The 57,671-nt window shown below is 73.4% G+C and carries 24 protein-coding genes (2 of these 24 only partly in view); 8 read left to right on the top strand and 16 right to left on the bottom strand.

Annotation, left to right across the window (positions count from 1 at the left end; genetic code table 11):
• The 4 genes from IM767_RS17525 to IM767_RS17510 form a co-directional block, all read right to left on the bottom strand.
• On the bottom strand, positions 1-344 hold the start of the coding sequence (locus tag IM767_RS17525) for a hypothetical protein (protein WP_109212293.1). It extends 397 nt beyond the left edge of the window; the window shows 344 of its 741 coding nt (coding positions 1-344); the start codon lies at positions 342-344; the stop codon falls past the left edge of the window.
• A gap of 73 nt (positions 345-417) precedes the next feature.
• Positions 418-1,110, bottom strand: a complete 693-nt coding sequence (locus IM767_RS17520) for an FHA domain-containing protein (RefSeq protein WP_194398922.1) — start codon at positions 1,108-1,110, stop codon at positions 418-420.
• A gap of 112 nt (positions 1,111-1,222) precedes the next feature.
• Positions 1,223-5,554 carry an FtsK/SpoIIIE domain-containing protein gene (locus IM767_RS17515; RefSeq protein ID WP_109210976.1) on the bottom strand — a complete coding sequence of 1,444 codons (4,332 nt, stop codon included), beginning with the start codon at positions 5,552-5,554 and terminating at the stop codon, positions 1,223-1,225.
• The gene (locus IM767_RS17510; RefSeq protein ID WP_162564312.1) at positions 5,551-6,615 is read right to left on the bottom strand and encodes a hypothetical protein; all 1,065 of its coding nucleotides are present in this window, start codon (positions 6,613-6,615) and stop codon (positions 5,551-5,553) included. The genes IM767_RS17515 and IM767_RS17510 overlap by 4 nt, the downstream gene beginning before the upstream one ends.
• A gap of 85 nt (positions 6,616-6,700) precedes the next feature.
• On the opposite strand from IM767_RS17510, the gene IM767_RS17505 reads away from it, so the two are divergent.
• Both IM767_RS17505 and IM767_RS17500 read left to right on the top strand, forming a co-directional pair.
• Positions 6,701-7,450, top strand: coding sequence for a hypothetical protein (locus IM767_RS17505; RefSeq protein ID WP_109210978.1), 750 nt, complete (start codon positions 6,701-6,703; stop codon positions 7,448-7,450).
• On the top strand, positions 7,443-8,135 hold the full coding sequence (locus IM767_RS17500) for a hypothetical protein (protein WP_162564313.1): 693 nt from the start codon (positions 7,443-7,445) through the stop codon (positions 8,133-8,135). Before IM767_RS17505 ends, IM767_RS17500 begins: the two co-directional genes overlap by 8 nt.
• Here IM767_RS17500 and IM767_RS17495 read toward each other — a convergent pair whose 3' ends face one another.
• The 4 genes from IM767_RS17495 to IM767_RS17480 all read right to left on the bottom strand — a co-directional run bounded on the left by IM767_RS17495 (position 8,136) and on the right by IM767_RS17480 (position 12,468).
• Positions 8,136-8,468, bottom strand: a complete 333-nt coding sequence (locus tag IM767_RS17495; RefSeq protein ID WP_109210980.1) for a hypothetical protein — start codon at positions 8,466-8,468, stop codon at positions 8,136-8,138.
• A gap of 16 nt (positions 8,469-8,484) precedes the next feature.
• Positions 8,485-10,089: a bifunctional phosphoribosylaminoimidazolecarboxamide formyltransferase/IMP cyclohydrolase gene (gene purH, locus IM767_RS17490; protein ID WP_109210981.1), complete on the bottom strand. Its 1,605-nt coding sequence runs from the start codon at positions 10,087-10,089 to the stop codon at positions 8,485-8,487.
• 26 nt (positions 10,090-10,115) lie between these two features.
• Positions 10,116-10,718, bottom strand: coding sequence for a phosphoribosylglycinamide formyltransferase (purN, locus tag IM767_RS17485; protein ID WP_109210982.1), 603 nt, complete (start codon positions 10,716-10,718; stop codon positions 10,116-10,118).
• A gap of 61 nt (positions 10,719-10,779) precedes the next feature.
• A complete protein-coding gene (locus IM767_RS17480) occupies positions 10,780-12,468 on the bottom strand; it encodes a cell division protein PerM (RefSeq protein ID WP_239453375.1) in 1,689 nt (562 codons plus the stop codon).
• Positions 12,469-12,595: 127 nt separating this feature from the next.
• Here IM767_RS17480 and IM767_RS17475 point away from each other — a divergent pair, with 127 nt between their 5' ends.
• Positions 12,596-14,080, top strand: a complete 1,485-nt coding sequence (locus IM767_RS17475) for an NCS2 family permease (protein ID WP_109210983.1) — start codon at positions 12,596-12,598, stop codon at positions 14,078-14,080.
• Positions 14,081-14,220: 140 nt separating this feature from the next.
• On the opposite strand, the gene IM767_RS17470 is transcribed toward IM767_RS17475, so the two are convergent.
• From IM767_RS17470 to IM767_RS17450, 5 genes are all read right to left on the bottom strand, one after another.
• Positions 14,221-14,964, bottom strand: coding sequence for a formylglycine-generating enzyme family protein (locus IM767_RS17470; protein ID WP_109210984.1), 744 nt, complete (start codon positions 14,962-14,964; stop codon positions 14,221-14,223).
• A 37-nt stretch (positions 14,965-15,001) separates the two neighbouring features.
• Positions 15,002-16,570 (bottom strand): polysaccharide deacetylase family protein, encoded by a 1,569-nt coding sequence (locus tag IM767_RS21190; RefSeq protein ID WP_109210985.1) that lies wholly within the window; start codon positions 16,568-16,570, stop codon positions 15,002-15,004.
• Positions 16,567-17,097, bottom strand: a complete 531-nt coding sequence (locus IM767_RS17460; RefSeq protein WP_109210986.1) for a hypothetical protein — start codon at positions 17,095-17,097, stop codon at positions 16,567-16,569. The genes IM767_RS21190 and IM767_RS17460 overlap by 4 nt, the downstream gene beginning before the upstream one ends.
• Positions 17,098-17,171: 74 nt before the next feature.
• The gene (locus IM767_RS17455) at positions 17,172-17,612 is read right to left on the bottom strand and encodes a nitroreductase family deazaflavin-dependent oxidoreductase (RefSeq protein WP_109210987.1); all 441 of its coding nucleotides are present in this window, start codon (positions 17,610-17,612) and stop codon (positions 17,172-17,174) included.
• Between the two features lie 241 nt (positions 17,613-17,853).
• Complete coding sequence (locus tag IM767_RS17450) at positions 17,854-48,261, bottom strand: beta strand repeat-containing protein (protein WP_162564314.1); 30,408 nt, start codon at positions 48,259-48,261, stop codon at positions 17,854-17,856.
• A 222-nt stretch (positions 48,262-48,483) separates the two neighbouring features.
• On the opposite strand from IM767_RS17450, the gene IM767_RS17445 reads away from it, so the two are divergent.
• Positions 48,484-48,717: a tautomerase family protein gene (locus IM767_RS17445; protein ID WP_109210989.1), complete on the top strand. Its 234-nt coding sequence runs from the start codon at positions 48,484-48,486 to the stop codon at positions 48,715-48,717.
• A 77-nt stretch (positions 48,718-48,794) separates the two neighbouring features.
• On the opposite strand, the gene sucD is transcribed toward IM767_RS17445, so the two are convergent.
• The 3 genes from sucD to IM767_RS17430 all read right to left on the bottom strand — a co-directional run bounded on the left by sucD (position 48,795) and on the right by IM767_RS17430 (position 52,661).
• Positions 48,795-49,697: a succinate--CoA ligase subunit alpha gene (sucD, locus tag IM767_RS17440; protein ID WP_109210990.1), complete on the bottom strand. Its 903-nt coding sequence runs from the start codon at positions 49,695-49,697 to the stop codon at positions 48,795-48,797.
• A 34-nt stretch (positions 49,698-49,731) separates the two neighbouring features.
• Positions 49,732-50,895, bottom strand: a complete 1,164-nt coding sequence (gene sucC, locus IM767_RS17435) for an ADP-forming succinate--CoA ligase subunit beta (RefSeq protein WP_109210991.1) — start codon at positions 50,893-50,895, stop codon at positions 49,732-49,734.
• A gap of 185 nt (positions 50,896-51,080) precedes the next feature.
• Entirely contained in the window at positions 51,081-52,661 is a 1,581-nt protein-coding gene (locus IM767_RS17430; RefSeq protein ID WP_109210992.1) for an FAD-dependent oxidoreductase, read from the bottom strand.
• Positions 52,662-52,789: 128 nt separating this feature from the next.
• Between IM767_RS17430 and IM767_RS17425 the strand changes: the two genes are divergently transcribed.
• The 4 genes from IM767_RS17425 to IM767_RS17410 all read left to right on the top strand — a co-directional run.
• Entirely contained in the window at positions 52,790-53,488 is a 699-nt protein-coding gene (locus IM767_RS17425; protein ID WP_109210993.1) for a TetR family transcriptional regulator, read from the top strand.
• 62 nt (positions 53,489-53,550) lie between these two features.
• The gene (locus IM767_RS17420; protein ID WP_109210994.1) at positions 53,551-56,271 is read left to right on the top strand and encodes a cation-translocating P-type ATPase; all 2,721 of its coding nucleotides are present in this window, start codon (positions 53,551-53,553) and stop codon (positions 56,269-56,271) included.
• 185 nt (positions 56,272-56,456) lie between these two features.
• On the top strand, positions 56,457-57,587 hold the full coding sequence (locus tag IM767_RS17415; protein ID WP_109210995.1) for an alcohol dehydrogenase catalytic domain-containing protein: 1,131 nt from the start codon (positions 56,457-56,459) through the stop codon (positions 57,585-57,587).
• A gap of 29 nt (positions 57,588-57,616) precedes the next feature.
• Positions 57,617-57,671, top strand: partial view of an SDR family oxidoreductase gene (locus IM767_RS17410; protein WP_109210996.1) — the beginning only. Its footprint extends 695 nt past the window's final position; 55 of the gene's 750 nt are visible here — the first part of the coding sequence; the start codon lies at positions 57,617-57,619; its stop codon lies off the right edge, out of view.

The raw sequence follows: 57,671 nt of genomic DNA, 5'->3' as shown, positions 1-57,671 counted from the left end.
GGCACGCCGGCGAGGCGGATGCCGGCCGCGTCGACCTCGATGAACACGTCCTGCACCGACAGGGCCTTCAGCACGCGACGGCGGGAGATGAGGCCGAGCCCGACGTTGCCCAGCATGATGACGAGCAGGATCCCGAGGAGGACGTACGTGACGGCGCGGCCGATTCCCGACGCGAGCAGAGCGACGATGATCAGGAGCACCAGCACGCAGATGCCGCCCATCACCAGCAGGTAGCGGGTGTTCCGCTTCAGCGTCGCGGACAGCTGCGGGCGGTCGACCTCGAGCCGCAGGGCGCGCCCTGACTGGATGAACTGACGCCACGGATCGGCAGAGATGTCGGTCACGGTGTCTCCTTGTTGCGGAATGGGGGCAGGGTGCGGCGGACCGGTCAGGCCAACGGGGCTGACGTCGTCGCCGTCACGCGACGTCGACGATCACGTCGCCGAGGGCGAGTCGGTCGCCCGGCGCCAGGGGGAACGGCACGTCGGGGACGAGCGGATGCCGCGTCCCGGCGCGGACGACGACGGTGCCGTTGCCCGACCCGGGGTCGGTCGCGGTAGCCCGGCCGTCGGGGTCCGCCTCGATTACGAGGTGCACGCGCGACATCGAGCGGGACGGGTCGATGACTTCGACGGGGACTCCGCCGCGCTGTGCCGCGCCGGCCGCGGGCTGCCGCCCGAGGACGAGCCTCCGGTCGACGGGGATCCGCGCACCGCCGGGCAGCAGGAGAGCCAGCGGCGACGGGGCAGCCGGCTGGGGGGTCCGCAGCGGACCGGGCACCGGTGAGGCGGCGGGCGCCGGGGCGGCGGGCGGCGCAGCGGGGGGCGCCGGAACCGCGGCCGCAGGCGGCGGGGCGATCGGCTCGGCGGCTCCGCCGGGTGCCGGCGGCACCGGGCGCGCCCACGCCGGCACGTCCGGCAGCGGGACGGGCGGCAGCTCAGCGGGCGTCTGCGCCGGGGTCGGGGCATCCTGCCGGCGTCCGCCCGTCGTGGGGAACGGGGGCGCACCCTGCGGACGGGGCGCGTCGGCGACGATGATCTGCCCGCAGGCGGGGCAGAACATCGTGTTCGGCCGGACGGCCTCGCCGCAGAAGCGGCAGTGAGTGGTCATGGACGAGATCCTCGAGATCGCGAAGGGGGCGGCCGGGCCGCGTCAGACGCGGCGGGCCAGGTTCCACAGTAATCGGTTCGCCTGGGCGCCGGTCCGCGGCATCCCCACCCGGTCAGACGCGCAGGTCCGGCACCTGCACCGCGCGGTACTCGCCGCCCAGGAACAGCACGCCGCTGCCGGGGCCGCCGCGGCCGACGAGGTGACGCGGCAGCTGCGCACCGAACACCTGCGTGCCGATGATGGACGTCGGCGGCGAGAGCACGAGGCCCGCACGACCGCGCTTGGCATCCGAGACCGGGCCCGACACCGCGCTGCCGGCGGCGTCCGCGCCGACCGAGACCACGAATCGAAGTCGCGCGCGTGCCGCGACGAACGCCCGCTCCAGCGCGGAGTCGCGGATCGACTCCGCGTCGTCGATGACGACGGTGAGCACTTCGTCGCCGGCGAGCGCCGCCTCGATCTGCGCGGCGTCGGACGCCGTGGAGAGCACGGGCGAGCCGTGGGATGCCGCGACTTCTGCGAGCACCGAACCGCCGGCCGCGACGACGACCATGCGCTGGCCGGCCCAGGCGAGCTGGTGAGCCACGAGCGCGAGGGCGTCGGTCTTGCCGCTGCGGCGATCGCCGACGACCACGAACCCTCCGGTGCCGGGCCAGTCGAGCGTGAACCGCGAGAGCGTGTCGCCGCCGACGCCGACGATGGGCGACTCGGGCATATCTGGCGCGGCGACCGGGAGCGCGTAGGCCCGCGAGAGGCCGATGTGCGACGGAAGCGGGTCGACCCGCAGTGGCACCGGCAGCTCGGCGAGCTGCGGGAAGCGGGCGAAGTGCGCGGCGACGTGCTCGACGGTTCCGCGCAGACCGCCGTTCTGCGCCTCGCCGCTGGTCTCGGCCGACAGCACCGCGATCTGTCCCTCAGCGCCGGTGGGCCCGAACAGCACGCGGCCGGGCGGCATCTCGGGTGCGACGTCGCGCACCATGATGCCTGCCGAGCGGTAGTCGTTGACGTCGCGCATCGGCAGCGCGTACTGCGTGTCGACGAAGCTCGCGATCTTGTCGGACGGCACGCTGCGATCGGCGGTGATGACGACGCGGATGCCGACCGCGGGGCCCTCGCGCAGGAGGCGCATGACCTGGTCGCGCACGGCGAGCATCTCGTCGGGGGTCATCGACGCCGCCAGCCGCTCCCAGCCGTCGATCACGACGACGGCGTAGGCCAGCGCGTCGCGCGGCGGTGCCTGACGGCGCTGCTCGGCGATGCTGCCGACCGCGGCCTGCGCGAGCACGCTCTGCCGGCGCGAGAGCTCGCCGCCGAGGCGGCCGAGCAGGCGCGGCAGGCGCTCGGCGTCCTGCGGGGTGACGACGGCGCCCGTGTGCGGGTCGCCCGCCAGCGGCAGCAGCGCGCCGTTGCCGTAGTCGACCACGTACAGGTGCAGGTCGGCCGGGGTGAAGCGCAGGATCGCCTGCGACACGATCGTGCGCAGGGCAGTGGTGCGCCCCGACCTGCTGCCGCCGAAGAACAGCAGGTGCGAGTCGTCGTGCACGCTCCACAGCAGCGGCTCCTGGCGCTGCTGCGCGGGCACGTCGGCGAGGCCGAGCACGACGGCCCCCTCGGGCGCGGCGTTCTCGTCGAAGCGGTCGAGCGGCAGCACCTCGGGCAGCGGCATCAGCCATGGCGACGGGCTCTTGGGGATGCCGAGGATCGATGCGGCCTGGGTGGCCAGCTGCACGAGCGCGCGCAGATCGGTGTCGTCCTGGTCGGGGCGGTGCACGCTGGCCTCGGCCGTCGCGGGGAACCTCGGCGGCAGCCCGAGCGTCTGCCAGCCGACTTTGGCCACGGGCGGCAGCACGCGCGCCGACCGCTGGTGGCCGACGCGGAGCGCGGCGACGCGCGCGGTCTGGAAGGCGACCGGCGAGGCGTCCAGCCCGGCGCGGACGTACCCGCGACCGGGCGAGCCGGCGGGGATGAGCGCGGCGTCGGGCGTGCCGATGACATCCGCCGAGTCGCCGCGGTCGGTGACGCGCAGCGCCACGCGCAGGTTGATGTTCGACTGCATCTCGGGCGTGATGACGCCGGACGGCCGCTGCGTCGCGAGCACGAGGTTGACGCCGAGCGAGCGGCCGACGCGCGCGATGCGCACGAGCCCCGTGATGAAGTCGGGCAGTTCCGTCTTCAGCTCCGCGAACTCGTCCACGACGATCATCAGGCGCGCGAGACCGAGGCGGGCCGCGGCATCCGGATCCTTCTCCCACGCGGCGTCGACGTCCTTCGCGCCGATGTCGTCGCGCAGCACGCGCTCGCGCCGCTTGAGCTCGGCGTCGAGCGACGCCAGCGCGCGCTCGGTCTCGCGGGCGTCGAGGTTCGTCACCATGCCCACCGTGTGCGGCAGGCGGGCGCAGTCGGCGAACGCCGAGCCGCCCTTGTAGTCGATCAGGACGAAGTTGAGCGCGTCCGGGCGGTTGGCGAGGGCGAGCGAGACCACGAGGGTCTGCAGGAACTCGGACTTGCCCGACCCGGTCGTGCCCGCGACGAGCGCGTGCGGTCCGTCGGCGGCGATGTCGATCGCGAACTCGCCCTCGGTGCCGGCGCCGATGACGACGTACGACTGTCGCGGCACCAGCTGCCACTGCTCGGCGATGGGCCGGGCGTCGTCGAGGTCGGTCCCCATGAGCTCGGTGAAGCGGACGCTCGAGGGCAGCGTCGCGTCGTCGCCCACGCCCCGCACGTGCTCGATCGGGCAGAGCGCGCGAGCCACGTCCTCGGCGTACGCGGTGGTCACCTGGTCGAGCAGCACCGGCGCGAAGTACTCCTGCGCCGTCTCCACGCGGCCGAGCAGCGCATCGGTCCCGTCGACGGTGATGACGGATGCCGCCTCCTCGGGCAGGCGCGTGCGGTCCGAGTCGAGCGCGATGACGTGGATGCCGTACTGCGCGCCCTTCTCGAGGATCGTCACCATGCCCGGGAGCATGCGGTACCGGCGCGCGCCGTCGACCACGACGATCAGCTGAGCGTCGGAGCGGCGGTCGCCGCCCGTGCGCATCCGCGCCTCGAGCAGGTTGCCCGCCTCGCGCAGCCGCTCCCGCCGGGTGAGGTCGGTGTTGCCGATGAGGGCGACCGGGCCGACCCCGGGCTGCGCGTGCGGCAGCCACTGGGTCCACGCCCAGTCCGCATCCTGTTCGCGGTCGCACAGCACCATGAGGTGCAGGTCGCGCGGCGAGCGGAGGGTCGCGAGGCCCGTCACGATGGCACGCGCGACGCCGCCGGCGACGTCCGACGGGCCGGAGATCGCGAGCGGGCCCGCCGACAGGTCGACCGACACCGGCGAGGGAGAGGTCCCCACACGCCGTTCGGCGGTGCGCTCCTTCTGCGGACCGCCCTCGAAGCGGACGTCCAGGGGCACGTCGGCCACGCCGACGCGCACGCGCAGGGAGTCCTCGTCGCTGCGCCGGCGCTCCCACAGGCGCGCGAGCGGACGCGTGGCGATGTCGCGGATGAGCACGGGGTCGAGGGCGCGATACCAGGCGTCGAGCCGCTGCGACCGCACGAGCTCGGCGATGCGCGTGCGCGCCGACTCGATCTCGGCGACCCACTCGCCCTCCGTGCGCTCGCCCTTGCGCTTGGCGAGCCGCTTGTTGGCGATGAACGAGCCGACGACCATCACCGGCGAGGCCGCCGCCATGATCAGCATGATCGGGCGCTGGAAGACGATCGCGAGGGTCACGCCCAGGACGATGGGGACGATCGCCGACAGCCAGGGCAGCGGCGAAGCATCCGTCTCGGCGGGCTTGTCGCCCGGGAGCTGCACGACCGGCGTGGCCGACGGCGTGCGGATGCGTGACGGCCGGTTGAACGCGCGCGCGCCCAGCTCGTCGACGGTGATGTCGGCGTCGGGAGCGGGCGCCATGCCGATGCGCACCACGCTGCTGCCGAGCTGGACGAGATCGGCGGGCACGATGCGAACCGCGCCGGTCGCCGGCTGACCGTTGATCAGCACGGGCGCGGCCGGGTCGCCGGGCTCGAGGATCGCCGACACCGGCTCGAAGGCGCCGTCGGCTGCGTAGCCGCCGGTGGGGGTGATCGTCACGTGGCGCGGTGCGAGGTGCGGATCGGCGACCACGACGTCGCCGCCGCTCTCGCGGCCCACCGACACCGGCTGGCCCGGCTGCAGCGGCACCGACTCGCCCGCGAACGCACCGGCCACGAACTCCAGTCGCAGGCGGCCCGGCGAGATCACCTGGGGCGCCGGGGCGGGCACGATCTGCCCGCTGCGCAGTCCGGAGCCGGCGAGGGTCTCGGCGATGTCGGTCGAGGGCGCGAGGACGCCGGGATCGAGGCGGAGGGATTCCGCCAGCTCCGACACCGTCGTCGCCTCGTCGACCTTCACCACCCACGACTCGGCGGACGAGGGTGCGTGCCGATCGGCGATCGTCAGGCGCAGCGTCATGACGCGGGGACCTCCTCGAGGATGCGGGTCAGTCGGGTGAGCACGGCAGCGCCCGTGTCGGCGTCGTCCGCCGGCGGCGCGGGGACGGTGATGCCCAGAGCGCCGCGAGCGGACCAGTCGACGGGTGCCGGACGGACGGATGCCTCGCCCCCCGGCTGGTCCGCGAACGTCACGCTGCCGAGCGCCTGGAAGCCCTGGGCGTCCACGACGCGGAAGACGAGCTGATCGCCCGGTCGCGGGTCGGCGGCGAAAGACACCGAGCCGTCCGGGGCGCAGGCGACCCCGTCGACGGGGGCAAGGCACGAGAAGGACAGGTCGTCGCCCCACGCCAGGTCGGACAGCTCCAGCGTGCGGGCGGGCGCCGACAGGACGTGGAGGGCGCGGGCCGCGGCATCCGTCCCCGCCGCCGTGCTGACCGTCGTCACGATCACCTCGGCCGTGGTGGTCTGCCCGGCGTCGTCCTCCACGGCCACGACCACCGTGACATCGCCCGGGGTGTCGGATCGCACCGCGAGGTGGGCTCCGCTGACGCCGGCGTGCGCCGAGGCCGGCGTCGCCGACTCGACGCTGACTGCCGCGGCGTCGACCGTGCACAGCGTGCAGGTGATCCCGAGGAGCGACAGCGGCACGAGCGCCTGGCCTCCCGCGGCGAACGGGGCGTCCACGCGTGGTGAGCCGATCTCGGGGGCGGGCGGCGGCGCGAGCGCGACGCGGTAGTGGACGACGGTGCGCGCCTCTCCCGTGACGAGGGTGACGGGCAGGACCCGCTCGCCCCACTCGGGGTCGTACGCGTCCACGGTCAGGACGAGTGCCGACGGCTCGCACGAGACGCCCAGGCCCTCGACCGGCGCCAGAACGGCGCAGTCGACGGTCGTCCCCTCGGCGACGCGAAGCTCGCCGGGCTCGCCGAACGGGATCTCGATCAGGGCGGTGTTGGCGGCTTGGTCCCCGCCGTCGTCCTGGCCGTCCTCGGCGACCGACGCTGCGGCGCCTGCCGGCAGCGACAGGAGCAGGGCCGCCACGACCGCCGCGCCGATCACCGGCGTGGGTCTGCGGGACATGGGACTCCTGGGGCCGGGGGCGCGGACGACACTATGATAATCGGGTGCCCGGACCGGAATCGGGCCCCGATCCCGCCGGAATCATATGACCTCCACTCCCCCGACGCGCCGCCTCCACCGCCAGGCTGCGCCGGGCGACGCGCAGGTGCGGACGGATGCGTCCCCCGAGCAGCCCGAGACCGACGCGATTCCGCTCGCCACCATGTCGCGCCCGCCCCGGCGCACCCCGGCGATCGTCACGGCCGCGCCGATGTTCGCGCCGGCGCCGGTGGAGACGCCGCCCGCCGGCTACACCCCGGTGCGCGTGGGGTGGGAGGCCGGCCGTGGCAGTCTGGCGAGCACGCCCGGCCCCATCCGGCCGCTCGAGACCTCAGCCGACGTCCTGCCCGAGCTCACCGAGAGCGTGGAGAAGCCGCGACCGCTGTGGCGGCATCCGGCGTCCCTCGTGTCGATCGCGACGACCCTGCTCGCACTCATCGCGCTCGCCGTCTTCCTCGTGATCGGCATGCTCAATCCCGGCGCGGCAGCCACCGGCCTCGGCCTCTCGGTCAGCGCCGACAACGTGCGCGCGACGTGGTCGGGCCCCGACGTGCCGTATCAGCTCCTCGTCGTGGGCGGGCCCGGCGGCGACACCGTGGACGTGTCGCAGCTCGTCACGGGTGAAGAGGCCTGGATCCCCCTCTCCGCGGGCCTCATCGACGAGCGGTCGTGCGTCGTGGTGCGCCCGGCCACAGCCTCCGACCAGCCGGTCGCGCTCGACGCCGAGGCGCTCTCCGCCCAGGGAGCGGCCTCGGCCTGCGTCGCCGACGCGCAGGCGGCTTCCGCCGATGACTGAGCCCCGACGGACCGTCGGTGCGGTGGGGCTGGGCATGCTGCTCCTCTTGACCGGCTGCGCCGCACCACCGGCGCCGCCGGTCCCCACGCCGACCTGGGTCGACCTGTCGTCGTACGATCCCGCACGGGACGGCAACGGCGTGGCGCTGCTGCAGCCGTCAGAGGCCCGTGCGCAGATCCTGTCGGACATGGCCGGCTCCGCCACGGTCATGACTGTCGCGTTCCGTGACGCCGCCGGGCGCACGCTCGACGTCGCGTACTCCGGCGCCCCCGGGAGCTTCAGCGCCGACGTGACCGTCGACGGTCAGACCACCTCGATCGTCGTCGACGGCGACACCGCCGCCGTGACCCCCGCCGCCGCCGTCGCCGTGCCGGTGGGGCTCGAGCCGGGCGCCGTCGCGTGCGTGACAGCGAGCGACGACCTCGTCACGCGCTGGCACCCCCTGCTGGACCCGGCTGCGCTGGTGGCGGATGCGAGCGCCGACGCGTCGGGCATCGGCGCGCCCGCGGAGGGCGCGATCGAGCTCCTGTTGGGCGACGAGGGCACCGCCGGCATCCTGCGCGTCAGCACGACGGGTCGCGCCCTCCCCTCCGAGCTGCTGCGCACCGACGAGACAGGGAGCCTGGACGCCCGGTTCACCGACTGGGGAGAAGCGGCGCCGGGGCCGATGCCGGCCGGCTGCTGATCACCAGCGGGGCTGCCCCGAGCATGCCGTGCCGAGACGGTGCAGTCCGGCCTGCGGATCCGCGAAGGCCGCCCACACCGCGCGGCTGTCCCGGCGCTCGGCGGCCTCCGCCATCTCGGTCAGAAGGCGAGGCGCTTCAGCGGACCAGGCGAGGTAGTCGGCCTGGTCGATGCCCACGGTGCCGCGCTCGGCCACCCGCCGCACCTCGCCGGCGAGGTCGGCCACGCGGGCGAACGCGTCGGCGCCGCCCGCCTGGCATTCGATCGCGGCGGCCATCAAATCCACGACCGGCTGCGCGAGCGTCGCGCAGCGGTCGGCCAGTGCGTCCGTCATCGTCGTCCTCCGCGGCTCAGTGAAAGAAGTGGCGCTCGTTGGTGAAGAACATCGTGACGTTCGCGGCCTGGGCCGCGGCGATCACCTCGTCGTCGCGCACCGAGCCGCCCGGCTGGATGATCGCCGAGATGCCCGCGTCGAGCAGGATCTGCGGGCCGTCGGCGAACGGGAAGAACGCGTCGGATGCCGCGACCGAGCCCGCGGCCCGGTCGCCGGCGCGCTCGACGGCGAGCCGGCAGGAGTCCACGCGGTTGACCTGGCCCATGCCGATGCCGACCGTCGCGGAGTTCTTCGCCAGCACGATGGCGTTCGACTTGACGGCGCGGCACGCCTTCCAGGCGAAGATGAGGTTGGTCATGTCCTCGTCGGCCGGGCGCTCGCCCGAGACGAGCTGCCAGTCCTTGGCGACGGAGTCGATGTCGTCGGGGAAGCGGTCGGCGTCCTGCAGCAGCAGGCCGCCCGACACGAGGCGCACATCCATGCGCTCCTGCTGCCAGTCGGCGGGCAGCTGCAGCAGGCGCAGGTTCTTCTTCGCCTTGAAGACCTCGAGGGCCTCGGGCTCGAACGAGGGCGCGACGATGACCTCGGTGAAGATGTCCTTGAGGTTCTCGGCCATCTTGAGGGTGACCGTGCCGTTCGCGGCGATCACGCCGCCGTAGGCCGAGACCGGGTCGCACTCGTGGGCGCGCAGGTGCGCGCTGGCGATCGGGTCGAGGGCGTTGGGGGCCGTCACCGCGATGCCGCACGGGTTCGCGTGCTTGATGATCGCGACCGCGGGCTTGACCATGTCGAACGCGGCACGCAGGGCCGCGTCGGCGTCGACGTAGTTGTTGTACGACATCTCCTTGCCCTGCAGCTGCGTCGCCTGGGCGATGCCGTGGCCGCCGTTGCGGGTGTAGATGGCGGCGCGCTGGTGCGAGTTCTCGCCGTAGCGGAGCGTCGCGAGGCGCTCCGCCTTGATCGTCAGGTGCGCGGGCAGGTCCTCCTCGAGGAGCGTCCCCTCCGAGAACCAGGTCGCGACGGCGCGGTCGTACTCGGCCGTGTGCGCGAAGGCCCGGGCGGCGAGCTCACGTCGCTGCACGAGAGTGGTCCCGCCGGCTCGAACGGCGTCGATGACCGCGGGGTACGACGAGGGCGAGACCACGATCGCGACGTTCGCGTAGTTCTTCGCGGACGCGCGGACCATGGCGGGACCGCCGATGTCGATCTGCTCGACGACGTCGTCGCCCTCGGCGCCCGAGCGCACGGTCTCGACGAACGGGTAGAGGTTCACCACCACCAGCTCGAACGGGGCGATGTCGAGCTCCGACAGCTGGCGCTCGTGGTCCTCGAGCCGGAGGTCGGCGAGAAGGCCCGCGTGCACGCCCGGGTGCAGCGTCTTCACGCGGCCGTCGAGCGACTCGGGGAACCCGGTGACGCTCGACACGTCGGTGACCTCGTGGCCCGCCTCGCGCAGGAGCGTGGCCGAGCCGCCCGTCGACACGATCTCGACGCCCGCCGCGACGAGCGCCTCGCCCAGCGCGAGCAGATCGGTCTTGTCGCTCACCGACACGAGAGCCCGGCGGATGGGGACGACGTCGCGGGGGCGGTAGAGGGCGGGGTCGTGGCTCGGTCCGGCCATGGCGGGTCTCCTCGGTGGGATAGGGGTCAGTGCGCCGCGTTCGCGGATGCCGCGGCGAGGTCGAGCTCGCCGGTCGCGACGCGGCGGACCACGTCGATCAGCAGGCGGCGTTCGACGGGCTTGATGCGCTCGTGCAGGGCGTGCTCGTCATCACCGGGGAGCACGGGCACGCGCTCCTGGGCGACGATCGGCCCCGAGTCGACCCCGTTGTCGACGACGATGACGCTGGCCCCGGTCTGCGCGACGCCGGCGGCGAGCGCGTCGCGCACGCCGTGCGCGCCGGGGAACTCAGGCAGATACGCCGGATGGGTGTTGACGATCCGCGGCGACCATGCGTCGACGAGGTCGCGGGGCAGCAGCCGCATGAGCCCGCTCAGCACGACGAGGTCGGGGCGCCAGACCTCGAGCTGCGCGCCGAGCTCGGCGCCCCACTCCTCGCGCGTGCCGAACTGCGCGAAGGGGACCATGAACGTGGGGATGCCGTACTCCTCGGCGTGCGCGAACCCGTCGGCCTCGCGATCGGCGCCGACGACGACGATGCGGGCGGGGAAATCGGGATCGGCCGCCGCGTCGAGCAGGGCGCGCAGGTTCGACCCTGCGCCCGAGATGAGGACGGCGACCGAGAGCACCCGCTCAGTCTAGCCGGGGCGCACCGGTGGCTCCGGCCGCTCGCCCGCGGCGGCCAGCGCCTCAGCGCTCCGGGTGACCGGGCAGGTCGATCGGCTCGGTGCGCGTCTCATCCGACGCGCCAGGCGCACCGGATGACCGGCCGGCCGGGACGCCGCCTGTCACGCTGCCGCCCTCGTCCTGGGCGCGCAGCCGCGCGAGCCATTCGGGAACCGGGCCATCAGCGTCCTCGTGGGCGGCGGCAGGCTCCACCACGGCGGCCTCGGCCGCTCCGGCTGCTCCGGCCGCGCCCGCCGCTCCGGCCGCTCCCGACTCGGACCCCGCGATCGGCTCCCCACCGATGCCCTCACCGAGAGCGTCGCGCCCGACGCGGTCGGCGCGCACTCCCGACACGCGTCGGGAGGACCGCGGCGAGAGGAGCAGGATGCCGGCGCCCAGCATCGCCTCGAGTCCCACCGCCAGAGCGACCGGGCCGGGCTCCGGTCCGAACTCCGCGAGCCGGCCTGGTCCGAGCGACCCGGATGCGGCCCACGCGAGCAGCGCAGCCGCCGCGCCGGCGACGAGAGCGATGGCCGCGGTCGTGACCAGGCGCGCCCCGATCGGGTCCTCGGCCTCCTCGGTGTCCGCCGTCTGCGGCTCCGGGCGCGCGGGTTCGTCGGCCGTGCCCGACAGCAGTCCGCTGAGAGCCGCGGTCTTCGACGCGTCGAACCGCGACGAGGCTGACGCGGTCGCGGCCGCGGGCTGCGGCATCCGTCGCGATGAATCGCCCACGTGCAGTAGACGCGAGCGCACGATCCACCCCGCCAGCGCGCCGAGCGCGACCGGCAGCAGAGCGAGCAGGAGCAGCCACGTGGTCGTGGAGTCGGGCACCGCGCCGAGCGCCGGAAGGCCCGGCACGACGCCCACCTGGGTGCCGGCGGGCGACACCGACGTGTCGGCGCCGACGGCGAACCCGGGGCCGGCGACGAAGCTCAGGCCCCACACCGCGAGCGTCGGCACGTACGCGAGCTGCGCGAGCGTCAGGACGGTCGCACCGAGCGCATCGACGTCGCCCGCCTGGAACAGCGCCACGATCTGCCCGGCCCTCGCGAACAGCGCGACCGCCGCGACCGCGGCGCCGATTCCCACCAGGCCCACCACGACGACCGCCGCGCCGCGGGCGACGAGCGCGGGCACCTCGCCCCACTGGTGGGGCAAGGCTTCGATGCGGTCGCGCAGCCGTGCGATCGCTCCGGCTCCCGCCTCCGACCACTCCGTCACGACGGCGGCGACGACGGCCGGCACGGCGAACACGAGCGTGGGCACGAGGATGGCCTGCCACAGCTCCGCGCGCGCCACCTCGTTGGCGCCCGTCAGCGCCGCGCCGGTGGCCAGCACCGCGAACACCGCGGTCGAGGTGACGACACCGGTGAGCCAGGCATCGGCGTGCGAGGCGCGGGCGCCCGAGCGGGCGGCGAAGATCGCGGTGAAGGCTGCAAATGCCAGCGGCGCGAGGGAGAGGACGAAGGATGCCGCGTCCGCGTCGATGCCGGTCGTCGCGAGGTACTCGGGCGGCAGCGTGATGTGCAGCGGCACGAGGTTTCCGAGCTGCCACACCGAGACGCCGGCCGGCCACAGGACCCCCCAGTCGGCGCCGCCGCCGAAGCCGAAGACCCACAGCAGGGTGAGCGGGGCGAGGGTCGCCGCAAGGCCGACTGCCACCGCGATGGCGGCGTCGACGGTGGCGAGGAGGGCGACGATGAGGCGATGCATGCGCCATCGACCCTACTTCGCGGTGCCGGGGTGCTTCGGGCGGCCGCGCGCGGGGGCGCGGCATCCGTTCAGCGAATCCCCAGGTTCGCCCGCGAAGGACTAACGTTTTCCCTTGGAGGTCCCCCACATGAGCACAGCCGAGTCCACGGCGCCCAACGCCCCCGAAGCCCCCGAGAACCCCGAGCCGCGAGAGCCGAAGAACGGCTTCGACAGGTTCTTCGAGATCACCCGCCGAGGTTCCACGATCGGCACCGAGGTCCGCGGCGGTGTCGTGACCTTCGTGACGATGGCCTACATCGTCATCCTGAACCCGATCATCCTGTCCAGCGGAACGGATGTCGCAGGCGACACCCTCGGGTTCACCCAGGTCGCCGCGACCACCGCCCTCACCGCCGGCGTGATGACGGTGCTGTTCGGTCTGGTGACGCGCCTGCCCTTCGCGTTCGCCGCCGGCCTCGGCATCAACTCGTTCCTGGCCGTCTCGGTCGTCGGCCAGGTGACGTGGCCCGAGGCGATGGGCCTCGTCGTCATCAACGGTCTGATCATCGTGCTGCTGGCGGCCACGGGCCTGCGCCGCATGATCTTCGACGCCGTGCCGATCCAGCTGAAGCTGGCGATCACGGTCGGCATCGGGCTCTTCATCGCCTTCATCGGCTTCGTCGACGCCGGCTTCGTCACCGCGACAGGCGCCTCCTCTCCCCCGGTCGGCCTCGGTGTCAACGGCTCGGTCGCGACCGTTCCGACGCTCATCTTCGTCTTCACGCTGCTGCTCACCGGCGTCCTGGTGGCCCGCAAGGTCAAGGGCGGCATCCTGATCGGCCTCGTCACCGGCACCGTGGTCGCCGTCGTCGTCGAGGCGATCTGGAACATCGGCCCGAAGTTCGAGGGCGATGAGGTCAACCCCGGCGGCTGGGGCCTGTCGGTCCCCGAGCTGCCGTCGTCGCTGGTGAGCGTCCCCGACCTCTCGCTCGTCGGTCAGATCTCGTTCGGCTCGTTCGAGCGCATCGGCGTGCTCGCCGCCCTGATGCTGGTCTTCACGCTCGTCTTCACGAACTTCTTCGACGCGATGGGCACGATGACCGGCCTGTCGAAGGAGGCCGGGCTCGCCGACGAGAAGGGCGACTTCCCGCGCATCAAGTCGGCGCTCATCGTCGAGGGTGTCGGTGCGGTCGCCGGTGGTCTCACCTCGAGCTCGTCCAACACCGTCTTCATCGAGTCGGGGGCGGGCATCGGCGAGGGCGCCCGCACGGGCTTCGCGAACGTCGTGACCGGTGCGCTGTTCCTCATCGCGATGTTCTTCACGCCGCTCGTGTCGATCGTGCCCACCGAGGTGGCGGCATCCGCCCTCGTCATCGTCGGTGCGCTGATGATGTCGCAGATCCGCTTCATCGACTTCTCGGACTTCTCGATCCTGCTGCCGGTGTTCCTCGCGGTCACCGTCATGCCGCTGACCTACTCGATCGCCAACGGCATCGGCGCGGGCTTCATCGCGTGGGTCGTGGTGCGCTCGCTGTCGGGCAAGGCCCGCGAGATCAGCCCGCTCCTGTGGATCGTCGCGGCCGGCTTCGTGCTGTACTTCGCGCGCGGCCCGCTCGAGACGCTGCTCGGCTGACAGACGCTTCGAAGGCGACGGATGCCGCGGCCCGCGGCATCCGTCGCCTTCGGCGTTCGCGGGGGTTGGGCAAGCTCCGGGCGTTTCGTCTCGCTCGTTCCTCGCTCGCGCAACGATCGGGGTCGTCCGGGCGTCCGGGGTCAGCGCAGCGGCGTCCAGCCGGGAGGGGTGGCGCCGTCGTAGGCAGCACGTTCGGCGTCGGCGCGCGCTGACCAGCCCTGCGCGGCGTCGAGCGCGTCGAAGCCGCCGCGGGCCACGCGGAAGCCGACGTCGTCGTGGTGCATCCGCGGGGCGCCGCCCCGTCTCGTCGACGCGCGGACGCTCCAGGCGTCGTCGGCGAAGCCGCCGCCGCGGAAGACGCGGTAGTCGGCGTAGCGGGCGGGGTCGAGCAGATCCCAGCACCACTCCCACGCGTTGCCGAGGGTGTCGAAGAGGCCGTGGAGGTTGGGCAGCTTGCCGCCGACGTTCTGCGGCGAGCGCACGCCGTCGGCGCTCGTCCACGCGATCTCGGCCAGCGGCCCGTAGTGCGGGCCGGTCGAGCCGGCCCGGCACGCGTGCTCCCACTCCGCCTCGGTCGGCAGCCGGAAGCCGTCGGCGTCGACGTGCCACGTCACGTCCTCGCCGTCGAACGAATACGCCGGGTCGAGCCCCTCCCACTCCGAGGCGGCGTTGCAGAAGCGGATCGCGCGGAGCCAGCTGACGTCCGTTGCGGGACGCCGCGGGTGCGTGGCCGACTCGCCGAGCAGTTCCGCGAGCTGCTCCTGGGTGACCGCATACACGCCGAGCTCGTACGGCTCGAGCTCGACGCTCCAGCGCGCCTTGCGCCGCGCGTCGTGCAGCGTGACCGTTCCGCCGGGGATGCGCGCGAGGTCGATGTCGGTCACCGCGGCAGTATCGCACGCGGCGAGACCGCCGGGACGATCAGGGTGCCCGCCGCCACGACCCCGATGCGGGCAGGTCTCCCCCGAACAGCTGACGCACCGTGACGAGCTGGAACCCCCGGTCGAGGAGGCCGTCGAGGACCGCGCCCGCGGTGCGCGCGGTCACCTCCTGCGTGTCGTGCTGCAGCACGATCGACCCCGCGCGCGGCTGCTCGACGGCTCGTGCGATCAGCACGTCGTCGGCAGGCCCCTGCCAGTCGAGGGTGTCGACGTCCCACAGGATCGCGGCCATCCCGGCGGCGGCGAGCACCTGCGGTGTGAACTCACCGTAGGGCGGGCGGAAGACGGTGATGTCCTGCCCCGACACCGCCTCGAGCGCTCGGGTCGAGTCGACGATCTGCGCGGTCACCTGTGCCGGGGTCAGCTGCGGCAGATGCGGGTGGTTCCAGGTGTGCCCCTCGACCTCGTGGCCCTCTCTCGTCATCCGGGCGAGCGTCTTGCCGTGGGCCCGGGCGTTCTGGCCCATCGCGAAGAACGTCGCAGCCGCGTCGTGGGCCGCGAGCTCGTCGAGGATGAGGGGCGTGCGGGCCGACGGGCCGTCGTCGTAGGTCAGCGCGACGCAGGGGACCAGGGCGCAGTCCACGGCGCGGGATCCGGCGGGTGCCGGGATCGGGCCCGAGTACGGCTGGCCGTACGAGGCCAGCACCCGGGCACCGAACGGCGAGACGAGATCGGCGGCGACGGCGGCGGGGACCGCGAAGGCGATGGGTTCCGCGGTCGGGGACGCGCCGAGCCCTGTCAGGTCGGGGGCGGTGAAGCCCGCCGCCACGGTGACGACGAGCCCGTCCGCCGAGGGCACCGTCGTGGCGAGCGCGGCCCGGATGGCCGCGAGCTGCGTCTCATCCGCGACGTCCGCCGGACGACGGCTGAGGGCGCCCGCGTCGCGGCGCAGCGCCTCGACGATGTGCGCGCCGAGCGCGGAAGCGGCTCCTTCTCCCCACAGGGCGTCCGCCGTCGCCGTCTCGCCGGTCTGCACGTCGGCGTAGAGCGTGGTGGTCACGTCCGAGTGGATCTGCGCCGGGTCGCCGCTCACCACCCGCACCCGCTGCCCCACGACGGTGCCGCCCGCGGCGACGATCCCGCACACCACCGCGGTGCCGGAGCCGCCCGCCGGGCCGAGAGCCGGGTCGGCCAGGAGCTCTGCGGCGGGGAGCGTCGTGCTGCCGGCGCTGCAGCGGCGATCTGCGAGACCGGAGCCCACGGGCCAGGGCGAGGCCGTGTAGGCGATCCCCGAGGCGGCGACACGGTCGGCGATCGCGCCGCGCACGACCTGCTCCACGCGCGCGTTGACGTCGGCCGTGGTCGTCGCCGCGGGAAGCAGCGCGACGCGCGCCTGGATCCCGACAGCGTCGTTGCGCACGCGCAGGGGCACGATGGCGGCTCCGAGCGGGCCGTCCCGGGCGGCCGTGATCTCGGCGACGGGTGCGGTCACGTGCACGACCTCCGGCTCCCACGACGGAGGAGTCCATCCGCTGCGCGATGCGGGAGCGCACGCCGACAGCGCGAGCGCGGTCACCGCCAGGGCGGCCGCCGCCCACCGGCGCCTCACCGCCGGATCCCTTCCAGGAGGTCGCCGACCGCCGTGCGGTAGGCCGACGGGGCACCGCCGTCCGGCGGGCGCACCTCGACGACGACGCGCACGCTGGGCGCGGCATCCGGATCCCCCACCCCCGCGACGATCCCGCCGTCGTCGAGGTCGACGTGCACCGCCACGAGTCCCGAGGCGAGGAGCTCGGAGCGAGGGCCGCTTCCTGCCGTGGCGGCCAGGACGGCAGCCGCCGGCGTCTCGTCCACCGACTCCAGTGTGGCGCGCCGCACACCGTCGGGGGTGCGCACGGTGATCGCGTCCGCCGCGTCGCGCGTGACGACCCACTCGGCCGACACCACGACGGACGCGTCACCGAGCCCGGTCGCCGACGTGCCGTCCGACACCTCGCTGACGAGGTTCGCGACAGCCGGCGGCACAGCGACCGCGGCGGCGACTCCCACCGCGCAGATCACGAGGAGGGCGGACGCGCAGGCGAGAGCGATCTCCCACCGTCGTGCGGTGGCACCTGCGCGTGGAACCCCGTTCACGCCGACCCCCTGACGGGGCCGAGTCTAGAAGCGGTCCGCTTTCGGATCGCTCAGCAACGCCTCAGTTCCGGTGATCAGTCCTCGTGCGGCTCGAGGACGAAGATCGCGATCTGACGGTCGGTGCGCAGCTGGTAGCTGTCGTAGTCCGGCCACACCTCCGCCGCGCGCGCCCACCACTCGGTACGCTCGCCGCCCGACAGCTCGCGCGCGATGTAGTCCCGCTTGACGTCGGCGTCCTGCAGCTCCACGTGGGGCTGGCGGCGCATGTTCTCGGCCCACCGGGGCTCGTCGGGCGCTCCACCCTTCGACGCGACGACGGCGTAGCGCCCCGCGTGCTCGACGCGCATCAGGGCGGTCTTGCGCAGTGCCCCCGTCTTCGCGCCGACCGTCGTCAGCACGACGATGGGGACGCCCCGCAGCGTGTTCGCCTTCTCGCCATTGGACGCCTCGAACGCCTCAGCCTGCTTGCGTGCCCAGTCGGACGTGGACGGCTTGTACTCTCCGGTCAGCGGCATGGCACCAGCGTACGGCCGCGCGTGGGGGTCAGGCGCGGCGGGCGCGGGGGCGAGGCGCGTCGGGCGGAGACGGGGCGCCACCGCTCAGGTGGCACAACACGCGGCAACCCGGCGACCGCAGCCACCCTTCGTGGCACGCGAACCACCGGCCCCACTGCTCAGGTGGCGCAACACGCGGCAACCCGGTGACCGTAGCCACCCTTCCTGACACCCCAACCGCCGTCGCGGCGCCGGCGCGCCGTCAGGCCCGGCGCCGGCGCGCCAGGAGGAGCACCGCCCCGAGGAGCAGGGCCGCGAGGCCCAGGCCCAGCCCCAGAACCACGTTCGGACCGCCGGTCGCAGCCAGGCCATCACCGGCGCCGGCGGCTGCGCCGCGCGTGCCGTCGCCGTCGCCCGCGCCGCCGTCCCCGTCACCGGCGCCGCCGTCTCCGTCGCCGCCGTCGGGATCCGGGTCGGGGCCGTTGTCAGGTGCGAGGGGCGGCGGCAGGTTGATGTAGACGTTCGAGGCCTCCGCCGTGTCGAAGCGCGGATCGGCGCTCGAGACGAGATGGCTCATCGTCTGCACGATCATGCCGGGGCCGGGCTCGGCGGTGGGCACGAAGGCGAAGAGTTCGACGCCGTGCGGCGCGGTCGTCACGATGAGGCGCACCACGATGGTGAACGGCCCGACCTGGCCGGGCTGGATCACCAGGACCGCTCCGTCGGAGAAGGTCAGGCCGCCGTCGATCGAGACCTCGCCGTAGAGCAGGCCGCCGGCGTAGGCGCCCGAGATCGCGATGTAGACCGTCTCCGTGGCGGCCTGGGCCAGCCGGATCGTGTAGCTGTCGACGATCTGCTTGCCGGTGATCAGGCGGGTGCTGCCGTCGGACTCCGTGATGATCACGAGGCCGGAACCGGGGGCGGCGGGCTCGGGGATCGGCACGGTGAGCACGCCCCACGGCGATGGCAGCGCGTCGGCCGGGAGCGTGATCGGAGCCGACGGGGCCAGGGGCTGCACGAGCACCGTCGCGCCGTCCATGAGCCGCGTCAGCACGTGCAGGCCCGCGCCGCTGACGAAGACCTCCTGCGCAAGGTATCCGACGGCGATGTCGCCTGCCGCGCCGCCGGTGCGCACGATCAGCGTCTCCTTGCCGGGCGCCCCCGCGGTGTTCGCGGTGCCTTCGAGCCAGAGGCGGCCAGTGGGCAGGTACTCGCCGTCCGCGGCGCGCACCGCGCGCACGTCGTACAGGTCGCTGCCGATGGTGCCCTCGACGCGCAGTTCGGCACGGTGCCGGTTGACCTCGAAGACGTCGTCGCCCGCGTGACCGTAGAGGACGAGGGCGAAGGAGGCTCCCGGGCTCAGCCAGCCGAACTCGGTCTCGACCGTCGCGAAGGCGTCGCCGGGCTGCACGGCGGGCTCGACGGCGGGCGCGGGGTGGAACTGCCCGACCACGAACCTGTCGGCGCCCGCACCGCCGTGCACCGTCGTCGCGGTGCTGGTGTCGTCGAACGCGAAGGTGTCGTCACCGTCGGCGCCGACCACGGTCAGGCGCGCGAGGCCGCGGTCGTAGACGATGCGCTCGGCCGTGCCCGCCGCGACGTTCACCGCGGCGACGAAGGCCGGGCGCGAGGCATCCGGGTGTCCGGCGACAGCAGCGAGCGCGCGGAAGAGGAACGTGTCGGCCGCATCGGTGCCCTCGACGGTGAGGGTGTCGAATCCGGGCACTCCCCCGCCCCGCACGATGATCTGATAGTCGTGGCCGAGGGGATCGGTGTCGGCACCGCCCCAGGTCTGCACCGTGACGTCGTCGTCGCCGTCGAAGCCGTGCAGCACGAGCGAATGACGCACGGCGCGCCCGGCGAACCATTCGACCGGGTCCGGCATGACGACCGGCACCGTCGGGTCGACCGGCGTGCCGGGCATGAGATGCGTGCCGGTCATCGTCTGGAGCCGGAAGACGTCGAACGTGTCGTCGCCGGTCGGCAGCGCGCCGTTCTCCTCGATGCCGCCGTACACCAGGGTGTGGCCGACGAGGAGGGTGCCGTCGAAGACGAAGCGGTCGTCGGCGAGGCCGCCGAAGATGGCGATCGGCAGCGCGGCGATCGTCCCGCCGAAGTACAGCCACGACCCTCCGTCCGCCGGGGTCTGCTTGCCGAACGATGCGCGGATGGTCACGGTGTCGCCCTGGATGAGCGTGCCTGCCGGCGCGAAGACGTCCTGGCCGACCAGGAGGGTGATGTCGCCGGTCGCGACGACGCGCCCCTCGGTGACCGACTGCGATCCGTCGATCGTCTCGCCGGCGGTCGCGACGAACAGGCTCGCCGGCTCCTGGCTGGCGACGAACGGCGCGGTGATGCGGATGTCGCCGTCGTCGGTCTCGGCGCGCAGCACGACCACGTCGCCGATCGCCTCCGTGAGGAAGATGCCGCCGATACCGGGCAGCGCCGGCGCGGGCACGATCGGCGGTTCCTCGCCCGGCAGCGGCTCGGGCGCCGGCGCGGGGTCCGGCACCGTGTCGCTCACCGCGTACAGGCGTCCGTAGCGCCCGGTGTCGATGACGAGGTCGCCGGAGCGGTCGGCGCTGTCGGTGCCGATGCGGCCGCCGATCGCGATGAGGTCGATCGAGCCCTCGCCGAGGCCGCCGTCGGCGATGACACGCCCGTCGATGGGCGCCGCGAGGATGGACCCGCTGCGGGTGCGGACGGCGACGTCGCCGGCGGTGGACTGGATGTAGTCGACCGACAGCGTGTCGGCCACCTGGTCGAGCAGGGTGTCGCCGCCAGCGAACGAGGTGATGTGGGTCCGTGCGTCGATCTCGAGGAAGTCGCGGACCTGCGGCTCCGCCACCTCCGCACCTCCGACGCGGCCGGTCCCCGCGCCCGCGACGAGCTGGACCACATCCCCGACGACACGGGCCGAGCCGTCGTCGATCGTTCCGTCATCCAGGATCGACGCCCACGAATCGATGGCCCACAGGTTGACGTCGTCCTCGGTGGACGTGATGGTGCCGACCCGCAGATCGCCGACCGTCTCCACGACCCGCAGCAGGCCGTTCGTGAGCATCGTGATCTCGCCGTCGCCGTCGGTCGTCGAGTACGGCACCGTCCAGTCGCGCATCGCGACGAGCGTCGCATCGACGTCGGTGAAGGCGAGGAGCGAGATCGTCGTGGCGACGTCTGTGTGCACGACGCGGATGTCGTCACCCGCCGCGAGACTGAACGCATAGGCCGAGTCGACGAGGACGTTCGCCGTTCCCCACGCGATGAGGACGGGATCCGAGAAGCCGGGCCACGCCTGATCCGGATAGTAGTAGACCTCGAAGTCGCCGTCGGCCGCGCCCGGATCCTGCGCCGTCACGCGGATGCTGAAGGCGCTGAAGGCCGCGGCGTCGGCGCCGGTGAGCGAGTCGTGCACCACGATGTCGACGTCGCGTCCCGCGTGGATCGGCCCGAGCTGCGGCGCGAAAGCAGTCGCGATGTAGGGCGAGTCGGGTGTCATCCGCGCGATGTAGGTGATGTCGAGGACGACATCCTCGGCCGCGTCGGCGATCAGCGAGACCAGGCGCGTCGGGTCGACCTCGTCGACGAGATAGTCGGACTGGATGAGCGTGATGTCGATCTGCTCACGTGCGAGGAACTCGCCGCTGCCGGTGAAGCGCCCGATCGTGCCCCGCGGTGCGTCCAGGCGGGCGATGTTGATGCGGATCGCGCCGGTGTCGGCCGCGAGGATGTCGCCCTCGTCGTTGACGATGATCGTCGTGCCGATGGGGTTGTCGATGAGACCCTCGAGCACGAGGTCGCGGTCTCCCGGCGTGCCGAGGTTGGCGACGTCGACCAGCGTCGGCACGAAGATCGGCTTCGCGATCCGGAACCGGAAGCCCTCGCTGTCGGGCGAGACGATGTCGACGGTCGCGGCCGGATTCGCGTCGAGGTTCACCACCGAGATCCGGTCGAGGTGCAGCTCGCGGTCTGAGAAGTTGTGGATCGTGACGGAGTCGAAGGTGCTCTGGACGCGCCACGTGCCGTCGTGCGCGGCGCCGTCGTAGACCACCCGCTGGACGATCGCGGGATGCGAGCCGTGGTTGGCGACGAAGCGAGCCTCGCCGCCGCCGTTGTTCTCGATCGGCGCCACTTCGATGACGGCACCCGACGCGACGACGGAGCCCACCGTGAGCGGCGAGCCGTTGGCCGACGCGGAGAGCCCGTGCAGCTCGACGACGCGGCCGTCCTTGTCGACGACCAGGAGCGGAGTGGGCGCGTGCAGGATGACGTCGGCGCTCCACTGGATCGTCCTGCTCGTGGACGCGCTCTCCGGCGAGCTCTCACTGCCGCCGTCGAACGCCGCGCCCGAGCGGGACGACGTCGCGTTGACGGTCACGGCGGTCTGCAGCGCCTGCACGAGCAGGGACGCCGTCTTCACCATGGCGAAACGGTGCGCGGTGATCCGCGAGTCCCCGTTGAACGTCACCCGGGAGTCCGCGTCGGTGTCGCCGCCGAGGCAGCCGCAGCTCGCCCGCGCGTGCGCCCGCAGGTCGACGGTTCCCTCGCCGCCCTGGTCGGCCGTGATGGTGACGCTCTGGCGGCCGATGACCTTCGCGCCGCTGAAGATCTCGATGATGCTCGCCGAGTCGACGCGCACCTGACCCCGCGCATCGGCGTCCTGGCCGACGCCCTCACCGCGCGAGTAGCCCTCGTCGCGCATGCTGCTGCCGGCCAGCGCCGCGCGCAGCGAGACGTCGTCGCCCTCGAGCCACGCGCTTCCGCCGACGTTGATGACGTTCGCCGAACGGCCGTAGGTGTGGCACCCGGTGTTGCGGCCGTCGTTCACCTGGATGTCGCACTCGCCGCCCGAGGCGGCACCGCCCACGGACGCGCTGTTGGCGTTCATCCATGCGTCCGCGAAGAATGCGGACTGGTTGTTCACGCGGATGTCGTCGCCTGCCGTGATGCGGCCGTTCAGAGTCACCGCCGACAGGGCGACCAGCGACAGGCGCACCCAGGCGCTCACGCCGGTGCCGAAGCCGCCGGCCTTCGTGTCGGACTTGCCCTTGCCGCTCGCGCGGGTGAGCGAGAGGACGTTGACCGAGCCGCCCGCGGTGACCTGACTGCCGCCGCCGAAGACGATGTCGGTCGTGGCCTGCGCGTCGACGCGCGCCCTCGACGCGCTGATGTCGATGGCGCCGCCCGACCGCGAGCGCGCCTCGGCGTTGCCGGCGACGTGCGACGAGACGAGCACGTCGACGTCGCGCCCCGCCGTGAGCTTCGCGCTGTCGCCGACGATGATGTCGACGTCGGCGGAGACGGTGGTGCTGGGCTCGGTCTCGCCGGTCGAGATGAACCCGCCGCCGCCGCCGTCGACGAACGATTCGGTGTACTCGCCGCCGCCCGCGAGCCCGAGCTCGACGCTGCCGGGGACGAACTGCTGCGTGCCGGTGCCGTCGGTCGTGAGGTCGATCGTGAGGCGCTGACGATCCCCGAGTGCGATCGAGGCGTTGCCGAGGTCGACGACCGCGGGGCGGAACGTGCTCGTGCCGCCGCCCGGGCCGAGCACGATCGGCGCACCTCCCGGCGTCGCGGAGACGCTGAACCCGGCGCCGTCGCGGGCGACGACGTAGTAGCGCTGACCGTTGCGCAGGCCGAGCACCGGCTTCGCCGCCGGGTCGTAGAGCGTGTGGACGGTGTCGGAGCCGTGCTGGGCGGCGAGGACGAGCGCCTTCACGTCGATCGGGATGTCTTCGAAGACCGGGTCGCCCTCTTCGTCGACGCCCGTCTGCACCGTCTCGAAGCAGGTGCTGTCGCCGGCGAATCCGACGGCCTCGCAATAGGTGTCGGCGAGGCGGATCCGGTCGCCGTCCACCGCGATGACCCAGTACGAGCGCTCGTTCGTCAGGCCGCCGATGACCGAGGAGGTGGCCTGGTACCAGACCTCGCGGCCGGTCACGAGCCCGTGGTCGCGGATCGCGATCGAGTCGTCACCGGCGCCGAAGTACTGGATGTTGCCGTCGACGACCATGAGCTGGCCCGCCTCGCGGTCGTTCGCGGGATCGTCGGCGGTCCACTGACGCGCCTCGACGAACGCGCCGGCGAACCGGGCGGCGGGCTGTGGGGCGACGTACTCCAGCGCGGCGCCGACGGCGTACCCGTTGGCGGCGAGGATTCGCAGGCCGTCGCCGCTGACCGACGAGCTCGGGAACGTCACCGGGGTCGCCGGCGTGTCGGCGTCGATGAGCTGCACCCGGAACTCGTCGACGATCCGCACCGTGTAGGCCTTGCCGGAGACGAGGCCCGGAACGGTTCCGGCCGGTGCGTTGTAGATGATGCGCTGACCGTCGCGCAGACCGTGCTCGCGGGGCTGGGAGAGCTCGAAGAACCCGCCGATGTTCACGTACCAGCCGAACCAGAGGGTGTCGTCCGCTCCCGTCGCGCGGCCGCCCGAGAGGAGCGCGCCGAGCTCGATGCGGTTCGGGTCGATGACGATCACGCGGTACGAGTCACCGGGGTTGAGCCCGCCGACCGGCGTCTGCCCCTCGGCGTCGTAGGTGATCAGCGCCAGATCAGCGAGGCCGTGTCCCGAGAGGACGATCTGCTCCGTCGCGGTGTCGACGCCCTCCACCGCGTCGAACGACAGGCCGGACGGGCCCGGCTGCTCGACCGTGTTCTGGCGCGCCGTGAGCGTGATCGTGCCGCCCGCGGCCAGCGGGGTTCCGTCGGCGATGTCGAGCACGACCGTGGTGCGGTTGGTCGCCGTGGCGGCGTTGTGCGCCACGCGGACGCCGCCGCCCGAGCTCGACTGGGTATCGCTCACCGCACGCGGCTGCGAGTCCACGACGAGGGCGACGTCGCCGCGCACGATGATCGGGGCGTTCGCTCCCCCGCCGACATCCGTCGTCACGTCGGTGTCGACGCCGGCCACGGCCACGCCGTCGCCGACTTCGATCAGGCCCCCGCTGCGGCTCTCGAGCGACGCGCGAGCGATGTCGGCTGAGCGCGCCTCGACCCGCAGGCTCGCCGCGAGCGGAATCGCCGCGGCCATCTGCGCGCGGGTCGCGGTGAGCACCTCGGCCCGCGGATCGGAGTTTCCGACGTTGACGATGATGCCCACGCCGACCGCCCCGGCGCCGGAGTCGGCGGTGTTGGTGGCGACCGCCTCGACGAGGACGGCGGCGTCGGGAGCGTGGATCACCGCACCAGGCAGGATGAGCGCGTCCGTGCGTGCCGGCGTCCCGATGCGCGCGAGGGCGACGAGCGAGGATCCGCCGCCGAGCGAGACGCCGACCTGGCCGCCGAACGCCTCGACGGTGCGGTTCGCGGTCGCGCGCACCGAGGTGCCGGTGCCGAAGGTCTGTCGCGCCGCGGTCGACGCCTGCGAGGCCGCATCGATCGTCGCCGTCGCGGTGCTGTCACGGAAGCTGACCGCCCCGCCGCCGTTGCTGTCGGTGGTGGCGTTCGCCGTCGTCGTCTGCGCCGCGCCGATGCTCACGGTGCCGTTCACGACGAGCACGCCCGCGCCGTAGCGCGCGACCGTCGACGCGGCCGAACCGATCGCCGCGGTCGCAGAGGCCGTGGTGACGTCGATCGTGCCGCCCGACGCGGCCCGCATCGTCGCGCTCACGGCTCCCGTGGCGGTCGCCTGCACCCGCAGGCTCGCCGAGCCGTAGATCGAGCCGTCGAACGCCGCCAGCGCTCCGGCGGACTGGGTCGCGATGACGCCGAAGAGCGAGATGCTCGCGACCAGGCCGACGGCCGTGCCGTTCATGGCGGCCGACACCGAGGTTCCCGCCCGCTGGGTCGCCTCGGCCGAGACGGCCCCTGTCGCCACGAGTCGTGCCCCCGCGGCGACGGTCGCGCTCGTCGTCGCGCTGTCGAGGACGAGTGCGGTCGACGAGACGCCGTTGCCGCCGATCGCCGAGATGGAGGTGAGGGTGAGGGTCGTCGCCGCGGAGTTCTGCGACGATGCCGAGACCGCGAACGACGACGAAGTGTAATCGGCACCGCCGACCCGCGCGATCGTGGCTGCGGCGACGGTGCTGCGCGGCGCGACGATCGAGAGATCCAGGCCGCCACCGCCGCCGCGCGAGACGTCGAGCTTCGCGGCGTTCAGCGACCACGCCGTCACGGCGACCGCACCGCCGCGCGCATGCACCGGACGTCCGCCCGAGGCGATCTCGGCAAGCGTCCCGGCTGCGGCGGTGACTTCAGCGTACGACTCGCCCGAGAGGCTGACGCTGCCGAGGATCCCCACCATCAGCATGTTCAGCACCACGGTCGCGCGGTTGGTGGCGGATGCGTCGACGGTGAGACCCCGGCCCTCCAGCCCTCCGGCGAACAGTGCCTCGGTGGGGGCCGCGATGCGGGCGCCCGGCAGCGTCGCCGCTCCGCCCGCGAGCGAGATCGCCGCCGTATCGGTGTCGACGGTCGCGGTGTTCGCCGCGGTCGAGCGCACCGCGCTCATTCCGCTCGCGTACACGTTCTGCAGCACGCGGGCGCGCGTCGCCGCACTCGTGAGGACGGTGGCCTCGGCGACCAGGAGCTCGACGGTGAACAGGCCCAGCGCGGCGGAGAAGGTGTCGGCGTCGGCGGTGTTCGTCGCGGTGGCGACGACGTCGACCCCGTTCGAGGAGTACACGATGCTGTCGAGCGTCGCCGTGGTGGCGCCGCGGAGCTCGGCGCGGGCGCCGTACGCCGAGCCGCTGAAGAGGGCGCCGCTCACGGCGGTGAGGAACGCCTTGGCGAGGTTGCCGCCCGCGAGGCCTCCGCTGCCGCCGTCTGTCGCGACCGTCGCCGTGACCGCGACGACGCCGAGGCTGTGGATGTACGGCCCGGAGGCGGACGCGCGGATCGCGGCGTCCTCGGTGACGAGCGCGGTGACGAGCGCCCCGGAGATCGTCGCGGCGCCGAGGGCGAGGAGCACGCCGTTCGCGATCGCGCGGTTCTCGCCGACCGCTGTCACCGCGACGGACCCCGACTGCTCGACGGTCGAGCGCAGCAGCGCCTCGGTCAGGCCGGAGACGGTGGCGCTCTGCACCTGGACGGCGGCGCCGAGGAAGCCCGAGAACGAGCCCGAGGCGATCGACGCGTCCGCGTGGTTCCGCGAATCGGCGGCGACGGTCACCGCACCCGCCGCCCGGATGACGCTGCCCGCGGCTGTCGACGCGACAGTGTCTCGGCTGATGACGGCCTCGGTGATGAAGGCGCCGATCGTGGCCACGCCGCTGCCCTGCACTGCGGCGATGAGCGTGCTCACGGCGTTCCGGCCGACGGCCCGCACGCTCACCGTTCCGAACGAGACCGCCGATCCGGCGAAGGTCGCCGCGGTGCGGCCGGGGATCTCGATGTCGGCGCCGGCTCCCGTCGCCGAGAATGCGACGCCGACCGACAGCGCGAGCGCCGAGGCGTCGATCCGGATGTCGGAGTCGGCGAGCACCCGCACGCCCCCGACCGGGCTCTCGGACCCGATCTGGACGATCCCGACGCGGGCGATGGTGTCGCTCGTCTCGCCGTCAGCGGAGAGGTCGACGATCGCCACCGAGCCGCCGACGGCGACGCCGGCGATCTGGAGGCCGATGGTGTGCGCCTCCAGCGCGCGATCGGCGATCGCCTCCACGGCGACCGTGCCGTACGCGGCCGGGATCGAGGCGCCGTCGTCGATGTGGGCCTCCTGGTCGACCACGCTGGAGATGACCACGATCTGACCGCCGAGACCGACGGCGCCCACCTGACCGGCGAACGCGAGCCCGTACGTGTCCTCCGTGTACCGGGAGCGCACCGTGATGTCACCGCCCGAGCGAAGCACGGTGCCGGTCGCCACGCCCGCCTCGATCGTCGGGCGCAGCGTGGCGACGAGCACGGCGACCCCGATGGCCGCGATGCCGGCGGACGCCGATCCGGCCAGGCCGAAGTACGTGTCGTCCGCGTCGGCGAGCACGGCGATGCCGCGACCCGTCTGCACGAACGCATCGGCGCCGATCCGGCTCGACGTCCCCCGCATCGGGGCCTCGGCGAACGAATCGGCGACGAGCGAGTCGCCGGTCTGCGCCGACTGCACCGCGCTGTTGGCTGCGGCGACGCCGTTCTGCCGGTGCATGGCGGCGACGTTCTGCGACGCGCCCTCCTCATCCTCGGCGTCGCTGAGGATGTCGCGGAAGCCGCCCAGGCTGTTGCCGCTGTCGCCGTTGCCCGCGACGGCCGTGTCAGCCTGCTGCTGCGGGCTGCCGCCCGAGGAGCTGAGGGCATCGCGCGGACCGTTGTCGCCGCCGTCGTCGTACGAGCCGCTCGGCGTTCCGCCGACCGTCCACACCGAGACAGACGCTCCGACGCCGACGGCGCCGCCGGCCAGGTTCGCGACGAACGTCTGGATCTCGCGCACGGAGGTGGATCGCATCGTGAGCGAGTGAGCTGCCCGCACCTGCGCGAAGTCGCCGATCGACGTGGTGACGGCGATGTCGGCGACGCCGATGTCGACCGCACCAGACACCGCCACCGCGCCCACCGCGAGGGCGGCTGCGATCGTGAGCGTGTCGGTGGTGTCGTGCGCGGCGACCAGCACGCTCTGCCAGGCACCCGCGCCCGCCGCATCGGGATTGATGCGCGTGCGCGCTGCCGACGTGCTGTCGATCGAGGCGTTCGTCGTGACATCCAGGAGGGTCACGCCGACACCGCCGGCGGCGCCGACGAATCCTCCGCCCGCGCCGATCACGAGCCCGAACAGCTCCTGCGAGGACTGCGCCGTCACCGCGAGCCCGAGCACACCCTTACCGAGATAGTCGTCGCCGGCGATGGATCCGAACGCTCCGCGCAGCGCCCGGGCGTCGACCGTCGCGCCGGCGCCGATGCGGGCGTCCGTGCTCTTGGTCGTCGTGACGACGGCGACACCGACGCCGACGCCGACGAAGCCGACGCCGATGCCGCCGGTGACCGTGGTGTACGTGCTGTCATCGATCGCCGAGACGACCACGTTGTTGTCGGCGTCGATCGTCGCGCCGCCCGCCACGAGCGCGTGCGTGTGCGCCTTCACGATCGCGACGGTCACGGCGGCGGCGACGCCCACGAAGCCTCCGCCGAGCGCAGCGGAGGCGGCGGTGACGTCTTCGCTGCCGGTGGCGGCGACGACCACGTCGTTGCGCGCGCGCACCGTCGCACCGGCGCGGATCTGGGCGTCCTGATCGAGGGTGACGACGTCGACCGCGGCGCTCACGCCGACGCCCACCGTGCCGGCGCCGAGAGCGGCCGAGACCATGAGCTGACGGAACGCACCGCCCGCCTGCACCGCCACCGACTGGAACGGCGACGCCTCGTCGTCATCGACGTCGTTGATACGGGCCAGTCGACCGATGAAGGCGTCGGTGTCGACGGTGGCGATGTTGACGTTGCCCGCAACGCCGACGCCCGCCGAGCCGCCGACCGCGCCGGCGCCGCCGACCGCCAGGATCTCGTCGCTGTTGTTCGCGATGACGGCGACGCCGCGGATCGCGCCCATGCGCGGCGTGAGCACGCGGATGCCGGTGGCGAGGGCCGGGTTGCCGGGAGGCTGCGTGTCCTGGCGCACGAGGCTGTGAGCGCGTCCGCTCGCCTGGCTCGCGTCCAGCGCGATCGCCGGGCCGCCCTGCGTGTGCGCGAGCTGGAGGCTGTCGCCCGACCGGCCGACGACGTAGTACGACTCGCCGTCGACGAGGCCGCCGATCGCCGCGCCTCCGTTCGCGGTGTAGATGACGACCTCGCCATCGGCCGCCGCGAGGTCGTACGGCAGGGTGATGGTGCTTCCGCTCACGTCGCCCGGAATGAAGTACGGCTGCAGCGCCGCGGGCACGCTCGCCTCGTCGACGGCGACGATCCGGTGCGATCGGCCAGGTCGCGCGGGGAGGGAGAGCGCCAGCGGCGCGCCGCCCTGGGTGAGCGCGAGCCGGATCTTCGTGGGCGCGCTCGGGTCGACGATCGCGTAGAACTCGATGCCGTTGCCGTCCGACCAGTCGCCCTCGACCATGCGGCCGAGACCCACCAGCGCCTGGCCGCCGCCCGAGAAGTAGGTCACCACCTCGCCGTCCTGGATGCCGTGGGCGTAGCCGAGGTCGATGGTGTAGCCGTCGGCATCGAGCGCGAAGTGCGGGTCGAAGCGCGTGTCGATGTACGAGATGTCGAAGCCGCCGAGCGTGCCGAGCACGCCGTCCGTGAGGGCGAGCGCCGTGACGATCGAGAGGTCGCCGATGAACGCGCGGGTCGTCTTCTTCAGCACCGGCACCGCGGCTCCGACGCCGACACCCGCCGCACCGCCGATCGCGATGGTGCCGGCGATGAGGTCCATCGTGAGCACCTCGTTCGCGGTGATGCGCACGCTGCCCCCCGCGATGACGATGCTCCGCGACGGCGCGCAGCTCGCCTCGCTCGCGACCGAGGCGGCGCACTCCTCGCCGACGAAGGCGAGGGTCGTGACGTCGTACACGGGAACCGCCGCGTTCACGGAGACTCCCGCCGAGCCGCCGACCGCGGCGCCCGCCGAGACGCTCGTGACGTCCTCGCTCGATGCGGCGTCGATCGTGACGTCGCCCGGCACGGTGACCAGCACCTGCGGTGCCATCGACGCCTCGGTGTGCTTGTCCATCACCTGCACGTCCGAGCCGATGCCCACGCCCGCGGTGCCGCCCACCGCCGCCTGCCCGGCTATGCCGCGGAGGACGGTGTGGTCGGTCGCACGCAGTCGCGCGCCCGCCTCGCCGTCGGCCGAGGTGCCGTCGAGCGTCGCCCCGCGGCCGAGCGTCGCGCGCGTCTGGTGGTCGTAGACCCCGGTGGTGATGGCGCCCGCGACACCCGCCGTGCCGGCTCCCCCGCCCGCCACCGCGACCATCCAGATGTCCTGGCTCTGATCGGCCGTGAGAACGAGGCCGAGTCCCCCGGCCGCGCGCAGCCACGCCGCATCGCCGGCTGCCGCTTCGACGATGGCGTCGCGCACGAAGACGACCGTGGCCACGCCGATGCCCGCCGTGCCCGAGGAGACGCCCACGGCGCCCGCGAAGAGGGTCGACGCGCTCACCGGGTCGGCCGCCGTGATCGTGATGCCGCCGTCGGCGAGCACCTCGGTGGGGTTCTGCGTCGAGCTCTCGATGCGTGCGCGCGTGCCCGGATCGCCGGCGCCCTTGTTCACGACGAGGACGAGGAACGATCCGGCGATGCCGGCGCTGCTGGCGGCGGCGGCGCCGGCGACGACCTCGGTCCAGCTGCCGCCCGCCTGCGCGTCCAGCCACACCGAACCGCCCAGGCGCGCGGAGACGCCCTCGCCGATGCTCGCGCGCACGTCCTTGTTGTGCACCCCGACGATGAGCGCGAATCCGACGCCTGCGCTGCCGGTGGTGAGACCCAGGGCGCCGGCGAGGTCGACGAATCGAGTCTGGTCGCTCGCCGCGAAGGAGAGGTGCTGGTTCTCGTCGGTCGCGCCGATGGTCTGGTTGACCTGGGCGCCGTCGCCGATCCACGAACCGGTGGTGCGGTCGGTCACGTTGACGATGACCGAGCCGCCGACCCCGGCGTCGCCGCCGCCCAGCGCCGCGCCCAGCGCCACGCCCGTGATGTCGGGGATGTCGACGAAATCGATGCCGAGATCGGGTGCCGCGAGCGGCGAGAGATGGGCGTCCGCGAGGCCGATGATCGCGCCGTCCGCGTCGATGACGGTGGATCGCGCGGCCGACGAGTCGATGTGGGCAAGCGTGTCGGCATCCACGAACTGCACGACGATGCCGGCACCGACGCCGCTGCCCGACATCGATGCCGCCGCCGAGACGGCCATGGCCTGCATGCCCATCGGGTTGGTCGCGTGGAGCGTGAGGTCGCCCGAGACCCGCAGTGTCGAGCCTGCGCCGATCACCGCCTCGTTGCGCAGCTGCAGCACCTGCACCGCGACGGAGCCGGCGACCGCCGCCCCACCCGACCCGCCGCCCGACCCGCTCGTCGGGTCGGGCGCCGCGACGGCGACCGACCGCGCTTCGAAGTCGTTCTGCTCACCCTCCGGCGTCCGCGCGGTGAGCGCCATCGCACCCGCGACGACATCGGCGCCCGCGCCCAGCGAAGCGAGATCGTCGACGGTCGCGACGTTGAGCGACACGCCGGCGCCGACCGCGGTGGTGCCGCTCGGGAACGCCTTCCCGGTGGCATGCGCCCGCGCGTCGAGGTGTGCCGACGACAGCAGCGCGAACATGCCGCCGACGCGGACGGTGCGGTCCTCCGGCACGAGCGAGCGGCTCTGCACCGTGACCCAGTTGACCGAGACGGCGGCACCCACTCCCACGCCGTCGCTCGACTTGCCGGACTGGCTGCCCGCGGTGCTGTTCCCCTGCCCGACCGCGCCCTGCGAGCTCGGCAGGTTCACGCCGAGCCCCGACGTCGCCTGGTTGCCGTCCACCTCCTGCTGGGCCTGCTGATCGGCGTCCTGCGCCTCGCCCGCCGCGGGCTTCTTGGCGCCGGATGCGCTCGCGGCGCTGACGGCCGACGAGGTGACGTTCGCACTCGACACGAGCCAGAGGGACCCCGCGGTCACATCCTGGAATACCTGGGCGTTCACGGCCACGTCGACGACGTTGATGACGATGATCGCGCCGACCGCGGTTCCGCTCCCCGCGGCCTCGGCGTCGCCGTTCGCCTGCACAGTGGTGGTCGACGTCGCGCGGACCAGCACTTGACCGGTCGCGGTGAACGCCCGCGGGCCCGCGGTTCCGATGCGCGCGAGCACCTCGGGACGCACGACGTCGATGCCCACCGCCGGCGCGACCGCGGCCCCGCCGCCGGTCGTCGCCGATCCCGCCTTGACCTCGTTCACGACCGCGTCGGTGTGGTCGGCGCGGACCGTGACGCTCGCGCCGCCCGTGATGTCGGCGCCGTCGTGGATCTCGGCGCGCGTGACGTCGGTCGCCAAGACGTTGAGCGCGACCGAGGCGCCGACGCCCACACTGCCGCCGCCGGCCTTCGCGTCGCTCACCGCGCGGGCGGTGTCGGTCCGGAAGTTCTCAGCGGCGACGGTGACATCGCCGTCGCCGAACGTCACGACGGCGCTCGACGGGATCCACGCCTCGGTGTTATCCGTCACGATGTTCAGGCCGAGCGCGCCGGCCACGCCCGTGCCCGAGGTGGAGCCCGCGCCCGACTTCGCGACGGCGGCGAAGTCGTGCTTCGCATCGTTCGGGAGCGGCGTCATCGTGGCCGAGACGGCGAACCCGTTCGCGTCGATCGCCGTCTCCTCGCCGAGCCATGCACGGTTCTCGACCCACGCGAGGTTGAGCGCGACCGCTGCGCCGATCGCGGTGCTGGACGAGCCGGATCCACCCGATCCGCCCGAGCTCACCGCAGTCGCCGAAGCGTCCGCCTCGACCTTGGAGTCGACCTGCGCGCGCGAGAGGAACCAGACGTGGCCGTCCGCCTCGATGGAGAGCCCGTCGGGGAGGTGGGCCGTGAAGCTCGCGTCGGCGATCGAGAGGGCGATGGCCGCGGCGACGGAGACGCTGCCGCCGCTCGTCGACGCCGACGGCGAGGCGCCCGACTGCATGCCCGATCCACGACTCTGCGTCGTCTGCTGGTCGGCGTACGAGCGCTGCTGCGCGATCTGGCCGTCGACCCCGCCGGCGCCGGAGCCGCCCTCGTCGTTCTGCGCCGGTGCGCCGCTCGTGGACGCCTTCGCCGTCGCTCCGGCCAGCGCGGAGCCGGTCACGCTGAAGACTGCGGAACCGCCCGCGACGACATCGCGCCGGGTCTCCGCGAACGCGACGTCGAAGGCGAAGTTCAGTGCGAGCGAGACCCCGACCGCCGTGGCCGCCTCGCCCGCCTCCGCGTCGGTGGTCGTGCTCGCGCTCGTGGCGTGCTCGACGATCGCGAAGACATCGCCTGTCGCCTCGAGCGCATCCGGCAGGGTGCCGATGACGGCGGTCGTCGAGATCTCCGAGACCGTGATGCCGATCGCCGGGGTGACGGTGACGCCGCCGCCCTTCGCCCCCATCTTGGCCTCGGTCACCGTGCGGCTCTCCGAACCCGCGGCCACGGTGAAGTCGTTCGCGCCCGTCACCGCGACGTCGTCGGCGATGAGCGCATGCGTCTCGCTGAAGACGAGGGCGAGGGCGAACGAGGCGCCGACCCCGACGTTGCCGGTCGACATCACGCCGTCGCCCGTCGGCAGCGCCTTCGCCGACGTGCGCAGCGCGTCGAGCGCCAGCACGATGACGTCGGCGTCAGCGCCGATGAGGGCGACGTCGCCGTAGACGCCGGCGAGCGTGTCGGCGTTCACCTGCGCGATCGCGACCGAGCCGGCGACCGAGATCTTCCCGCCGCCCGCGCCGGACGCGGCATCCGCCGAGATCGTCGACGTACGGTCGCCGTCGTCGTCGGCCGTGGTCGTGGCCCCCACCACGAGTCCGCCGGCGGTGATCGTCAGCCAGTCCGGCACGATCGCGTGGTTCACGACGTCGACCCAGCTGATCGCCACGCCGGCGCCGATCGTGGCCGACGCGCCATCCGACACGGCCGAGCCGTCGCCGGCGGTCGCGACATCGGTGTTGTGCGAGGAGAGGATGCGCACGACGCCGCCCGCCGTCAGCTCCGTCACGTCTTCGGTGATGCGGGCGACGGGCGCGATGGTGGCGACGATGATGCCGACGGCCGCGGCCACCGCCACCGGTCCGGCGCTGGTCTTCGCGTCCGGCGTCTCGGCGTCGCCTGATCCCGTACCGCCGGAGGCCGCCGATCGCTGGTCGGCGTAGTCGCGCTGCTGCGCGGCGAACTGGTCGACGCCCGTGCCGGCCGCGCCGCCCTGGTTGCCGGGGTCGGACGATCCGCTGTCGGCCTCGTTCTCGGGGGCACCGGCGGCGGAGGCCGTCGCCTTCGCGCTCGAGGCCGATCGGCTGTAGGCCTGCAGGGTGAGCGAGCCGCCGGCGTCGACGGTGCGCGCGAGCTCGGCGAGCACGTCGTGGTTCGGGATCGTGAGCGCGAACGAGATGCCGATCGCGGCGTCGCTGCCGGCGATCGCCGCGGCGGTCGTCTCGTTCAGCGCGGACGCGGTCTGCGTGGCCCTCAGCCACACGTCGCCGGTCGCCTCGAGGGCGCCGGTGCCGATGCGGGCGGTCGTGGTGACGTTGGACAGCACGATCGACACCGCCGGTGCGATGGCGACCCCGCCGCCCTTCGCACCCATCTTCGCCTCGGCGGTGAGGGTGTCGGTCGCCTCGGCGGAGACGACGACGTCCTCGGCGTCGGTGATGACGACGCCGTCGCCGATGAGCGCGCTGGTGTCGTGTGTGTCGAGCACGAGGACGAAGGCTGCGCCGAGGCCGAAGTCCCCTTCGGTCGAGACACCGCCGACGAAGTCCTCTCCGCCCGGCCCCTCGACCTCTCCGTCACCGTCCTCGTCGCCCTCCTTGTGGGGAAGCGCGCTCACGACGCCGTCGACGGCGCTGCGGGCCACGATCGCGACGTCGCTGGAGGTGAGGGCGAGCGTGCCGTACACGGCCGCGAGCGTCTCGGTGGTGATGATCGCGATGGCGACCGACCCGGCGACCGAGACGTTTCCTCCGCCGGCGCCCGAAGCCGCCTTCGCGCCGTACGTGCCGGTGACGTCGTCGCCGTCGGCGGCGACCGTCGCCGACACCACGACATCGCCCGCGGTGGCCGACAGCGTCGCGGGGATCACCGACCGGTTCACTGTCGTCGCGAGCGTGAGCGCCACGCCGGCACCGACGTTCGCGTCGCCGCCCAACGACACCGAGGAGCCGTCGGCGCCGGACTGGGCGTCGGTGTTCGCGGCGGACTCCACGCGCAGCTGACCGCCGGCCGCGATCGTCGTGACGCCGGGAAGGATGAGCGACTCGGCGTGCACGTCGGCGACGACGATGCCGATGGCAGCGGCCACCGCGACGCCGCCCTCGCTCGTCTCGGCCTTCGGGTTGTCGGTGTCACCTGAGCCCCGGCCGCCGTTCTCAGCGGCCTGCTGGTCGGCGAAGGTCCGCTGCTCGTTCGCGAGCTGGTCGACACCGGTACCGGGCTGGCCGCCGGGATTCGCCGGATCGCTCGACTCAGCATTCTCGGGGGCTCCGGCAGCGGAGGCCTCGGCGCGCGCGCTGGACTCGGAGATGTCGGACGCGCGCAGCAGCACGTGCTCGCCGGCCTCGACGCTGCGCGCGAGCTCTGTCGTCGACGCGTGGTTCGCGTACGTGAGAGCGAGCCCGAACCCGACGGCGGCGTCGGCGGCATCGAGCGCCGCGGCTGCGGCGACGGTGTCGGCGATGGCCTTCTGCGCCGACGTGAGGGCGAGGGTGCCCGTGAGCAGCTGCGTCGCACCGGCGCCGAGCCGCGCGAGCGTCGACACGTTCGACAGGGCGATGCCGATCGACGGCGTGATCGCGACGCCGCCGCGCGCGCCCATCTTCGCCTCGACGGTCGTGATGTCCTTCGCGTCCGCCGTGAGCACGAGATTGCGCGCGCCCGACACCTCGACGCCGTCCGCGAGTTCGGCGACGGTGTCGTGCGTGACGATGGCGAGGGCTACGGCGATGCCCAGGCCCAGCGACGACGCCGGGTCCTGCTCCTCGGCGTGAGGCAGGGCCTTCGCCGTCGTGGCCACATCGCTCCTGGCGATGACGGCCGCGTCGCCGCCCGCGAGCACCACCGTGCCGTCGACCGCCGCACGCGTGAGGTGGGTGACGACGGCGAGGCCGAGCGACCCGGCGCCGGCGAAGTCGCCGCCTCCGGCGCCCGACGAGCCGACCGCCTCGATCGTCGACGTCGTGTCGTCGCCGTCGGGCGCGACGTCGGCCTGCACGAGCAGGTCGTGCGCGCGCACCGTGAGGTGGGCCGGCACGGTCGCCGTGTTCACGACCTCCAGGAGTGTGATGCCGACGCCGACGCCGATGTTGGCCGTGCCGCCGTCGACCGCGGAGGCGTTGCCCGTCGAGGAGGAGTCGGTGTTCGCGCCGGTCAGGAAGGCGACGGTGCCGACGGCGGTGAGCTCGCCGACCTCGCTGGTGACGCCAGCGCGGACGACCGGGTTCGACAGGCTCACGCCGACGGCCGCCGCCGCGTTCACTCCGCCCTGGCTCGTCTCCGCCTGCGGGGCGCGCTGGTCGTCGCCGCCGGACGTCTCGAGCCCGTTCTGCGCCGCCTGTCCGTCGGCGTGGTCCTGCTCGCGGTTGACGAGTTCGTTGACGCCCGTGTTGTCGGGGTCGGTGTCGGGAGCGCTCGTGTCCTCCTCGGGCGCGCCGGCCGCGGAGGCGGTGGCGGAGGCGGTGGATGCCGAGATCGCGGAGGCGCGGAGCACGATGTCCTCGCCCGCCTCGACGACGCGGGCGAGGTCGCTCGTCGCGGCGTGGTTCGCGATCGTGAGGCCCAGCGACAGTCCGATCGCGGCGTCGCCGCCCGACACGGTGGCAGCCGAGGCGGTGCTCGCGACCTTCGACTCGAGCGCCGACGCGAGGTGCAGCGAGCCGGCGAGGTCGAGCGAGCCGGTGCCGACGCGCGTCGCCGCCGTGACATTCGAAAGGGTCGTTGCGACCGCCGGGGCGATCGAGACGCCGCCGCCCGCGGCGCCCATGCGCGCCTCGGTCGTCGCGACGTCGGCGACGGTCGCCTGCACCGTCACGTCGTCGGCGCCGTCGACGGCGACCTCGTCGGCGATCTCGGCGACGGTGCGGTGCGTGATGAGGCTGAGCGCGACGGATGCCCCGAACCCGAGGTCGCCCGCCTCGGTGACGCCTTCGCCGGCGGGCAGGGCCTTGACGGTGGTCGCGACATCGCTCGCGGCCGACACCCAGGCGTCGCCGCCCGACAGCACCACGCTGCCCTCGATCGCGGCACGCGTCTGGTGATCGACGACGGCGAGCGCGAACGATCCGGCGACCGACACGTCGCCGCCACCGGCCCCGGAGGTGGCGCTCGCGCCGATCGTGGCGGTGTGGTCGTCACCGTCGACGGCGGTCTGCGCGCGGACGACCAGGTCGCGTGCGCTGATGGTGAGGACGGACGGGACGATCGCGTGATTGCGCACGTCGGAGAGGGTGATCGCGACCGCCGCGCCGATCGTCGCGGTGCCGCCCGCGGGCTGCGTCGCCGATCCGTCGGCGGTGGCCGCGGCATCCGTGTTCGCCTCCGTCTGAAGGGTCGCGGTGCCGCCCGCCGCGAGGGCGTCGACGGTGACCACGACCTCGGAGACCACGGTCGACAGCGCCACGGCGATCGCCGCGGCGGCCTGCACGCCGCCCGCGCTCGTCTCCGCCGCGGGCGGCTCCGCGCCGCCCGCGCCGCTGCCGGTCTCGGCCGCACCGACCTCGTCGGCGAAGGCGACCTGCGCGCCGATCTGCTGATCGACGCCGCTCGGCTCGCCGGCCGGCGGGTCCTCGTCCGATGCCGGCGCTCCGGCGGCCGAGGCCTGGGCCGATGCGACGGTGCGAGAGACGCTCGCCGTGCGCAGCGTCACGTCGCCGCCGGCCACGACCCCGCGCTCCACCCGCGTCGTGACGGTGTGGTTGGCGATCGGAAGCCCGAGGCTGATGCCGATGCCCGCGTCCGCGGCGCCGGCGACCGACGAGGTGCCCGATGCCGAGGCCTCGGCCTCCTGCGTGGCGTGCATCGCGAGGTCGCCGCTCACCGTGAGCGCAGACCCGGTTCCGAGGCGTGTGGTCGTGGTGATGTTCGACAGGGCGATCGCGACCGCCGGGGCGAGGGCCACGTCCCCGCCCTGGGCGCCCATCTTCGCCTCGACCGTGGAGGTGTTCGTCGCGGTCGCGATGAGCGCGACGCCGGTCGCGCCGGTCACGGCCGCGTCGTCGGCGACCTCGGCGATCGTGTCGTGGCGGATGACGGCGAGGCCGACGGATGCCCCGAACCCGACGCCGCCGCTTTCGGCCTCGGCGCCGACGCCGTGAGGGAGCGCCTTGACCGTGGCCGTCGCGGCGCTGCGGGCGGCGACGGTGGCGGCGCCGGTGAGTTCCGCGGTGCCGGCGAGGCGCGCGACGCTGTCGCGGTTCGCGACCACGATGGCGAGGGATCCCGCGACCGACAGCTTGCCGCCCCCCGCACCCGCCATTGACGTGGCGTCGGCGACGGATGCCGCATCCGCGCCGTTCGCCAGCGTCGCGGTCGTCAGCACGAGGTCGGCCGCGCGCACCGTCGCGTCCGCCGACAGCAGCGCCCGCGTGGTGACGTCCGCATCGGTGATCGACACAGCCGCACCGATCGTCGCGCTCGTGCCCTGCGCCGCCGAGCCGTCGGCGATGGATGCCTGGTCCGCGTTCTCGAGGGCCGCGAGGCGCACCGTGCCCGCGGTCGCCGTGACGCCCGGCGCGATCACGGCTTCGCTCAGGATGGTCGCGAGGGTGAGCGCGATGGCCGCGGCCGCGTTGACCTTGCCCTCGCTCGTCTCGGCCTCGGCGGCGTCCCCGCCGCCCGAGGCGGCTCCGCCGTTCTCCGCGGCGACGCCGTCGGCGTGGTCGCGCTGAGCGGCCAGCTGCTGATCGACGCCGCCGGTGGCGCTCGGCTCGGCGTCCTCCGGTGTCTCGTCCTCAGGCGCGCCTGACGCAGACGCGACGGCCTTGGTCGCGGCGGTGCTCGTGAGGAAGGTCGCCAGCAGCACCTGTTCCGCCGTGAAGGTGCGCGCGATGCGCGCGAGGGCGGAGTGGCCGGGCATCGCGAGCGCGAGTGCGACGCCGATGCCGGCGTCCGTCGCACCCTCGACCTCGGCGGTGGCGGTCGCGTTCGCCGTCGCGGTGAGCACGGCGTCCATTCGCAGGAGACCGGTGAGGGTCAGCGCGGGGCCGGCCCCCAGGAGGGCCTGCGCCGTCTCGGTCGACAGCGCTGTCGCGACCACCGGCGTGAGTGCCACGCCGCCGCCCGTCGCCCCCATCTTCGCCTCGACCGTCATGGTGCTGCGGCCGTTGGCGGTGAGCGTCAGATTCGCGGCACCGGTGAGCGTCGCGTCCTGCGCGACTGCCGCGGTGGTCTGGCCCGTGACGATCGCAAGGACGAACGATGCGCCGATCCCCAGCGTGCCCGCACCGCTCACACCCTCCCCGTGGGGCAGCGCCTTCGCCGTGGTCTCGAGGCTCTTCGACGCCGCGACGACCGCATCGCCGGTGAGACGCACGGTTCCCGCGATGACGGCGGTGGAGTCGTGGTTGCCGAGCGCGATGGCGACCGAGCCTGCGACGGAGATCTTGCCGTCTCCGGCGCCGGCCGCCGACTCGGCCGCGAGCGTCGATGCACCGCCGGCCAGGGCGCCGGTGAGAACCTGGAGGCTCGCCGCCTCGACCGTCGCACCCGACAGGACGGAGGCGCGGGTCCAGGCGTCGCCCTTCGCGAGCGCGACGGCGGCGCCGATCGCGGCGGTGCCGCCGTCGGCTGCTGAGCCGTCGGCGTTCGCCCGCCGGTCGACGTCCTCGAGCGCCGCAAGCGTGACGGCGGCATCCGAGCGCACCGTGGCGCCGGCGAGGATGCGCGCCTCGCTGACCGTCGTCGCCAGGGTCAGCGCGATGGCCGCCGCCGCGTTGACACCGCCTTCGCTGGTCTCCGCGCTGGGTGCGTCGGCTGCAGGAGCCGACGGCGTGCCGCCGTTCGCCGTCGCGACGCCGTCGGCGTGACCGCGCTGCGCTTGGAGCTGCTGATCGACGCCGTCACCGGAGGCGCCACCGGGGTTGGTCGCGTCGCCCGAGTCGGCGGCGTTCTCGGGCGCGCCCGCTGCCGACGCGACCGCGTGCGAGAGCGACGACGACGTGAGGAACGAGGCGAGCGCCACGGTGCCGTCCGCCGACACGGTGCGGGCGATCTCGGCGATCGCACGATGCTGCGGCATGGCGAGGGCGAGGGCGACGCCCACGCCCGCCTCGCCGGCCCCCTCGACCTCGGCCGTCGCGGTGGCGCCGGCCGCGGCATCCAGCACCGCATCCAGACGCACCGGCCCGCCGACCGCCACGTCCGCGCCGGTGCCGACGCGCGCGACCGCGCTCTCGGTCGACAGAGCCGTCGCGACGACGGGCGTCAGCGAGACGCCGCCGCCGGTGGCGCCCATCCGCGCCTCCACCGTCATCGTGCTGCGGCCGCTGGCGAACAGCGTCAGTGCGTCGGCGCCCGCGAGCGCGGCGGCGTCGGCGATCTCCGCCGTCGTGACGCCGGTCGCGATCGCGAGGGCGACCGACGCACCGATCCCCAGCGTGGACGCGCCGCTCACTCCGTCCCCATGCGGCAGTGCCTTGGCGACCACATCGGTGCGGTCGGCGGCGGAGATCAGCACCGCACCGTCGACGTTCGCCGTGCCGGCCAGCGACGCCAGCGACGAGTGGTTCAGGATCGCGAGGGCGACCGACCCGGCGACCGAAACCTTGCCGGCGCCCGCTCCCGCGGCCGACTCGGCCGTCGTGACCGACGAGGCGTCGTCCCCGTTCGCGAGCGTGGCGGTGGACAGCTGGAGGGAGCCGGCGGTGACGGTCGTGCCGGCCGGCAGGACCGCCTCGGTCGATACGGTGGCGCGGGTGAGTGCCACTGCGGCGCCGATGGTGGCCGTAGCCCCCTTCGCCGCGGACCCGTCGGCGTCCGACGACTGGTCGGCGTTCTCGAGCGCCGCGAGCCGCACCTGCCCCGCGGCTTGGATCGTCGGGGCGGTCACGGTCGCGCGACTCACCGCCGTCGCGAGCGTGAGGGCGACGGCCGCGGCCGCGTTGACCTTGCCGTCGCTCGTCGAAGCGCTCGGGGCGGTGCCCTGCGAGGCGGCGCCTCCGGCGCTCGCGGCGACGTCGTCGGCGTGCGCGCGCTCCTCAGCGAGCTGCTGGTCGACGCCGTCGCCGCCCTCGCCTCCGTCGCCGGTGTTCTCGGGCGCCCCTGCGGCCGAGGCGACGGCGGTCGTCGTGGCCTTGGAGGTCAGGAAGGCGTGGATGAGCACGTCGCCGCCGGCCTCGACAGCCCTCGAGACGGTCGCGAGGGCGCGGTGGTCCGGCATCGCGAGGGCGAGCGAGAGGCCCACACCCGCCGTCGTCGCATTCGTCACGTCGGCCGTCGCACTCGCCGTCGTCGACGCATCGAGGACGGCGTCGAGCCGGAGCGTCCCCGCGAGCTCCAGCACGCCGGTGCCGACGACCCGCGCCTGCGCCGTCTCGGTCGTGAGCGCCGTCGCGACGACGGGGGCGAGCGCCACCGACCCGCCCTTCGCGCCCATCTTCGCCTCCGCCGTCGTCGCACTCGCGCCGTTCGCGTAGAGGGTGATGCCGCCGGCGCCCGTGATCGTGCCCGCCGCGGAGAGCTCCGCGAGCGTCGAACCGGTCACGACGGCGAGAGCGAACGAGGCGCCGATGCCGACCGACTCGGCGCCCGACACACCGCCCTCGTGCGGGAGGGCCGTGACCGTGGTGGCGAAGTCGGTCATCGCGGACGCGGTGACCGCTCCCCCGCCGATGATCGTGACCGATCCGTCGACGCCCGCCCGCGTCTGGTGATTCACCAGCGCGATCGCGACCGAGCCCGCGACCGAGAGCTTGCCGCCGCCGGCGCCGGCGAGCGACTCGGCACCGAGGACGGATGTCGCGTCGCCGCCGTCATCGAGTGCGCGGGCGAAGAGCTGCAGGCCGCCCGCCGTGAGCGCGACACCGGTGGGTACGACCGCGCTCGTGGAGATGTCGGCGCGGGTGAGGGCCACCGCGGCGCCCACCGTGGCGTCGGTGCCCTGCGACGCGGAGCCGTCGGCGCGAGACCGCACGTCGGAATGGGTGGCGGCGTCGATGACCGCGGCCCCCGATACCGTCAGGCCGCCCGCGAGCACGACCGCGGTGCCGAGCTCGGCGAGTGTGACGGCGACGGCGGCGGCGACCGCCACGCCGCCCTGCGACGTCGCCGCCGACGGAGTCGCCGTGCCGGCGAGGGCGGGCGTGCCGGCGGTCGCATCGGCGTGGTCGCGCTCGCGCTCCACCGCTTCGTCGACGCCCGTGCCGGCCGCGCCTCCGCGATTCGCCGCGTCGCCGGAGTCCGCCGCGTTCTCGGGTGCGCCGGAGGCGGATGCCGTCGCGTTCGAAGACGCCTCGCTCACGCCGTGCGCCGTCAGTGCGGCGCTTGCGGCTGCCACGTCCCGCGCCAGCTGGCTTTCCGCCGTGTGCTCGGCGATCGTCAGCGCGAGGGAGGCGCCGACGGCGGCGGTGCCGGAGGAGACGGCGATGGCACCCGCCGTGGTGGTGGTCGTCGCGCGCTGCTGCGCCGTGAGCCGGGCCGCACCGCTGAGCTGCACGGCGTCTCCGGCTCCGAGCCGCGCGATGGTCCGAGCGGTCGACACGGCCGTGGCGACGGCGGGGGTGACCGAGACGCCTCCGCCCGCAGCGCCCATGCGCGCCTCCGCGGTGGTGGCGACGATCGAGCGCGCGTCGACGGTGAGGTCGGTGACATCGATGAGCGTCGCGCCGGAGGCGACCTCGGCGAGCGTGTAGACCGTGACGATCGCGAGGGCGAACGAGGCGCCGACGCCGAGATCGCCCGCCTCGGTGACGCCGGCACCCGCGGGAAGCGCCTTCACGGTCGTCGCGCTGTGGCCGTTGGCGGCGACCGTCACCGAGCCGCCGCTCGCCGAACCTGCCAGCGCCGCCCGCAGTGACCGATCGACCAGCGCGATGGCCACCGACCCGGCGACCGAGACGTCGCCGCCGCCCGCGCCGGCGACGGACTCGGCGCCCGTGGTCGAGACGGCGTCGGCGCCGTCAGCCACCGTGCGGACGTGGATGGCCGTGGCGGGCGAAGCGACCGAGGCGCCCGCCGCGACCAGGGCGTCCGCAGCGAGGGAGGAGTCGGTGACGGCGACGGCTGCGCCGATCGTCGCGTCGGTCCCCTGGGCGGCACGGCCGTCGGCGCTGGAGGTGGCGTCGGTGTTCTCACCCGCGACGACCGTCGCAGTGTCCGCGACGACGGCCCCCTCGATGACCGCCCCGACCGACGCGCGCGACACGGTCACCGCGACGGCGGCTGCGACGTTCACGCCTCCTCCGCTGGTCTGTGCACTCGGCGGCGTGGTCGTGTTCCCGGTGCCGCCGGACTCGGCGGCGATGGCGTTCGCGGTGTTCTGCGCGCCGGCGATCTGGCCGTCGACGCCGGTCCCCGCGGCTCCGCCCGAGGAGTTCTCGGGTGCCCCCGCGGCCGACGCCTCGGCATCCGAGGTCGCGGTCGAGACGCCGGTCGCGCCGACCGTGACATCGGCGGAGCCGTCTGCTGCCCCGGCAGCGGTGACGTCGCGCGCGAGCGTCGCGCGCACGGAGTGGTCGGCGAGGGTCAGGGCGAGACCGACGCCGATGGCCGCGTCACCGCTCTGGGCGACGGCGGCGTGCGCCGCGCTGTGCGTGGCGGCCCGCTGGACCGCGGTGAGCGTGAGGTTCTCGACCGCGAGGGCCTCGCCGGCGGAGATCCGGCCGACCGTGCTCGCATTCCCCATGGCGACCGCGGTGAACGGCGCGATGGCGAGGTCGGCTCCGGCCACGGATCCGCTCGCCTCGGCGCGGACGATGTCCGTGCCGCTCGCCGCAACCGTCACGCCCGTCGTGCCCACGGCGGGTCCGTCGACGGCGGCGGTCGTGGTGGTGTCGCTCTTGGCGAGGGCGAAGGAGGCGCCGACGCCGGTCGTGGCGCCGGCGCCGCCGTCGGTGGCGAGCAGAGCCCGCGCCGTGGTCTCGGCGACGCCCATCGCGGCGACGGTCAGGGTCGCGCCCTCGAAAGAGCCCTGGAGAGCGGAGGAGGTCTCGACGCTCGAGAGGGCGAGGGCGACGGAGCCGGCGACCGAGAGGTCACCGCCGGATCCTGCACCGCCGGTGGCTGTGGCGGTGATGCGGTGGACCGGGTCGTTCACGCCGCTCGCAGTGAGCGGGGCGACTCCGGAGGTGAGGGTGAGGCTCGCGGCGTCGACGTCGGCGTCTGCGGCGAGCTCGGTGCGGACTCGGGCGTCCGCGAGGGTGATCGCGACGGCTGCCGCGATCGTGGTGGCAGCCGGTTCAGGTCCTTCGGCCGGAGGCCCGCGGTCCGCCGGGGCGCCGGTCGCTGTCGAATCGGCCTGCAGATTGCCGAGGGCGGTGAACGAAGCCTGCGCCGCTCGGATGGAGACACCCGAGACGACCACGTCACTGGTGAGGTCGTGGATGCCGAGTGCGAGGGCCGCCGCGGCCATGACTGTGCCCTGCGGCGTGGCGGGGGTGGGAGCCGCCGGCACGGAACCGCTGCCCTCCGAGGGGGCGGCACCGTCCGCCCAGTCGCGTGCGCTCGTGATCTGAGCGGCGGGGTCGGCGCCCGAGGTCGCGGAGGCCTCGCCCGGCGCCCCGGTCATCGAGGCCGCCGCGGTCGTCGCCGAGGAGGCCCGGGCCTCGGCCGAGAGGATGACGTCGCCGGTCGCAACGATGTCGCGCGACAGGAGGACCGTGGCGAGGTGCTCGGCGAAGGTGAGCGCGATGACCGCCCCGACGGCGGCGGCGTCCCCGGCGGTGACATCGCCGCGTGCCGTCGTCGTCACGGGGGCCACGAGCGTGGCGCGCATCGTGAGGTCGCCGCCGAGCGCGAGCGCCTGCGAAGCGGGAGCGACGCTCGACGTCGCGGTGGCGTTCGACACGGAGAGTGCGAGCACGGTCGAAATCGCGCCCGATGCCGCACCGCCGGTCGCCGTGACAGTCAGCGGCGAGACGGTCGTCGCGAGCAGGGTGAGGTCCCCGGCGCCGGTGATCTCCGGGCTCGTGAGGGCCGCGGTCGTGTCGTCATCGACGATGCCCAGCGCGACGTGGGCGCCCAGTCCGGTCGCGACGCCCGCCTGCGTGCCGGGTGCCGCCGACGCCGTCGTCGCCGCCGCGGAGTACGCCTCGAGCGAGGCATCCGTCGCCTGCCCGCCCGAGAAGGTGACCGGGCCCGCTCCGAGGAGCGCCTGGGTCGTGCGGGTCGTGAGGGCGATCGCGAGAGCCCCCGCCGCTCCGAAGCTCTCGGCGGCGCCGGCCCCGGACTTCGCGGTCGCGGAGAAGCCGCTCGCCGGCGAGCCCGTGGGAGACGCCGCGATCGCGTAGGCCGACAATGATGGGGCGGCGAGCGCGGCACCCTGCACCGTGGTGCGCGTGTCGATCGTGGCCGAGTTGACGGCCACGGCCACGCCGACTCCCGCGGCGTCCTCCGTCACGGCCGATGCGTCGGCGGCAGTGGCGGACGACCCGTGGGAGCGCGAGACGAGGATCACGCCGCCGTCGGCGGCGTACTGCGGTGCCGCGGCTGCGCCGAGCGTCGCGAGGGTCGTGACGTCGAGGTCGGTGTACGCCAGTGCCCCGGCGACGTCGACGGTGCCCTCGGGGGTCGTCGCGTTGCCGTCGGTCGCCGTGTCCGGAGTCGTGCCGTTCTGCGTCGCGCCGCCTTCGCTCGCGGTGGCGGTGGTGTCGATGTCGTAGACGCTGTCAGCCTCGACGTGGAGCGGGCCGCCCGCGTCGACCGCGCCCGCGGTGGTGAGCTCGGCCCGGGTGTCGATGGTGACGCGGCTGACGGCGATCGCGCCCCCTGCCTCCTGTGCGGTCGCGGTGGTGTCGACGTCGGCGTCGGTCTGCGCGAGGAGTGTGATGTCACCGGTGGCGGTGACCGTCGCGCCGCCCTGCACCTGCGCCGTCGCCGTGGCCGCCGCGTCGGCGTACGCGGCCGCCGCGTCGACGTCGTCGGTGCCCGTGCCGGTCGCGGTGACGGCGAGGTCCAGTTCCGCCTTCGCCGAGAGGTGCACGTCGCCGCCGCTGCCGGCGCCGGTCGCCTGGATCGAGCCGTCCTGCACGACGACGCGGGCCGTCGCCTCGGCCTCGCCGAGCGCCGTCGTGACCGCGTCGTCGGACTCCTCGGTCTCGGTGTGGGCGATGACTGCGTGCGCGCGTGCGACCACGTCCTCGCCCAGCACGGTCGCGCCGTCGAGGATCACCTCTGCGGTCGCGTCGCCCCCGACCGTCGTGGCCGAGGCGTGCATCCCGACGTAGCCGGTGCCGCTGATGGCCGAGTCCGTCACGCGGATGCCGGCGGCGGCCGACTCGTCAGTCTCGTTGTCGGCCTCCGCGACGAGCACGACGTCCTCGCCCGTGATGGTCGACCCGCCTTCGATGACGATCTCGGCCTCGACCGGGGCCGGGGTGGTGGGAGCGGGCGGTTCCTCGCACGGCTCGGTGTCGCACGGCTCGGGCTCGTCGGCCTCGAGCAGCTCGGCGATGGCGTGCAGCAGGATGTCGCCGCCGGTGAGCGACGCGCCGTTCATGAGGATCCGCGCCGCGCGCAGATCGAAGTCGATGCCGGCGAACAGCAGCGCCCCGATGATCCGGATGATCGCCCGCGCACCGCTGGTGTGAATCCTCACCGAGCCTGCCGGGACCACGATCTGGTCGCCGTCGTCGGTCGTGATGACGAGGTCGCCGTCGGCGTTCTGCGAGAGCGAGATGGTCTCGTCGTCGACGTCCCGGTCGATGTCGACGTCGGCGGGCTGCGCGTCCGGGGTCTCGGCGCCGGGGTCCGACGGGTCTGCGGGGTCGGGCGTCGCCGGCTCCTCGCCGGGTGCGCCCGGGTCGCCGGGCTCGCCGGGAACCTCGGGGGCCTCGCCTCCGGGCTCCGTGCCCTCGCCCGGCGTCGCGGGTGCCTCCGGCGCCTCGCTGGGCTCCGGCGTCTCGGGGGTGGGCACCGCCGGAGGCTCGGTGTCCTCGGGCGTCTCGGGAATCTCGACCGGCTCGGGATCGGCCTCGGCGGCAGCCGGCGCCTCCGCGACCTCCGACGCCTCCACCGTTGCCGGCGTCTCCGCGGGTGACGCGGATGCGGGCTCCGCCCCGCCGCCGTCTGTCTGGGTTTCGGATGCCGCGTCACCGGGCGCTGTCGAGTCAGGGGCTGCGAACGGCCGGACATTGAGGAAGGCCGCCGTGCCGGTGACGTCGTCGGCCGCAGGCGTCTCGGGTGCGCCCGGGGCCGCGGGCTGCTCGGGGACGCTCGGAACCGGGGGCTCCTCGGGAACCTCGGGTGCGACAGGGCCACCGGGGTTCGCGGGCGTCTGCGGCGCAGGCTGCGGTGCCGGCGGCGCGGGTACCTCGGGCACGGCCGGTCCGGGCACGCCGGGTGTGGGGATGCCGGGAAGTCCGGCCGGAGGCGCGGGCGCCGTGGGCGGGGCCGGCGGCAGCGGCGGGGTCGGCAGGCCCGGCATCGGCGGCACCGCCGGCGCCTGAGGCCCGTTGCCGTCGCCGGGGCCGCTTCCGGGTCCGCACACCAGGGTCGTGCTCGTCGAGCCCGAGCCGTCGTTCGTCGTCACTTCGCGGCAGTTGGGCCCGAAGGGGTTCGCCGGCGCGCCCGGCGCCGTGCGGCGCGGGTCGGCGGGCAGCACGATCACCATCGAGTAGTCGCTCGGGTCGGTGGCGGGCGGCACGAGCAGCTCGGGGACTTCCTCGCCGGGCTCACCGTCGGTCCCGCCGGAGCCGACCGAGTCGTCGCCGGCAAGCCCGTCGAGCGGCGTCAGCGCGCTCGGGTCGAGGACGAACGGCGCGCCTGTTCCGGTGCCGTCGACGGCGGATGCGCTCGGCGCGCCGACCGCTCCGCCCCACATGAGCTGGGATGCGACGAGGACCGATGCGAGCACGACGACGACGGCGCTGCGTCCACGCGCACCCGCCGTCGGCCCCGCGGCCACGCCGCGACGCCCCCACTCATCCCCGGTAACGGGGGGTCTCCGACTCATGGGGCCCCTTCTGCCCATTCGTCCAACGAGATCCCCACCCCCAATGCGGCCGGCTTGCGCCGTCCGCACCCGAGTGGGAATTTAGCCCTGGCCAGGGCCGCTTCACAAGTGGAGGAGGCGGATTCCGCTTTTGGAATACATCGCGCGCCCTGCTTTTCGCGGGTCGCTCGCTAGGCTGGCGCCGACCGCGTCCCCTGAGACGGCGCGGCGGGAAGACGGGTAATGCCCAACATCAGAGTCGAGCTCCTGCCCGGACGCACTGTGGATCAGCGGCGCAGATTCGCCGAGGAGGTCACGCGCGCCGCGGTCGAGGCGCTCGGCGCCCGGCAGCAGGACGTCCGCATCATGTTCGAAGAGGTCGCCGCGGACTTCGTCGCGAACGGCGGCGTGCTCGCCAGCGAGGACGCCGACCGGGCCGGTCAGGTCGCGCGCTTCCACTCTTCGACCGCCGACTGAGCAACGAGAGGGGCGGATGCCGCAGCCCGTGGCTGCGGCATCCGCCCCTCTTCGTCGATACCGGGGACCGGGGAGGGTCAGAGACCCTGGATGATCTCGCGCATCAGCGACGCGGTCTCGGACGGCGTCTTGCCGACATTGACGCCGGCGGCCTCGAGGGCCTCCTTCTTGGCCTGCGCGGTGCCGGCGGAGCCCGACACGATGGCGCCGGCGTGGCCCATGGTCTTGCCCTCGGGCGCCGTGAAGCCGGCGACATAGCCGACCACGGGCTTGGTGACGTTGGCCTTGATGAAGTCGGCCGCGCGCTCCTCGGCGTCGCCGCCGATCTCGCCGATCATGACGATCGCCTTGGTCTCGGGGTCGGCCTCGAACGCGGCGAGCGCGTCGATGTGGGTGGTGCCGATGATCGGGTCGCCGCCGATGCCGATGGCCGTCGAGAAGCCGATCTCGCGCAGCTCGTACATCATCTGGTACGTCAGCGTGCCCGACTTCGAGACGAGGCCGATCGGGCCCTTGCCGGTGATGTTGGCGGGGGTGATGCCCACCAGCGACTCGCCGGGCGTGATGATGCCGGGGCAGTTCGGGCCGATGATGCGGGTCTTGTTCCCCTTGGACTGCGCGTACGCCCACGCCTCGGCGGTGTCGCCGACGGGCACGCCCTCGGTGATCACGACGAGGAGCGGGATCTCGGCGTCGATGGCCTCGACCATCGCGCTCTTGGTGAACGCGGGCGGCACGAAGGCGATCGAGACGTCGGCGCCGGTGGCGTCGATGGCCTCCTGCACCGAGGCGAAGACGGGGAGCTCGACGGGGTTGCCGTCGGCGTCGGTGTGCAGCACCGTGGTGCCGGCCTTGCGGGCGTTCACGCCGCCGACGACCTGGGTGCCGGCCTTCAGCATGAGGGCGGTGTGCTTGGTGCCCTCACCGCCGGTGATGCCCTGGACGATGACCTTGGAGTCCTTGTTGAGGAAGATCGACATGTCTGTTCTTTTCCTAGTTCCGGATGTCGGCGGCTCAGGCGTTGGCGAGCTCGGCGGCCTTGTCGGCGCCCTCGTCCATCGTCTCGGCCAGGGTCACGAGCGGGTGGTTGGCATCGCGGAGGATCGCGCGGCCCTCCTCGACCTTGTTGCCGTCGAGGCGGACGACGAGCGGCTTCGAGGCGCTCGAGCCGAGCTCGGCGAGCGCGCCCACGATGCCCTTGGCGACCGCGTCGCACGCGGTGATGCCGCCGAAGACGTTGACGAAGACGCTCTTGACCTGCGGGTCGCCCAGGATGACGTCCAGTCCCGCGGCCATGACCTCGGCCGATGCGCCGCCGCCGATGTCGAGGAAGTTCGCCGGCTTCACGCCGCCGTGGTTCTCGCCGGCGTACGCGACGACGTCGAGGGTCGACATCACGAGGCCCGCGCCGTTGCCGATGACGCCGACCTCGCCGTCGAGCTTGACGTAGTTGAGGTCGTTGGCCTTGGCCTTCGCCTCGAGCGGGTCGGCGGCGTCCTTGTCTTCCAGCAGCGCGTGACCGGCGTGGCGGAAGTCGGCGTTCTCGTCGAGCGAGACCTTGCCGTCGAGGGCGATGACGTCGCCCTCCTCCGTGAGCACGAGCGGGTTGACCTCGACGAGCGTCGCGTCCTCGCCCGTGTAGACGTTGTAGAGCTTGACGAACACGTCGCTCACCTTGTCGACGAGGTCGGCGGAGAACCCGGCCGCCTCGGCGATCTCGACGGCCTTCTGCTTGTCGATGCCCTGCTGCGGGTCGACGGCCACGCGGGCGAGGGCCTCGGGGCGCTCGACGGCGAGCTCCTCGATCTCCATGCCGCCCTCGACGCTGCACAGCGACAGGTAGGAGCGGTTGGCGCGGTCCAGCAGCACCGAGAAGTAGTACTCCTTGTCGATGCGAGCACCCTGCGCCACCATCACGCGCTTGACGACGTGGCCCTTGATGTCGAGGCCGAGGATGGCCTTCGCCGCCTCATAGGCCTCGTCGGGGGTCTTCGCGACCTTCACACCGCCGGCCTTGCCGCGACCGCCGGTCTTCACCTGCGCCTTGACGACGACGACTCCGCCGATCTTCTCGGCCGCGGCCCGCACCTCCTCCGGCGTGTCCGCGACGATGCCGGCGAGCACCGGCACCTCGTACTTCTCGAAAAGGTCTCGTGCCTGGTACTCGTACAGATCCACAGTGATTTCCTTCGCAGGTGGCGAATGGGGGTGGGATGACGCGAAAAGCGTCTCGACGTCGAGATATCGACCAGTCCCCCAGCCTACTACCGGTCGTCGTCCGGTTCGGACCGCAGCGACGCGCCGGGCGGTTCACCGCAGCCGAACCGGCCGTCGAGCAGCCTCCCTGAGCCGGCGCAACACGGTCACCGCGCCGCCGTTGCGGGGGCCGCCGGCTGGTCCTCGTCGTCCTCGACCTCTTCACCGTGCACGCGGGGCAGCCGGGTCAGGTCGCACAGGGCGGGGCCCTCGATGCGGCTGCCGTCCGCGGTGAACCGCGACGCGTGGAGCGGGCAGTCCCACGTGAGCTCGGCGTCGTTCCACCGCAGCACACCGCCCAGGTGCGGGCACACCGCACTCACGGCGCGCGTCTGCCCGTCGACCGTCGAGATGCCGACCGGGTGCGTGCCCCGGCTCGCGACCACGCCCTCGCCCTCGGATGGCCTGCGCACCGGGGTCGGCGCGGCCTGTGCGCCGATCCAGCCCGAGGCGGCCTCCCACCCCACTCGCAGGTTCTCGACCCCGCCGCGCGCGAGGTCGGCGGGCACGGTGAAACGGGTGGCGATGACGTTCATCCAGTCGGGACGATCGCGCCGCGGCACCCTGCCGATCTCCGCCGTCAGCCGCAGCGCCGCCGCCGGCGCGTTGGACAGGCCCCACTTGGCGTATCCGGTCGCGAACCTGATGCGCCCGAGGCCCCGCGGCATCGCGCCCACGAAGGGGATGAGGTCGTGGGACTCGTAGTCCTGCGCCGACCACTGGGCGACGGGGTCCGCGCCCGGAAAGTGGTGCCGGGTCCAGGTGACGAGGTTGTCGACGGCGGCCCGCGCCGACGGCATCCGCCCCACCGGGTATCCGTTCCCCCCGACGATCAGCTGCGCCGCATCGGCCGGCCCGTCCTCCGGGGTGATCGACCGCACCGACTTCGTCGCGCCGTCGATGGAGATGTAGAGGCCCTCCGGGAGAGGCCCGTCGGTGGTGAACGCGACGCACGACGAGCGCAGACCGCGCACCTTGGCGAAGTAGAGCCCGCGGTCGATGATCGGCGTCGCGGTCGCCAGCACGATCTGATCGGCCTCGGCGTAGCCCGCTGTCGTCTCCACCGCCGCACGCGGCACGGCGTGTGCGCGGGTGACCCGCACCCCGGTGTGCAGCACCCCGCCGATGCGCAGATACTCCTTCGCGAGCGCGACGACCATCCGCTGCGGGTCGATCGCGACCTGACCGTCCAGCGCGACCGCGTCGACGATCGGGAAGGGTGACTGGGCGAGCTGGTCGGGCTCGACCCGCCGCACCGGCAGTCCCGCCTCGGTCGCCGCACGCAGCTCCGCGTCGACGCACTCTGCGCCGTCGGGCGTCCGCGCGTACGAGTACGCGGTGCGCCGCGAGTACGGCACGCCGAGCTCATCCGCGATCCCGGTGAGCCACTGCGCACCGTCGCGGTTCGCCTCGACGTAGGCCCGCGCGAGTCGCGCGGGATGATGCCGGCGCAGCGTCGAGAGCACCGACCCCTGCAGCAGTGAGAGCTTGCCGGTGTTCGAGCCCGACGCGAGCTGTCCGACCTCCCCCGCCTCGATGACGGCCACGTCGCGTCCCTCGCGCGCCAGCATCAGCGCCGTCGAGAGGCCGGTGAGCCCGGCGCCGACCACGATGACGTCGCGGCGGCGCCCGGGTTCGAAGGGCGTCCCCTCGACCGATTCGGCTTCCCTCTTCCAGATCGGCGTCATGGCCCCAGTGAAGAGGACCCGCGCAGCGGCGTCGACGCCCTTGACAGCGGTGGGCGGCGGTGCAAATTCGACGCGCGAGACGGATGCCGCGTCCCGCGGCGGTGCGGCGGACTAGGCTCTCCCCCGAGATGTCCGACACCGCCGCCGCACCGAACCCCGTCGCGGGTCAGGCCGCCTCCCGCGCGGCCGTGGTCGCCGCCGCCCTGGAGCTGTTCGCCGAGCAGGGATTCGACCAGACCTCGGTCGAGCAGATCGCGCAGGCGGCCGGGGTGTCGCGCTCGACGTTCTTCCGGCAGTTCGGCGGCAAGGACGACGTGGTGTTCACCGACCACGAGCTGCTTCTCGACCGGCTCCGCGAGTTCCTCGCGCAGCCGCATCGCGATCCGTGGGCGGCCGTGTGCGAGGCATCCCTCTTCGTCTACGGGCACTTCGCGGCCGATCCCGAGCTCGCGCGGCGACGCTATGCGGTGGTCCGCGGCGTCCCCGCGCTGCGGGATCGCGAGATCGTGACGGTGTTCCGCTACGAGCGCCTCTTCGACGAGTACCTCCGCGCGTCGCTTCCCGGACTCGACCCGCTCGACGCCGTCGGGTTCTCCGCTCTCATCACCGCGATCCACAACCATGTGCTCCGGCGGCTCATCCGCGGCCCGAAGAAGGTGCCCGTCTCGGTGCTGCGGGCAGCGCTCGACGACGCCCGCCGGCGCTTCGGCGTGCTGCCCGAGGACGAGGGCGATTCCGCTGACGATCAGGTGGTCGTGGCGGTCTTCCCGCGCGCGATGCCGACCGCCGAACTGGCGCGGAGACTGCGCGAGCACCTGGACGACTGAGTCTCGGCGCGCCGCGCGGAATTCCCTCCCAGCGCGCCCGTGCGCGGCGGTATGTTCATGCCATGAGCACCGTGGACACCTCGCCGGACACGGCAGGACAGACGCCCTGGTACACACAGGATCCCGATGCCGTGGTCGCGGCCCTGCGCAGCGATCGCGACCGCGGGCTGACCGCCGCGGACGCCGCGCAGCGGCTCGCCGAGCACGGACCGAACTCGATCGCGGCAGAGAAGCCGCCGTCGACGTGGCAGGTCGCCCTGCAGCAGCTGGCCGACCCCATGAACGTGATGCTCGTTGCCGTCGCGGTCATCAGCCTCTTCATCAACCAGGTGAGCGTCGGCATCCTCGTCGGGGCGCTCGTCGTGCTGAACATCGTGCTCGGCACCCGGCAGGAGCTCAAGGCGAAGGCATCCGTCGACGCCCTCGCGAAGATGCAGATCCCGCAGGCCAAGGTGGTGCGCGACGGCACGCTCGTGCAGGTCGACGCGACCACGCTGGTGCCGGGCGACATCGTGGCGCTGGAGGCGGGCGACATCGTGCCGGCAGATGGCCGCATCGTGCGCTCGGCGACCCTCGAGACGCAGGAGGCCGCCCTCACGGGTGAGAGCGCGCCGATCGCCAAGGACGCCGGCAGCCTGACCGATCCCGACACCACGCTGGGCGACCGCACCGACATGGTGTTCCAGAACACCCAGGTGACCCGCGGCACCGCGACGGTCGTCATCACCGACACCGGGATGCAGACGCAGATGGGTCGCATCGCGTCGATGCTGTCGGCGGTCAAGCCCGCGAAGTCGCCGCTGCAGCGCGAGCTGGACTCGCTCACCGGCGTGCTGGGCTGGATCGCGTGGGGCGCCGTCGCCATCATCATCATCACCGGGCTGCTGCGCGGCCAGGAGATCGCCTCGGTGATCCTGCTCGGCATCTCGATGGCGATCTCGGCCATCCCCACCGGCATGCCCTCGTTCGTGCAGGCGATGCTCTCGTACGGCTCCCGCCAGCTCGCCGAGCACAAGGCGGTCGTCAAGAACCTGACGGATGTCGAGACGCTCGGCGCGACGAGCGCGATCAACTCCGACAAGACCGGCACGCTCACGATGAACGAGATGACGGTCGAGTCGCTGTACTACCGCGGCGACTGGTTCTCGGTCGCCGGCAGCGGCTACGAGAAGACGGGCGAGGTGCGCCACACCGCCGGCCTGCCGGTGCCGCAGTTCACCCAGCTCGCGCTGGGGCTCACGCTCTGCTCCGATGCCACAGTGTCGGACGACGGCGTCGTCATCGGCGACCCGACGGAGGCCGCGCTCGTCGTCCTCGCCGCCAAGCTCGGCGCCGACGCGGAGCTCACCCGCGGCAAGTTCCCGCGTGTGGCGGAGGTGCCGTTCGACTCCGCGTACAAGTTCATGGCGACCTTCCACCGCATCCCGGTCGAGGGCGTCGAGACGCTCGTCGGCTACGTCAAGGGCGGCCCCGACGTGGTGCTCGACCGCTGCAGCTCGGTGTCGACGATGGAGGGGGTCGTGCCGATCGCCGACCGCCGCGACGCGATCCTCGAGGCGAACCGGTCGCTGTCGGAGCAGGGGCTGCGCGTGCTGGCGTTCGCCTTCCGGCGTTTCGACGCCGATGCCCCCGTCGCCGACGACCCGATGGCCGCGGTTGCGGACCTCACGTTCGTCGGACTCGTCGGGATCATCGACCCGCTGCGGCCGTCGTCGAAGGAGGCCGTGCGGATCGCCCGCGAGGCCGGCATCGAAGTGCGCATGATCACGGGAGACCACGCGATCACGGCCGCCGCCATCGGCGCGAAGCTGGGCCTCGGCGACGGCGCGGCCAGCGGCGCCGAGATCCAGGCGATGAGCGACGACGAGCTGAAGGCGGCGCTGCCGCGCCTGCACATGTTCGGCCGCGTCACGCCCGAGGACAAACTGCGCCTGGCCCGGCTGATGCAGGAGCAGGGCGCCGTCGTCGCGATGACCGGCGATGCCGTCAACGACGCCGCGGCGCTCAAGCAGGCCGACATCGGAGTCGCGATGGGCTCCGGCAGCGACGTCACCAAGCAGGCGGGGAAGATGATCCTCGTCGACGACAACTTCGGCACCCTGGTGACCGCGGTCCGGCTCGGGCGGTCGATCTACGAGAAGATCGTCAGTTACGTCCGCTTCCAGATGTCGCAGCTGTTCTCGCTGGTGCTGCTCTTCCTCGTCGCGAGCATCTTCGACATCAACGACGGCGTGCCGCTGACGCCGATCATGGTGCTGTTCCTCAACTTCTTCGTGGCGATCTTCCCGGTCATCGTGATCCTGCTCGACCCGGTGCCGGACGGCATCATGCTGAAGCCGCCGCGCGACCCGAAGAAGACCATCGCGAACCCCGGCGCCGTCACGCTGTGGTTCATCTACGGCGGCCTCATCTTCATCACGACCCTGGTGCCGCTGCTGATCTACCCCGACCAGCTCAGCTCCACCGAGCCGAACGTGCCGGTCACGATGGCGTTCGTCGTGTGCGCGCTCGGCTCGATCTTCGGCGGACTCGTGATGCGCCGCGACCCCGAGTCGGGCCTGGCGGCCCCGATCCTCACCGCGGTGAAGTGGCTGTCGATCCCGTTGGCGCTCACGGTCGCGGCGGTCGAGATCGGCTTCATGCAGCGTCTCATCGGCACGACGAGCCTGTCGGGCAACGAGTGGCTGACGGCGCTCGGACTGGCGCTGCTGGTGCCCGTGCTCATCGAGCTCGAGAAGTGGATCCGCCGCGCACGTCTGCGCCGCCGCGCCGCGCACGATTGAGTCCGACTCCCGCGAGAACGCGCGCCACCCGCCTCCGGATGGCGCGCGTTCTCATGTGTAGCAAGGTGAAATACGTGACATACCGCGCGGTCGGTATGCTGTATCTTCAGGCACAGCCCAGGAATCGCGAGAGGGTGGATGTCCGCACGCGGCGAACGACGCCGCCGTCACGACGAGGAGGTCGGATGAGGATCACCGGAGCAGTGCTCGAGATCTCGGGCGCGCAGCCGCCGTTCGCGCAGTCCCGCCCGTTCACCATCGGCGAGCTGGACCTCGACCCGCCGGGGCCGGGCGAACTGCTCGTGCGCATCGAGGCGGCCGGCGTGTGCCACTCCGACCTCAGCGTCGTCGACGGCAACCGGGTACGCCCCGTTCCGATGCTGCTCGGTCACGAAGCGGCGGGCATCGTGGAGCGGATCGGCGACGGCGTCGACGACCTCGCCCCGGGCGATCGCGTCGTCATGACCTTCCTGCCGCGCTGCGGCGAGTGCGACGGATGCCGCACCGACGGGCGGCTGCCGTGCGCGCCGGGCTCGGCGGCCAATGCCGCGGGCACGCTGCTCGGGAGCGGCATCCGTCTTCATCGCGACCGCGGCGGCGTCGCACAGGGGGTGCACCACCACCTCGGCGTGTCGGCGTTCGCCACGCACGCCGTGGTGAGCCGGGCCTCGGTGGTGCCGGTCGACGCCGACGTGCCCGCCGAGATCGCGGCGCTCCTCGGCTGCGCCGTCCTCACCGGCGGGGGCGCCGTCATCAACGCCGGCCGCCCTGCGCCGGGCGAACGGGTGGTGGTGGTCGGACTCGGCGGCGTGGGCATGGCCGCCCTCCTCGTCGCGGTCGCGCTCGGGCACGAGGTGATCGGCGTGGACACGGTTCCCGCGAAGCTCGATGCGGCCCGCGCCTGCGGTGCCGTCGACGCGCTGACCCCCGCCGAGGCGGTGGACCGCGGCATCCGCGCCCCCGTCGTGGTGGAGGCCGCCGGTGCGGCCCGCGCGTTCGAGACGGCGCTGGCGCTCACCGCGCCAGGCGGCACGACCGTCACGGTGGGCCTGCCCGCACCCGACGCCCTGGCGAGCGTCTCACCCCTGGTGCTCACCGCCGAAGCGCGGACCATCGTCGGCAGCTATCTGGGGTCTGCAGTGCCCAGCCGCGACATCCCGCTCTACGTCGAGCTGTGGCGCGCGGGACGCCTGCCGCTCGAGCGCCTCGTCTCGTCGCGCATCGGCCTCGAGGGGCTCGACGCCGCGATGGACCGGCTGGCCGCGGGCGGCGAGCTGCGCCAGCTGATCACGTTCGAGGCGACCACTCGCACCTGAACCGCACCACCCCTACTCAAGGAGACGACATGACCAGAACCGCCATCGTCACGGGCGCCGCGCGCGGCATCGGCGCCGCCACCG

Origin of the sequence: Microbacterium ureisolvens (assembly GCF_015278315.1) — a bacterium.
Lineage (GTDB): Bacteria > Actinomycetota > Actinomycetes > Actinomycetales > Microbacteriaceae > Microbacterium > Microbacterium ureisolvens.
This window is presented reverse-complemented; position numbering and strand designations above follow the sequence as displayed.

Coding starts and splice junctions, on each gene's coding strand:
- IM767_RS17520 (WP_194398922.1), bottom strand. CDS start 1,110: ATGACCACTCACTGCCGCTTCTGCGGCGAGGCCGTCCGGCCGAACACG.
- IM767_RS17515 (WP_109210976.1), bottom strand. CDS start 5,554: ATGACGCTGCGCCTGACGATCGCCGATCGGCACGCACCCTCGTCCGCC.
- IM767_RS17510 (WP_162564312.1), bottom strand. CDS start 6,615: ATGTCCCGCAGACCCACGCCGGTGATCGGCGCGGCGGTCGTGGCGGCC.
- IM767_RS17505 (WP_109210978.1), top strand. CDS start 6,701: ATGACCTCCACTCCCCCGACGCGCCGCCTCCACCGCCAGGCTGCGCCG.
- IM767_RS17500 (WP_162564313.1), top strand. CDS start 7,443: ATGACTGAGCCCCGACGGACCGTCGGTGCGGTGGGGCTGGGCATGCTG.
- IM767_RS17495 (WP_109210980.1), bottom strand. CDS start 8,468: ATGACGGACGCACTGGCCGACCGCTGCGCGACGCTCGCGCAGCCGGTC.
- purH (WP_109210981.1), bottom strand. CDS start 10,089: ATGGCCGGACCGAGCCACGACCCCGCCCTCTACCGCCCCCGCGACGTC.
- IM767_RS17480 (WP_239453375.1), bottom strand. CDS start 12,468: ATGCATCGCCTCATCGTCGCCCTCCTCGCCACCGTCGACGCCGCCATC.
- IM767_RS17475 (WP_109210983.1), top strand. CDS start 12,596: ATGAGCACAGCCGAGTCCACGGCGCCCAACGCCCCCGAAGCCCCCGAG.
- IM767_RS17455 (WP_109210987.1), bottom strand. CDS start 17,612: ATGCCGCTGACCGGAGAGTACAAGCCGTCCACGTCCGACTGGGCACGC.
- IM767_RS17450 (WP_162564314.1), bottom strand. CDS start 48,261: ATGAGTCGGAGACCCCCCGTTACCGGGGATGAGTGGGGGCGTCGCGGC.
- IM767_RS17445 (WP_109210989.1), top strand. CDS start 48,484: ATGCCCAACATCAGAGTCGAGCTCCTGCCCGGACGCACTGTGGATCAG.
- sucD (WP_109210990.1), bottom strand. CDS start 49,697: ATGTCGATCTTCCTCAACAAGGACTCCAAGGTCATCGTCCAGGGCATC.
- IM767_RS17430 (WP_109210992.1), bottom strand. CDS start 52,661: ATGACGCCGATCTGGAAGAGGGAAGCCGAATCGGTCGAGGGGACGCCC.
- IM767_RS17425 (WP_109210993.1), top strand. CDS start 52,790: ATGTCCGACACCGCCGCCGCACCGAACCCCGTCGCGGGTCAGGCCGCC.
- IM767_RS17420 (WP_109210994.1), top strand. CDS start 53,551: ATGAGCACCGTGGACACCTCGCCGGACACGGCAGGACAGACGCCCTGG.
- IM767_RS17415 (WP_109210995.1), top strand. CDS start 56,457: ATGAGGATCACCGGAGCAGTGCTCGAGATCTCGGGCGCGCAGCCGCCG.